The sequence below is a fragment of the Kitasatospora sp. NPDC058965 genome, from assembly GCF_042741245.1.
Taxonomy (GTDB): domain Bacteria; phylum Actinomycetota; class Actinomycetes; order Streptomycetales; family Streptomycetaceae; genus Kitasatospora.
In genome coordinates, this window is record NZ_JBHYKG010000016.1 from 1 (window position 1) to 55,248 (window position 55,248).

53 protein-coding genes and 1 pseudogene (1 of these 54 only partly in view) are annotated in these 55,248 nt (G+C 74.3%); 34 read left to right on the top strand and 20 right to left on the bottom strand.

The window, feature by feature from the left end; all coding sequences use genetic code 11:
• Together ACFW1A_RS04890 and ACFW1A_RS04895 are read left to right on the top strand one after the other, a co-directional pair.
• Positions 1-381 (top strand): oleate hydratase (locus ACFW1A_RS04890; RefSeq protein ID WP_380404235.1); only part of this gene is annotated, 381 nt, incomplete at its 5' end.
• Between the two features lie 198 nt (positions 382-579).
• Positions 580-963, top strand: coding sequence for an STAS/SEC14 domain-containing protein (locus ACFW1A_RS04895; RefSeq protein ID WP_380404238.1), 384 nt, complete (start codon positions 580-582; stop codon positions 961-963).
• 299 nt (positions 964-1,262) lie between these two features.
• On the opposite strand, the gene ACFW1A_RS04900 is transcribed toward ACFW1A_RS04895, so the two are convergent.
• A complete protein-coding gene (locus tag ACFW1A_RS04900) occupies positions 1,263-1,772 on the bottom strand; it encodes a hypothetical protein (protein WP_380404240.1) in 510 nt (169 codons plus the stop codon).
• 230 nt (positions 1,773-2,002) lie between these two features.
• Here ACFW1A_RS04900 and ACFW1A_RS04905 point away from each other — a divergent pair, with 230 nt between their 5' ends.
• Both ACFW1A_RS04905 and ACFW1A_RS04910 read left to right on the top strand, forming a co-directional pair.
• Complete coding sequence (locus ACFW1A_RS04905; RefSeq protein ID WP_380404243.1) at positions 2,003-3,127, top strand: hypothetical protein; 1,125 nt, start codon at positions 2,003-2,005, stop codon at positions 3,125-3,127.
• A gap of 131 nt (positions 3,128-3,258) precedes the next feature.
• The gene (locus tag ACFW1A_RS04910) at positions 3,259-3,987 is read left to right on the top strand and encodes a class I SAM-dependent methyltransferase (protein WP_380404246.1); all 729 of its coding nucleotides are present in this window, start codon (positions 3,259-3,261) and stop codon (positions 3,985-3,987) included.
• A 173-nt stretch (positions 3,988-4,160) separates the two neighbouring features.
• Here ACFW1A_RS04910 and ACFW1A_RS04915 read toward each other — a convergent pair whose 3' ends face one another.
• Positions 4,161-4,781 carry a hypothetical protein gene (locus ACFW1A_RS04915; protein WP_380404249.1) on the bottom strand — a complete coding sequence of 207 codons (621 nt, stop codon included), beginning with the start codon at positions 4,779-4,781 and terminating at the stop codon, positions 4,161-4,163.
• Between the two features lie 363 nt (positions 4,782-5,144).
• Between ACFW1A_RS04915 and ACFW1A_RS04920 the strand changes: the two genes are divergently transcribed.
• Positions 5,145-6,155, top strand: coding sequence for a LuxR C-terminal-related transcriptional regulator (locus ACFW1A_RS04920; RefSeq protein ID WP_380404252.1), 1,011 nt, complete (start codon positions 5,145-5,147; stop codon positions 6,153-6,155).
• A complete protein-coding gene (locus ACFW1A_RS04925) occupies positions 6,152-6,325 on the top strand; it encodes a hypothetical protein (RefSeq protein WP_380404254.1) in 174 nt (57 codons plus the stop codon). Before ACFW1A_RS04920 ends, ACFW1A_RS04925 begins: the two co-directional genes overlap by 4 nt.
• Before the next feature lie 183 nt (positions 6,326-6,508).
• Here the strand turns inward: ACFW1A_RS04925 and ACFW1A_RS04930 are convergent, their stop codons facing one another.
• Positions 6,509-7,984: an RICIN domain-containing protein gene (locus ACFW1A_RS04930; RefSeq protein WP_380404257.1), complete on the bottom strand. Its 1,476-nt coding sequence runs from the start codon at positions 7,982-7,984 to the stop codon at positions 6,509-6,511.
• A gap of 364 nt (positions 7,985-8,348) precedes the next feature.
• On the opposite strand from ACFW1A_RS04930, the gene ACFW1A_RS04935 reads away from it, so the two are divergent.
• Genes ACFW1A_RS04935 through ACFW1A_RS04960 form a run of 6 tightly spaced genes read left to right on the top strand, consistent with a single transcriptional unit; the run spans position 8,349 to position 15,232 of the window.
• Positions 8,349-10,601: a hypothetical protein gene (locus ACFW1A_RS04935; RefSeq protein ID WP_380404260.1), complete on the top strand. Its 2,253-nt coding sequence runs from the start codon at positions 8,349-8,351 to the stop codon at positions 10,599-10,601.
• Positions 10,601-11,758, top strand: coding sequence for a hypothetical protein (locus ACFW1A_RS04940; RefSeq protein ID WP_380404263.1), 1,158 nt, complete (start codon positions 10,601-10,603; stop codon positions 11,756-11,758). Before ACFW1A_RS04935 ends, ACFW1A_RS04940 begins: the two co-directional genes overlap by 1 nt.
• A 19-nt stretch (positions 11,759-11,777) precedes the next feature.
• On the top strand, positions 11,778-12,608 hold the full coding sequence (locus ACFW1A_RS04945) for a hypothetical protein (protein WP_380404266.1): 831 nt from the start codon (positions 11,778-11,780) through the stop codon (positions 12,606-12,608).
• 59 nt (positions 12,609-12,667) lie between these two features.
• Positions 12,668-13,216, top strand: coding sequence for a hypothetical protein (locus ACFW1A_RS04950; RefSeq protein WP_380404268.1), 549 nt, complete (start codon positions 12,668-12,670; stop codon positions 13,214-13,216).
• Positions 13,217-13,251: 35 nt separating this feature from the next.
• Positions 13,252-13,623: a CATRA system-associated protein gene (locus ACFW1A_RS04955; RefSeq protein ID WP_380404271.1), complete on the top strand. Its 372-nt coding sequence runs from the start codon at positions 13,252-13,254 to the stop codon at positions 13,621-13,623.
• Positions 13,613-15,232: a CATRA conflict system CASPASE/TPR repeat-associated protein gene (locus tag ACFW1A_RS04960; RefSeq protein WP_380404274.1), complete on the top strand. Its 1,620-nt coding sequence runs from the start codon at positions 13,613-13,615 to the stop codon at positions 15,230-15,232. The genes ACFW1A_RS04955 and ACFW1A_RS04960 overlap by 11 nt, the downstream gene beginning before the upstream one ends.
• On the opposite strand, the gene ACFW1A_RS04965 is transcribed toward ACFW1A_RS04960, so the two are convergent.
• Positions 15,196-16,455, bottom strand: coding sequence for a macro domain-containing protein (locus tag ACFW1A_RS04965; RefSeq protein WP_380404277.1), 1,260 nt, complete (start codon positions 16,453-16,455; stop codon positions 15,196-15,198). The genes ACFW1A_RS04960 and ACFW1A_RS04965 overlap by 37 nt on opposite strands.
• 218 nt (positions 16,456-16,673) lie before the next feature.
• On the opposite strand from ACFW1A_RS04965, the gene ACFW1A_RS04970 reads away from it, so the two are divergent.
• The 4 genes from ACFW1A_RS04970 (at position 16,674) to rph (ending at position 23,923) form a co-directional block, all read left to right on the top strand.
• Positions 16,674-17,432: a hypothetical protein gene (locus ACFW1A_RS04970; protein ID WP_380404280.1), complete on the top strand. Its 759-nt coding sequence runs from the start codon at positions 16,674-16,676 to the stop codon at positions 17,430-17,432.
• A 100-nt stretch (positions 17,433-17,532) separates the two neighbouring features.
• Positions 17,533-18,537 (top strand): M48 family metallopeptidase, encoded by a 1,005-nt coding sequence (locus ACFW1A_RS04975; protein ID WP_380404283.1) that lies wholly within the window; start codon positions 17,533-17,535, stop codon positions 18,535-18,537.
• Positions 18,538-18,541: 4 nt separating this feature from the next.
• Positions 18,542-21,076: a CHAT domain-containing protein gene (locus tag ACFW1A_RS04980; RefSeq protein WP_380404286.1), complete on the top strand. Its 2,535-nt coding sequence runs from the start codon at positions 18,542-18,544 to the stop codon at positions 21,074-21,076.
• Between the two features lie 225 nt (positions 21,077-21,301).
• On the top strand, positions 21,302-23,923 hold the full coding sequence (gene rph / locus ACFW1A_RS04985; RefSeq protein WP_380404289.1) for a rifamycin-inactivating phosphotransferase: 2,622 nt from the start codon (positions 21,302-21,304) through the stop codon (positions 23,921-23,923).
• 9 nt (positions 23,924-23,932) lie between these two features.
• Here the strand turns inward: rph and ACFW1A_RS04990 are convergent, their stop codons facing one another.
• From ACFW1A_RS04990 to ACFW1A_RS05000, 3 genes are read right to left on the bottom strand one after another with little or no spacing between them, the layout of a single operon-like run.
• A complete protein-coding gene (locus tag ACFW1A_RS04990) occupies positions 23,933-25,171 on the bottom strand; it encodes an RNA polymerase sigma factor (RefSeq protein ID WP_380404291.1) in 1,239 nt (412 codons plus the stop codon).
• 1 nt (position 25,172) lies between these two features.
• On the bottom strand, positions 25,173-25,526 hold the full coding sequence (locus ACFW1A_RS04995; protein WP_380404293.1) for a YciI family protein: 354 nt from the start codon (positions 25,524-25,526) through the stop codon (positions 25,173-25,175).
• 16 nt (positions 25,527-25,542) lie between these two features.
• Positions 25,543-26,142, bottom strand: a complete 600-nt coding sequence (locus ACFW1A_RS05000; protein ID WP_380404296.1) for a dihydrofolate reductase family protein — start codon at positions 26,140-26,142, stop codon at positions 25,543-25,545.
• Between the two features lie 182 nt (positions 26,143-26,324).
• Between ACFW1A_RS05000 and ACFW1A_RS05005 the strand changes: the two genes are divergently transcribed.
• Positions 26,325-28,037: a CAP domain-containing protein gene (locus tag ACFW1A_RS05005; protein ID WP_380404298.1), complete on the top strand. Its 1,713-nt coding sequence runs from the start codon at positions 26,325-26,327 to the stop codon at positions 28,035-28,037.
• 18 nt (positions 28,038-28,055) lie between these two features.
• On the opposite strand, the gene ACFW1A_RS05010 is transcribed toward ACFW1A_RS05005, so the two are convergent.
• The gene (locus ACFW1A_RS05010; RefSeq protein ID WP_380404301.1) at positions 28,056-28,337 is read right to left on the bottom strand and encodes a hypothetical protein; all 282 of its coding nucleotides are present in this window, start codon (positions 28,335-28,337) and stop codon (positions 28,056-28,058) included.
• A gap of 101 nt (positions 28,338-28,438) precedes the next feature.
• Between ACFW1A_RS05010 and ACFW1A_RS05015 the strand changes: the two genes are divergently transcribed.
• Entirely contained in the window at positions 28,439-29,068 is a 630-nt protein-coding gene (locus ACFW1A_RS05015) for a DUF3592 domain-containing protein (RefSeq protein ID WP_380404304.1), read from the top strand.
• A 175-nt stretch (positions 29,069-29,243) separates the two neighbouring features.
• A complete protein-coding gene (locus ACFW1A_RS05020) occupies positions 29,244-30,320 on the top strand; it encodes an alpha/beta hydrolase family protein (RefSeq protein ID WP_380404307.1) in 1,077 nt (358 codons plus the stop codon).
• Between the two features lie 112 nt (positions 30,321-30,432).
• On the opposite strand, the gene ACFW1A_RS05025 is transcribed toward ACFW1A_RS05020, so the two are convergent.
• On the bottom strand, positions 30,433-30,837 hold the full coding sequence (locus tag ACFW1A_RS05025) for a PPOX class F420-dependent oxidoreductase (protein WP_380404310.1): 405 nt from the start codon (positions 30,835-30,837) through the stop codon (positions 30,433-30,435).
• 150 nt (positions 30,838-30,987) lie between these two features.
• On the opposite strand from ACFW1A_RS05025, the gene ACFW1A_RS05030 reads away from it, so the two are divergent.
• Positions 30,988-31,674 (top strand): maleylpyruvate isomerase family mycothiol-dependent enzyme, encoded by a 687-nt coding sequence (locus ACFW1A_RS05030; protein ID WP_380404313.1) that lies wholly within the window; start codon positions 30,988-30,990, stop codon positions 31,672-31,674.
• Between the two features lie 41 nt (positions 31,675-31,715).
• On the opposite strand, the gene ACFW1A_RS05035 is transcribed toward ACFW1A_RS05030, so the two are convergent.
• The 6 genes from ACFW1A_RS05035 to ACFW1A_RS05060 form a co-directional block, all read right to left on the bottom strand.
• The gene (locus ACFW1A_RS05035) at positions 31,716-32,519 is read right to left on the bottom strand and encodes a hypothetical protein (RefSeq protein WP_380404317.1); all 804 of its coding nucleotides are present in this window, start codon (positions 32,517-32,519) and stop codon (positions 31,716-31,718) included.
• Positions 32,516-33,025 (bottom strand): SigE family RNA polymerase sigma factor, encoded by a 510-nt coding sequence (locus ACFW1A_RS05040; protein WP_380404322.1) that lies wholly within the window; start codon positions 33,023-33,025, stop codon positions 32,516-32,518. The genes ACFW1A_RS05035 and ACFW1A_RS05040 overlap by 4 nt, the downstream gene beginning before the upstream one ends.
• 157 nt (positions 33,026-33,182) lie before the next feature.
• Positions 33,183-34,517, bottom strand: coding sequence for a M48 family metalloprotease (locus tag ACFW1A_RS05045; RefSeq protein ID WP_380404325.1), 1,335 nt, complete (start codon positions 34,515-34,517; stop codon positions 33,183-33,185).
• 109 nt (positions 34,518-34,626) lie between these two features.
• Positions 34,627-35,700, bottom strand: a complete 1,074-nt coding sequence (locus ACFW1A_RS05050; RefSeq protein WP_380404328.1) for a C40 family peptidase — start codon at positions 35,698-35,700, stop codon at positions 34,627-34,629.
• Between the two features lie 135 nt (positions 35,701-35,835).
• Positions 35,836-36,585 (bottom strand): SDR family NAD(P)-dependent oxidoreductase, encoded by a 750-nt coding sequence (locus ACFW1A_RS05055; protein WP_380404330.1) that lies wholly within the window; start codon positions 36,583-36,585, stop codon positions 35,836-35,838.
• Between the two features lie 52 nt (positions 36,586-36,637).
• The gene (locus tag ACFW1A_RS05060) at positions 36,638-37,090 is read right to left on the bottom strand and encodes a nuclear transport factor 2 family protein (protein WP_380404333.1); all 453 of its coding nucleotides are present in this window, start codon (positions 37,088-37,090) and stop codon (positions 36,638-36,640) included.
• Between the two features lie 133 nt (positions 37,091-37,223).
• Here ACFW1A_RS05060 and ACFW1A_RS05065 point away from each other — a divergent pair, with 133 nt between their 5' ends.
• From ACFW1A_RS05065 to ACFW1A_RS05080, 4 genes and pseudogenes are all read left to right on the top strand, one after another.
• Entirely contained in the window at positions 37,224-38,114 is an 891-nt protein-coding gene (locus ACFW1A_RS05065) for a LysR family transcriptional regulator (protein WP_380404336.1), read from the top strand.
• Positions 38,115-38,307: 193 nt separating this feature from the next.
• A complete protein-coding gene (locus ACFW1A_RS05070; RefSeq protein ID WP_380404339.1) occupies positions 38,308-38,877 on the top strand; it encodes a GNAT family N-acetyltransferase in 570 nt (189 codons plus the stop codon).
• Positions 38,878-39,169: 292 nt separating this feature from the next.
• Entirely contained in the window at positions 39,170-39,469 is a 300-nt protein-coding gene (locus ACFW1A_RS05075; RefSeq protein WP_380404342.1) for a hypothetical protein, read from the top strand.
• Between the two features lie 129 nt (positions 39,470-39,598).
• Positions 39,599-39,709, top strand: a pseudogene (locus ACFW1A_RS05080) (VOC family protein); the annotation flags it as partial.
• A 77-nt stretch (positions 39,710-39,786) separates the two neighbouring features.
• Here ACFW1A_RS05080 and ACFW1A_RS05085 read toward each other — a convergent pair.
• On the bottom strand, positions 39,787-40,095 hold the full coding sequence (locus tag ACFW1A_RS05085) for a hypothetical protein (protein ID WP_380404345.1): 309 nt from the start codon (positions 40,093-40,095) through the stop codon (positions 39,787-39,789).
• 198 nt (positions 40,096-40,293) lie between these two features.
• On the opposite strand from ACFW1A_RS05085, the gene ACFW1A_RS05090 reads away from it, so the two are divergent.
• Both ACFW1A_RS05090 and ACFW1A_RS05095 read left to right on the top strand, forming a co-directional pair.
• Positions 40,294-40,614: a hypothetical protein gene (locus tag ACFW1A_RS05090; RefSeq protein WP_380404348.1), complete on the top strand. Its 321-nt coding sequence runs from the start codon at positions 40,294-40,296 to the stop codon at positions 40,612-40,614.
• Positions 40,607-42,445 carry a DnaJ C-terminal domain-containing protein gene (locus ACFW1A_RS05095; protein WP_380404351.1) on the top strand — a complete coding sequence of 613 codons (1,839 nt, stop codon included), beginning with the start codon at positions 40,607-40,609 and terminating at the stop codon, positions 42,443-42,445. Before ACFW1A_RS05090 ends, ACFW1A_RS05095 begins: the two co-directional genes overlap by 8 nt.
• A 7-nt stretch (positions 42,446-42,452) precedes the next feature.
• Here the strand turns inward: ACFW1A_RS05095 and ACFW1A_RS05100 are convergent, their stop codons facing one another.
• Positions 42,453-43,535: a hypothetical protein gene (locus ACFW1A_RS05100; RefSeq protein WP_380404354.1), complete on the bottom strand. Its 1,083-nt coding sequence runs from the start codon at positions 43,533-43,535 to the stop codon at positions 42,453-42,455.
• Positions 43,536-43,649: 114 nt separating this feature from the next.
• Entirely contained in the window at positions 43,650-44,129 is a 480-nt protein-coding gene (locus ACFW1A_RS05105; protein WP_380404357.1) for a cupin domain-containing protein, read from the bottom strand.
• Between the two features lie 181 nt (positions 44,130-44,310).
• On the opposite strand from ACFW1A_RS05105, the gene ACFW1A_RS05110 reads away from it, so the two are divergent.
• On the top strand, positions 44,311-44,523 hold the full coding sequence (locus ACFW1A_RS05110; protein ID WP_380404360.1) for a cold-shock protein: 213 nt from the start codon (positions 44,311-44,313) through the stop codon (positions 44,521-44,523).
• A 440-nt stretch (positions 44,524-44,963) separates the two neighbouring features.
• Here the strand turns inward: ACFW1A_RS05110 and ACFW1A_RS05115 are convergent, their stop codons facing one another.
• On the bottom strand, positions 44,964-45,833 hold the full coding sequence (locus tag ACFW1A_RS05115; RefSeq protein WP_380404363.1) for a PIG-L family deacetylase: 870 nt from the start codon (positions 45,831-45,833) through the stop codon (positions 44,964-44,966).
• Between the two features lie 315 nt (positions 45,834-46,148).
• Here ACFW1A_RS05115 and ACFW1A_RS05120 point away from each other — a divergent pair, with 315 nt between their 5' ends.
• The 3 genes from ACFW1A_RS05120 (at position 46,149) to ACFW1A_RS05130 (ending at position 49,406) form a co-directional block, all read left to right on the top strand.
• Positions 46,149-47,018 carry a YhjD/YihY/BrkB family envelope integrity protein gene (locus ACFW1A_RS05120; protein ID WP_380404400.1) on the top strand — a complete coding sequence of 290 codons (870 nt, stop codon included), beginning with the start codon at positions 46,149-46,151 and terminating at the stop codon, positions 47,016-47,018.
• Positions 47,019-47,167: 149 nt separating this feature from the next.
• Positions 47,168-48,031, top strand: coding sequence for a hypothetical protein (locus ACFW1A_RS05125; protein WP_380404366.1), 864 nt, complete (start codon positions 47,168-47,170; stop codon positions 48,029-48,031).
• Between the two features lie 166 nt (positions 48,032-48,197).
• Positions 48,198-49,406 carry a multicopper oxidase domain-containing protein gene (locus ACFW1A_RS05130; protein ID WP_380404369.1) on the top strand — a complete coding sequence of 403 codons (1,209 nt, stop codon included), beginning with the start codon at positions 48,198-48,200 and terminating at the stop codon, positions 49,404-49,406.
• A gap of 42 nt (positions 49,407-49,448) precedes the next feature.
• On the opposite strand, the gene ACFW1A_RS05135 is transcribed toward ACFW1A_RS05130, so the two are convergent.
• Entirely contained in the window at positions 49,449-51,077 is a 1,629-nt protein-coding gene (locus ACFW1A_RS05135; protein WP_380404373.1) for an FAD-dependent monooxygenase, read from the bottom strand.
• Positions 51,078-51,191: 114 nt separating this feature from the next.
• On the opposite strand from ACFW1A_RS05135, the gene ACFW1A_RS05140 reads away from it, so the two are divergent.
• The 4 genes in view from ACFW1A_RS05140 to ACFW1A_RS05155 are tightly spaced (at most 56 nt apart) and all read left to right on the top strand, a layout consistent with a single transcriptional unit that may run on beyond the window.
• A complete protein-coding gene (locus tag ACFW1A_RS05140; protein ID WP_380404376.1) occupies positions 51,192-52,391 on the top strand; it encodes a SchA/CurD-like domain-containing protein in 1,200 nt (399 codons plus the stop codon).
• Positions 52,392-52,447: 56 nt separating this feature from the next.
• Positions 52,448-52,837, top strand: a complete 390-nt coding sequence (locus ACFW1A_RS05145) for a cupin domain-containing protein (protein WP_380404378.1) — start codon at positions 52,448-52,450, stop codon at positions 52,835-52,837.
• Complete coding sequence (locus tag ACFW1A_RS05150) at positions 52,834-54,150, top strand: beta-ketoacyl-[acyl-carrier-protein] synthase family protein (protein WP_380404381.1); 1,317 nt, start codon at positions 52,834-52,836, stop codon at positions 54,148-54,150. The genes ACFW1A_RS05145 and ACFW1A_RS05150 overlap by 4 nt, the downstream gene beginning before the upstream one ends.
• A protein-coding gene (locus tag ACFW1A_RS05155; protein ID WP_380404384.1) for a beta-ketoacyl synthase N-terminal-like domain-containing protein crosses the window boundary here: on the top strand, positions 54,147-55,248 show its 5' portion. The gene runs 155 nt beyond the window's last position; the window shows 1,102 of its 1,257 coding nt (coding positions 1-1,102); its start codon is at positions 54,147-54,149; the stop codon falls past the right edge of the window. Before ACFW1A_RS05150 ends, ACFW1A_RS05155 begins: the two co-directional genes overlap by 4 nt.

Sequence of the window (55,248 nt, forward strand, 5' to 3'; positions counted from 1 at the left end):
ATGATGCCCTACGTCACCTCGTTCTTCCTGCCCCGCCGGGCCGGTGACCGCCCGGCCGTGGTGCCCGACGGTGCGGTGAACTTCGCCTTCATCGGCCAGTTCGCCGAGACCGGGCGGGACTGCATCTTCACCACCGAGTACTCGGTCCGCACCGGTATGGAGGCCGCCTACCAGCTGCTGGGAGTCGACCGCGGCGTGCCGGAGGTCTTCAACTCCACGTACGACATCCGCACGCTGCTGGCCGCCGCCGGCTGCCTGCGGGACGGGGCCGAGCTCGACCTGCCGGGACCGGCGTTCGTCCGCAACCGGCTGCTGCACCGTCTGGAGGCCACCGAGGTCGGGGAACTGCTGGAGGAGTTCGGGCTCCTCAAGGACGGCTGAGCCGACCGGCCTCGGCGGTCGCGGGACGACACCGTCCCGCCGCGGCGCCGCAGGGGTGACGAGCACCACCGGGGCCGGCGCCGGTGGTGCTCGTGCCCGCAGCCGGTGCCTTCGGCGGCAGCCCCGCGGTCCTGAAGCAGTACGCCCGGCTGCGCGTCTCCGCCCCGGCTCGTAGCGTGAACACCGACCCGTTGGTCCATGACGAGACGTGAGGTGCGTACGGTGGTGGAGGAGCTGACCGGCCTGCCGGTCGGGGTGATCGGATTCGAGCTCGGCGGGAAGCTGTCCGCCGACGACTACCGCGACGTGCTGATCCCCGCGATCACCGGTGCCGCCGAGGCGGGCGGGATCCGCTGCGTCCTCGTGGTCCGCGAGTTCCACGGCATGTCCGGCGGGGCGGTGTGGGAGGACCTCAAGCTCGGCGCCGAGCACCTGCGGGCCTGGAAGCGCGTGGCGCTGGTCACGGACCTCGACTGGATGACCCACCTCACCACGGCCTTCGGCTGGATGATCCCGGGGCAGACCAGAACCTTCCCGCTGGCCCGACAGGACGAGGCCGTGACCTGGGCGGCCGGCGACTGACCCGGACCCGGGGGGTGAGACTGGTGGGCCCGCATCGTGAGCTGTCCTGTATTCGGGACCGGACTGCGGTGTCTCCCGGAGGCATCACCGGTCCAGTGGACGGGGCGGCGTCATCGCGAAGCACCTCGGCCCGGTCCGCACCCGCGCCGAGGTGAGCGGCCACCGTGGCATCGATCCGACGGCGCCACCCAGCCCTCAGGTTCGGACAAGTGGGCACACGAGTGGCACGAGTGGTTCGACGTCCGCCGAACCGGCCCTGAGGGCATGGCACTGCGAGCCCACGGGGCCGGGGACGTGCTTCAGGCGGGAGCGTCCGTGGGTTCGGACGAACCCGGAGGCTGTTGTGCCAGGCGGTGGGCCTCGGACCTGACGTCGGCGTCGAGCTGGGCGAGCGTTCTGCTGCTGTATCCGAGAGTGTCGTACTCGTCGTCGAGTTCGGCGAGCCGTTCAGCCGGCGGAAGCCGGTGGCCGAAACGCTGATGGGCCTGGAAGGCCAGTTCCCTCGGCGTCAGTTCGCCCGACACCAGGAGCTTGGCGAGAGCTCGCACGGCAGCCTCCTCGCCGGCCTGGCTGCCGGGCGCGTAGGAGGTGAGGCCGAGTTCTTCGAGGGCCACTGGGAGGAGCTCGGGAACGTCGTAGTCGGCTTCGCTTCGAGTGCGTGATGCCAGCGCCACAAGCGCGGGGCTGTCGAGTCCGGCAACGAGGGCATCGCACGCGGCGGTGACGACCTCGTGCGCGGGGGCCGCGCCGACGCTCCAGAGCGCGGCGCGGTCCTGCAGGGCATCAGCTGCTGCTTCGGTCGGGGTCACACCGCCATGATCGCTCGTTGCGGCGGTCCGGTCGAACAGGTTTCACGGTTGGGACTGCTCGGCCGACATCGGCGAGCCGGTCGGCCGACGGAGCAGACAGCGTGCCACCGTGGCGACGGGAGCGGCGGTGGTCACGGCGTTCGCCGGGCACCCAACGGGCTTGCCGTACGGCGGGGCCGCCTGGCAGCATCACGTCCCATGACGAAGAGAATCGAGTCCCCCTCCCGCTGGTGAGCGCGATCACCGAGCCGACCGGGATCGGCCTGCGGGCGACGCTCCATCAGCACGCACTGCGCCTGCACCGGGCGACCCCAGACGGCCCGCTCCCCGGGGACGGCGCCCCGTACCCCGACGCGAACGACCCCCGCCGCGCCTCGCACCAGCGCCGCACCCGGGACCACGCCGGCGACTACGCACGCCGCGGTCAGGACGTTGCGGCGCTGCTCGAAGCGCGGCTGGCCAGACCGCTGAGTCCCGCTGGGCTGCGGCTGATGGCGAGTGCGCTCGCCGGTCTGGACGTGCCGATCCACCGTGACCGGTTCCTCGCCGCGCTGGCCGCCCGCCACGATCCGGACCGGATCCGCACCGTGGGCCGCCATCTGGTGCGCCACGGCACCAGCCGGTCCGTGGCGACAGCGGGACTGGCCCTGCTCGCCGAGACGGCCACCGCAGCGGACATCCCGCTGATCCGGACCATCGGCCTGCTCTCGCACCACTTCGGCCCGCTGGCCGCCCATGCCCTGGAGCAACTGCCGGACGGCACACCGGCCCTGCTGTGGCTCGCCGACCGGGTCAGCGGCTGGGGCCGCGTCTACGTCGTCGAAGCGCTCTGCCGGCTGGCCGACCCGCGCGCCCGCCCCTGGCTGCTGCGACGCGCGGCGGACGGCGACGTCCTGAACGGCTACTTCGCGGCGAAGGTCGCCCGAGTCGCGGCCGTCCACGAGGCGATCGCCGATCCCGCAGCCGACAGCGCGGTGGTCGATCACACCGGCGTGCTGCTGCGCATCATGGCCGGGTGCGGGGGAATGGGCGGCACGCTCGCGCACCACCCACAGGCCTGCGACCTGCTCACCGCCTACGCCGAGCAGGTCGCGCGGCTCGAACCCACGCTGGATCGATACATCTCCGTCCGGCTGCTGGCCGAGGACCTCACCAACGGCATGTCCGCCACGCTCGACTGGCCACCGGACCACCTCGACCGCACCCGGCAGCTGTACGCCGACCTCCTGAACCGACCCGGCTGGGTCGAGCGCGTGTACGAGCTCCTCGACGACCCGGACCGGACAGTGCGCCGGCGCGCCCGGTGGGCAGCGGGCCGGTTCGGAATCCCGCTCCCGGAGACCTCGGGGAGCTGACACCCCGTCGGTCTCTCCGTGCCGCCACGGCGCGGAGAGGCCGACCGCTCGACGACCGGACGCAGGTGGTGGCCCCTGCCCCGCTTTCGTCACGCCGGTACCGCGGACCGGATCCGGGTACGCTCACCGGCATGTCCACCCCTGCGCTGTCCTTCGGTGCCGCTGCCCGCCTGTACGACTCGATCCGGCCCGGCTACCCCGAGCGGGCGGTCGTGTGGGCCGTCGGCGTCGAGCCGGTGCGCGTCCTGGACCTGGGGGCGGGTACCGGGCTGCTGACCGGTGCCCTGCGCGCCGTCGGCCACGAGGTGATCGCGGTCGAGCCCGACGAGCAGATGCGCGCCGTGGCCGCCGAACGCCACCCCGGCACGCAGGTGCTGGCCGGCAGCGCCGAGGAGATCCCGTTGCCGGACGGGTCCGTCGACGCCGTCGTGGTCGGGCAGGCGTACCACTGGTTCAGTCCGCAGGACGCGCTGCCGGAGATCCACCGGGTGCTGCGCAAGGACGGCGTCTTCGCGGCGATGTGGAACATTCGCGACGATCGGACCCCGTGGGTGGCCGCGCTGTCCGGCATCGTCGGCAAGGAGGGGTACGGCCTGGACAGCGCCTGGCCGTACGGCCCGCTGACGCCGTGGTTCACCGAACCCGAACTCGGCCTGACCGAGCACACCGTGACCGTCCCGACGGACCGGCTGACCGACCTGGTGCGGTCCCGCTCCCGCTACCTGACCGCCGACGCCGCCGAGCGGGCCCGCCTGGACCGGGAGACCGGCGAACTGGCCGCCACCGACCCGGCCCTGGCCGGCCGCGCCGGCGTCGAGATGCCCTACCGGACCTGCGTCTACCGGATGCGGCGGGTCTGACTCCCGGCCGCAGGCCGCGGCCCCGTTCGACTTGGTGGTACACCCTGCTGACGGGGCCTCGGCCGCCCGGGGACCCGTCAGCCGCCGGCCGAGCCCGGCCGGGAGCGGGAGCTGCTCAGCCGGCCCGGGGCCGACCGCCCGGCCCCGGGCCCGGCCGCGCCGATCCGCAGGTGTCAGTAGCCGACCCAGTAGGCCTCGGTGCCGGGGCAGGTGTGGTAGAGGGAGTTCTGCGCGGCGGACCAGACCGGTCGGCCGCCCGACCACACCACGAGGTTGCCGTCGGCCTGGACGATGAAGACGGTGTCCGAGCCGTTCCAGGTGTTGCTGCTGAACTCGACGTTCTCGAGGCCGCTGCGGTAGCTGTAGCCCGCCAGGTTCCCGTCGCTCCACAGCACGACCTTGCTGCCCGAGCTGCTGTTCCAGTAGCCCTGGTTGGTCGCCCAGACCGGCTGCCAGGCGCTGATCCACTTCCCGGTCGCGGCGGACGTACCGGCGTGCTTGCAGTAGAGGACGATGTTCCCGTCGGTCTGGGTCCGGAGTTCCTCGTCCTCGGTTTCGAGCGCGTAGTTGCCGGTGCCGCCCTCGATGTACTGGCCGGGGCGCAGGGAGGACTGGTGGGAGCAGCCGTCGTGGCTGCCGGAGACGATGACGTAGCAGCCGGGATCGGCCGTGGCGGAGGCGCTCGTCGCACCGGAGATGCTCAGTCCCGCCAGCAGGGCGGCCGAGGCGGCCGCAGCCGCCAGGCGCTTGACGGCTCGCGGCCGGGCGGCGGGGAACTTCTGAGTGGTCTTCACGGACAACTGCCTTCCGCTCGATGGAGGTGGTTGCTCGCTGTCGACTGCGAGCGAGGGAAACCGTGGCAGCGGGCAGGTGGAGCCGTCTCCGGACGCCGGGCGATTTGCACAGATGCGCAAGGCCCTGCCGACGGGCTTCGACTGCACATATGTGCAACGGGCACGGCCTGCACTGGACGAGAGCGGGCCGGAGCGGGCAGCATCCACCTGCTGTCGGGCCCGAGGATGCCACCGCGGTACCCGGGGCGTGATCTGCATCATCGGGGGAGTGGGTGTTTCGTGCCTGTCGCAAGCGGCGCCGTGCTGGGCGTGAGTTCCGTCGGTTCACCCGGGTCGGCTGCTGCGATGCTGACCCGCCTGGGCGTGTCGGCGCCGGCCGATCTGGTCCACCGGACCCTGACCGCGCTGGGGCCGTCCACGCAGGCCGAGTTGGCCGCCACGCTGAAGATGGCGCGGCGCCGGGTCCAGGAGGCTCTGGACGAACTGCGGGCCGTCGGTGGTTGCGAGCCCGAGGGGGCGCGCCAGCCCCGGTGGCGGGCCGCAGCGGCGCACACCTTGGCGGACGCGCTTCGCCGGCGACGCCTGGAGACGGCGGCGGCCGCGAACACGCTGCGGCAGCGGATGACCAGCCCGGGCGGCCTCGCGATCAAGGAAGCAGACCTGTCGACGGCGTTCGGCACGACCATCCGCCCACTGTTCGGCAGCGAGCAGGTCCGTGCCCGACTCGGCGACCTGGTCGCCGCCGAACACTGCGAACACCTCGCCATGAACCCCGAACCGGCCTTCGACAACCGGACCCTGCAAGCCGCTGCCCCGCTGGACCGCAAACTCGTCAGCCGAGGCATCCAACTGTTCTCCCTGGGCGTGCCGCGCGCAGCCGACGACCGCTCCGGCGCGCACACGCAGGAGCTGATCGCCGGCGGGATGCACTACCGCGAACTGCCGGCCCTGCCGACCAAATTGATCATCATCGACCGCACCACCGCGATCGTGCCGATCGACCCCGGCACTCCGGGCAAAGGCGCCTGGGAGATCACCACCCCGGCCGTACTGCACCGGTTGACCGAGCTCTACCTCCAGTACTGGCACCAAGGCATCACACCGGAAAGACGATGGACCCCTCCGATGAGCCTGACACCCCGTGAACGCGCGGTCCTGTCCCTGTTGGCCGACGGTCATACCGACGACAGCGCAGCCGCCCAGCTGGGCCTGAGCCGCCGAACCATCGCCTACACGATCGCGGACCTGATGGAGCGCTACAACGCCCGCAACCGGTTCCAGCTGGGCCTGTTCCTGTCCGACCTGGACACCCCGGCCACCGACAACGACCCCGCACCCGCCGACCACGAACCCGAGGACACCGAACACTCATGAAGAACGGCCTTCGCTGCGCAGCTGTACTCCTGGTCGCCGCCGGACTGCTGACCACCGTCCACGCGCAGTCCAGCCCCGTCCCGGCGCAGGGCACACCCACCGTCGTCGCCGATGCAACGTCCGACCCGTCCACCAATCACAAGCACGGCTGTCTGACCTGCTGGGAGTAGGCCCGTGGTCCGGGCGGGCTTCGCGGCCGGGGGCGTCGGCCGGCCCGGGTGAACCGTCGGTGGGCCCGCGGGCCCACCGACGGTGTGCTGCGGGCGCTGCGCCCGGGTCCTCAGCGCCCCGGCTGCGAGCGGATCAGGTTCGATTCCGCTCGGCCGGAGCGAAGGGTTCCTGCTGATGAGCAGTCAGGACAGCTGCCAGGTCTGGTTCTTGCCGCCGTTGCTGCTCCACAGGGCGAGCTGGGTGCCCTGGGAGGTGGAGTTGTTCGGGACGTCGACGACCAGACCGGCGGCCAGGTTGACGAGGGTGAAGCCGGCGTTGGCCGGGTCGGTGTAGCTGCCGACGGCGTCGGCGAGCCACTGCTGGGTGGGGGCGCCGGGGGTGCAGGTCGACTGGACGAGCGGGGTGCCGGCGGCGGTGGCGTGGCCGGTGGTGTCCAGGCACTTGCCGCTCAGCGCGTTGACCACGGTGTAGGTGTTGCCGGAGACCTGCTGGAGGGTCCAGCGCTGGTTGGTGCCGCCGTTGGCGGGCCACTGGATGACGGGGCTGGCGTCGGCGGTGGAGGCGCCGCTGTCGTCCATCAGCAGGGAGCTGTTGGCGCTGGTCAGGACCCGGCTGCCGGTGGGCGGCAGGGAGGAGTTGGCCGTCCAGGTGCCGGCGGCGGTGTCCAGGGACCAGGAGTTGAACCAGCCGACGTTGGCGGTGGTGCCGGAGAGGGTGAGCGGGAGCCAGACCAGCGGGGAGTTGCCGAGGTCGCCGGTGTTCCAGCGGTCGGCGGCGAAGACGTAGCTGGTGCCGGCGGTTCCGGTGACCGGGATGACGTTCGCGGTCTGGGAGTTGTAGGTCTGGGTGCCGGCGGGGGCGAAGGTGGTGAACGCGGACCAGGGGCCGGCGAGGGAGGTGGCGGTGGCGTACACGTTGTCGTTGGTGCCCCAGCCGCTGAGGTGCGAGCCGAACAGGTAGTACCGGCCGTTGGCCTTGACCAGGGCCGGCGCCTCGTAGTCGCCGAGCAGGGCGACGGAGGAGGTGACGGAGAGGTAGTCGGCGGACAGCCGGTCGATGCGCAGGCCGTTGGCGCGGTCCTCGCTGAGCAGGTAGGCGGAGCCGTCGCTGTCCTGGTAGAGGCCGAGGTCGCGGCTCTGGAAGCCGAGCGGCTGGAAGCTGCCGCGGTAGGTGTAGGGCCCGCACGGAGTGCTGCTGGTGGCGACGCCGACCTTGGCCTCGGCGTACGAGGGGCTGTCGATGTGCAGGTACATCACGTAGGTGCCGGTGGTGGCGTTGTAGAGGACCTTGGGGCGCTCGACGATGCGGTGGGGGCCGAGGTCTCCGGTGCTCTGCAGGCCCAGCGCCTGGCTCTGGTAGGTCCAGTGCTGCAGGTCGGTGCTGCTGTAGCAGGGGATGTCCTTGAAGCTGGTGTCGCTGGCGGTCTCGCCGGTGTGGTCCTCGCCGAAGCCGTACCAGGTGCTGCCGGCCTTGACGATGCCGAGGCCGTGCAACTGGAGCTGGTTGCCGTTCTGGTCGGTCCACGCCGCGGCCGGCGTGAACGTGCTGGGCGTGGCGGCACGGGCGGTGACCGTCGGGGCGGCGCCGAGCGCGAGGGCGGTGAGGGCGGCAGCGGTGAGTCGCAGGGCTCTGCCGAGACGGATGGGCAGGGTGGGCATGGGGTCGCCTCGTGGGGGAGCGGGTGGGTGGGGGGAGGTCACCACCGGCCGGTCCCTGGTCGATGGTGAGCTACTGGCCCCGCAGCATGGCACCAGATCAAACAGTTATCAATAGAAAGCAACACAAGAGAACGTGCCCCGTGGGCCCCGGCGCCGTCCGCGGGATTCCGGGGCGCCCGGCGGACGCTGCCGGGCAGCGGGTCTGACGATCCGTCAACCATGCCCGGGGCGGACCGTGTCGGCGGTCCCCGCATGCGAACGTGCATGAGCCCGATCCCGCGGCAGCCGTTCCCCCGGGCCCCGCGCCGTTGCGATAGTGCGGTGTGTCGGGAGGTCCGGGAGCGGCGGGTCGGGAGGACGGGACATGGTGGACGTCGGGCAGCGGTTGGAGGAGGTCCTGCGGCAGCGCCGGCTGCTGTTGCCCCGGGTCGACGGTGAGGTCGAGCGGTGGCAGGCGGTGCAGGGGGCCGTTGCGGGGCTGCGGCGGGCCGTCAGGGACGCCGCGCCGGAGCTGGAGGCGGCGGGCCTGGGGGAGTTGGACGTCGAGGAGCCGGCCCGGCTGGCCGACGACGCGCTCGGCGAACTGCGGACCGTCCGGGCCCGGTTGGCCCGCCGGACGGTGAACGTGGGGGTGAGCGGCCAGGCCCGCAACGGCAAGAGCACGGCACTGCAGTCCATGTCGGACCTGGGCGACGACCAGATCCCGACCGGCGCGGGCGGCCCGGTCACGGCGGTGCGCAGCCGGATCTTCCACAGCACGACCCGGCGCGAGGCCCAGCTGACTCTGCACACCGAGGCCTCGTTCTGCGAGTCGGTGCTGGCCCCGTACGCCGCGGCGCTGGGGATCGGGCCGAGGCTGGCCGACCTGGACGACCTGGCCGGGTTCGACTTCCCCGGCCAGCAGGCGGAGTTGGCCGGGCGGCCGGACGCGGCGCTGCTCGGGCCGATGCTGGTGCGGCTGTCGGAGATGCGCGACGGTCTGCCCAGCTTCCGTGCACTGCTGACCGGCCGCACCCAGCGGGTCGAGCTGGCCCAGCTGCGGGACTGGGTCGCCTATCCGGCGGAGAACACGGTGGACGCCGACCGGCGCTACCTGGCGGTGCGCGACGCCGAGATCCACTGCCCGTTCCCGCTCGACGAGTTGACCAGTCTCGGCCTGTACGACCTGCCGGGGCTGGGCGAGATCCTCCCCAGCGCCGAGGAGCACCACCTGGCCGGCCTGCAGAACGACGTGGACTTCGTGCTGGTGGTGAAGCGCCCGACCGCCGGCAACCAGCTCTGGCGCACCGAGGACGCCAAGGCGCTGGAACTGATCGGACAGGCCCGCGGCGCGGCGGCCCTGCGCGACTTCGCGACCGTGCTGGTGAACGACGGCGGCACCCGGCCCGAGCAGCTCGCCGCCCTGCGGGCCGACCTGCTCAAGCGGGTGAACTACGGCACGCCGGACTCGGTGCTGCGGGTCCGCGAGGCGGACGCCGCGGACCGGGAGGCGATGCGCGGCGTGCTGGCCGACACCCTGGCGCACCTGTCGGAGGCGCTGCCCCGGATGGACGCCGCCGTGATCGCCCGCGGCGCCGAGGCCTGTCGGGTCAACGCCGCCGCGCTGGTCCGGGTGGTGGAGGACGCGCTCGCCGTGCTGCGCTCGGTCATCACGCCCACGCCCACCGAGGTGCTGGTCGAGCGCGCCGCCGGGCTGCGCCGGGGACTGGTCGCCTCGCTCGGCGCCTGGGTGGCCGAGCTGGCCGACCGTGCCTCGGCGGCCGCCGAGGACGCCGAGTTCCGCGGGCGCGCGGAGGCGATCCACCAGGAGATCAGCAGCTGGGCCGAGGACGGTTTCGGCGAAGGCGTCGAGGCGTGGACCGCCCGGGCGCTGGCGGAGATGAACGTCGAGGCGGGCGCCGCGGTGTTCGCCGAACGCACCCTGAACGCGCTCCGGGTGGACATCGCGCACCGGTACGGCGCCATGGACGAGATCATGACGGCCCGTCAGGAGGATTTCTGGCAGGGCCTGGTCGACGCGCTGGGCAAGGAGCTCGACGGCCTGCTGGACCGCTCGGACGGCCCCGCCGCCACCCTGCGCACCCTGACCGGCCAACTGCGCGACGCCGAGGCGGCCTGCCCCACGCTGGTCCGCTCGCTGGACTTCACACTCGACGTGCACCTGGACTACCGCACCCGGGCGCTGCCGCAGGTCCGGTCCGCCCTGTCGGCGCTGCAGCCGGAACCCGCCGCCGGCACGCCGGGCGCGCTCGGCCAGTTGCTGCCGGTGGAGCGGACCCCGAAGGGGGTGCGCGAACTGCACCGCAGGCTCGCCGAGCTGGCCGTGGGCGCGAGTTACGACGCCGGCCGGTCGGTGGTCGGTGAGGGGCGCACCATCGCCCAGGCCCTGTTCGCGTACGGCGAGCAGTTCGAGGACGCGTTCATCCGCTCCGAGGACGCGGAGAAGGAGTTCCGCCGGCTGGCCGAGTCGTTCCGCGACCAGCTCTGGCCGCGCGAGGGCTCCGGACCGGGCGCGGCCACCCTGCGGATCCAGCGGGTGCGCGGCGCGCTGGGCGCGCTGGGCCGCGCGCTCGGCGCACTGAACGGAGACCCGGAGCACGTGAAGGAGGCGCACTGATGGCGGGCGAGGAGCACGAGGAGTTCCGGATGGCCCTGCTCGGGCCGTCCGGAGTGGGCAAGACCACCATGCTGACCGCGATGTTCAGCGAGACCGACGAGGCCCTGTCCGGCAAGTCCGCCCGGGTGGTCACCGAGACCGCGACCGAGGCGCGGATCCGGAAGCACAAGGTGGCGCTGCGCGAGGCCGAGCAGACGGGCGTGTTCTCCAGCGGCGGCATCGCCGGTACCGACATCCCGGAGTTCCTCGGCTTCGCCCTGCGCTCGGCCGGCCTGAGCCGGGTCGAGATCCCGTTCCGGATCCTGGACTACCCGGGCGGTTGGCTCGACCCCGGCTACCGGCAGCGCAAGGGGGTCAGCGAGGAAAACTGGCGCAGGGTCGAGGACCACCTGGTGAGCAGCATCCTGATGGTGGTGCCGATCGACGCCGCACTGCTGATGGAGGCCGGCGACACGCGGCGGGCGCTCGCTTCCTACTGGCTGGACGTGGTCGGCGTCGAGGAGACCGTCCGGATCTGGGCCAAGACCCGGAACCTGCCGGAGAACCGGGCGGAGCCCGCCGTGCTGGTGCTCGCACCCGTGAAGTGCGAGACCTACTTGCGCCCGGGCCGCCCCGCGGGCAGCGACGCGCGGGCGCTGCGCGACCGGGTCCGGCAGATGTACGCGCAGGTGCTGGAGCTGGTGGCCAAGGAGGCCGAGGACCGCGACATCCGGGTGGTTTACGTCCCCGTCCAGACCTACGTGAACATCACACTGATCGACGGGCGGTGGACGCACTCCGCGGAGGTGAACCGCGAGGCCTTCGCCGCGCGCTACCGGTTCACCACCTCACCGCCCCGCAGCGAGGTGCGGGGCGCGGTCGACGTGATGCGCGAGCTGTGCGCCTGCGTCTTCGAGGGCCGCCGCCGGCTCGCCGAGCTGGAGGAGCAGGAGCGGCTGGACCAGCAGTCCGGTCTGCAGGCCCGGCGGTACTCCCGCAAGGGCTTCTTCGGAACCCTTGCGTACCACTTCTCCGGTGACGCCCGGCGGGACGACCAGGCCATCGGCGCCAGCGGACGGGCGGTCCAACGCGCCCGTCAGGAACGCGAGCAGCTGGAATCGGACATCCGGATGCTGGCGACCCTCCCGGTCGGCCCGCACGTCGAGGAATGGCGGTGATGTCATGAGGCTCCACATCATGACCAGGGGAACCCCGAAGCGACTGGACTACGCCTTCCTCGGTGCGCGGCCCGCGAGCCAGTGGTGGGAGGGCCCGCAGAACCAGCTGCCGCTGCTGGTCTTCACGGACGAGGCGGGAGTCTGCGTCTCCGGGACCGGTGACGACTGGTCGGCGACCCTGTTCGAGGTGCCCTCGGCACGTCGGGACGTCGACGGCCGGGCCATCCGGTACACCCTGGTCGTCGAGGCCGGACCCGGCGAGGCACCGTTGGCGGCGGGTCTGGTCCGGCTCGCCCTGGACACGGGGGCCCGGGTCGGGCTGGGGGCCGCGCTGGACCGCAGCTGCACGGCCGAGTTGGTGGACGGGGTGCTCGGGGAGAGCACCCCGCCGCAGGCCCTGCCGCTCGACGAACTGACCGAGCTGGTGCGCAAGACCGCCGAACAGCTCGCCGGCGACCCGGTCGAGCCGCAGGTCCCGCTGCCGTGGGCGGCCCCGGCGGGCGATCCGGCGGCGGTGGCGGAGCTGGCGGCGCGGGCCCGCCGGTTGGCCGAGGGCGGCGAGGGCCGCTGCTTCCTGGCCCAGGGCATCCGTTCCCGGGACGAGGCCGACCGGCTGACCGACCGGTTCGGCCCGGAGGTGGCGGTGCTGCTCGCCGAGGCGGACTTCACCGGGACCCACCGGCTGCGCTCGGCCGGCCCGCGGGAGTCGGCCCCGGCCGGCGCCGAGGAGGGCCACACACCGGGTCGGGTGGGCACGCTGCTCCGGGCGGTGCGGCAGCATCCCGTGACATCGGCCGGGTGCGGCCTGATCGTGGTGCTGCTGCTGATCTGGCTCGTCCGGCGTCCCTGAACTCACTGGGCCGGCGGACCGAGCTCACCGTCGACGGGGTCGGCTGGACCGGGCGGGTCATGGTGGACGCGCCGGTGATTGCGGCGATGGTCCGGCGCACCGACGGGGAGGGCGAGCCGGTGCTGCTGACCGCGCTCTGCGACTTCCGCCCGTCGGGCCGTCAGCTCGCCCTGGAGGTGCGGGAGGCCCGGCTGGGCGACCGGTCGTTCAGCTGGTCGGCGGCGGAGTACGGGGACGCCGTCCGCGCTGTCCACCGGTCGGCCGACGAGGAGTACGGCCGGGTCCTCGCTCGGGTCCGCCGGGTTGTCCGGTGGACCGACGAGGACGCCGCGGCCCGCGCCGACTACGTCCTGCTCATGCTGCGGAACGGCCAGTTCGAGGAGGCGGCGGCGTGCGCGGAGGGCCTGCGGGACCGCAGGTGGGCGGGCGGGCTCGGCCTGTTCGGCCTGTCCCTGTCGCTGGGCCCGTTCGGCGGCGCCAGCCAGACGGTCCACCGGGCCCAGCAGGACGTCGCCCAGGCGCTGCACCGACTGGCCGGGCGGGTCGAGAACGGTCGGCCGTTCACCGCGCTGGCCGACCGGTTGAGCGCCAGGAACCAGTTCGGATAGTCGGGGCCGGCCCCGACCCCACCCCGGGAGGCACCGTGCCCGACACCCCGTCCGCCGACGCCACGGCCGTGGCCCGACGGGCCGTCACCCTGCTGACGGACCTGCAGCAGTGGTCGATGCCGCCGGCGCGCTGGGCGCGGGCCGAGGCCGCACTGGCGGCCGTCGGCCTCGCCACCGACCCGTACGACGAGCCCGCGCTGGACCGGGCGCTGGCCCGGCTGGAGGCCGCCGGGCAGCAGCGCCGCTCGACCCGGGTCGGCGAGACCCCGACCGGGGCGCAACCGCCGATCCCGGCGCCCGAGGCGGTGCGGGTCCGGGCGACCGTGCTACTGGCGGCACTGAGCCTCGCGCCGAAGGGGCCGAGGGGGCCGAGGGGGCCGAAGGGGAGGCTTGCCGGTGGGCACTGAACGGACGGAGCTGCGCGACCCGGAGCTGGTGGTCCACCTCTGGGTCAGGAGCGACGGACCCGGCGCCGACCGGGCCTGGGCGGAGCTGCGCCGGATCTGGTCGGCGGCCCGGTTCGGCCTCCACCTGACCGAACCGGCCCACGAGCCCGGTGGGGCGGAGCTCCCGATGCTGCCGCCGCGCTCGCCGGCGAGCCGGGCCGGGCCGGTGCTGTGCGCGCTCCAGGACGACGCCGGGGACGCGCAGGTGCTGCTGCGCCGCCACCTCGACCTGCTGGTGCTCTCGGTCATCGTCTCCGCCCGCCCCGGCGACCAGCACCCCTGGCGGGAGCCGGAGCGCCGGGTGGACACCGTGCTCGGCCCGGGCGAGGGTCCGTTCCTGGGGCAGGCCCGGCTCTTCCTGGCGGTGGCCGAGCGGGTGACCGCGGCCACCCGCGCCGCCGCCTGCGCGGAGCTGGGCCGGGGCACGCCCCGCCCGCCCGCGGCGGAGCGCTGGATCGCACCCGTGCCCGGCCTCACCGTCCGGGAGTTCGACACCTTGGACGACGGGCGGCCGGTGCGCCGGTTCGCGGTGCTCGCGGAGGCCGGCCGCGAGGAGGCGATGAGCGCCTGGCTCTGGTCCGACGGCAGCGCGGCGCTGCCGCCGCTCGCGGTCTACCTGGCGCACGCCGCCCGGATCCGGCACCAGTGGCGGGTGCGGCACGGGGACGCCGGGCTGGCCGTCGCCCTGGACCGGATCGACACCGCGATCGTCGAGCTGGGCGGCGGCGCCGGCGGCGCGGACGAGCCGGCCGACGCCCTGGTCCGGCTGGGGGACGCGGAGGCGGCGGCCGGGGTGGTGCGCGCGTCGGCGGCGGCCATGGCCCGCACCGTCGAACTGGAACTGCGGAACCTGGCGGCGGCCGACCTGACCGGCGCCGTGCACCGGCCGGGCGGGGGCGACCCGTTCGCCGACGACCGGCGGGTCGCGGAGGACCTGCTGGAGCATCTCGCCGACGACCGGTTCTTCGCCGGTGCCGCGGCCCGCCGGGCCGGCAGCGCCCGCCGGGCCGGGCGGGCGATCGCGCCGGAGCGCTGCGTCTTCGTGGTGCACGGGCGCGACCTCGCGGTCCGCGACGAGATGTTCGCCTACCTGCGCGAGCTCGGCCTCGAACCGCTGGAGTGGGAAACCCTGGTGACGGCCACGCGGCAGACCTCCCCGTACGTCGGCGAGGTGCTCACCCAGGGGCTCGCCCGGGCCCGGGCCGTGGTGGTGCTGCTGACGCCCGAGGACGTGGTGACCCTGCACCCGGACCTGCGCGGGCCGCGCGACAGCGGCCGGCCCGAGATCCAGGCCCGGCCGAACGTGCTGATCGAACTCGGCATGGCCCTGGCCGTGTTCCCGACCAGGACGCTGATCCTGCACGTCGGCCGGGTGCACCGGCCGGTCAACGACATCCTCGGCCGCAACTACGTCCAGCTGGAGGACACCGAGCGCTGCCGGGCGAAGATCGTCGCCCGGCTGCGCGGTGCCGGCTGCCCGGTCACCGAGCCGCCGCCGCGAGGCCGGCGGTGGTTCGCCGGCCTCGCCGCGCTTCACCGCCGGCCGGAGCCGTCCGCCCCCGACGACTGACCGCCCAGGCCGACCCGCAGCGCCGGCAGGTCGAGCCGGCCGATCGTGGACGGCCGCACCACCAGGCGCAGTTCGCGGGTGACCACGCCGCGCAGCGACCGCTGGGCGAACGACCGGCCGACCAACTGGGCCAGCCGCTGCGGATCGGCGTCGTCGATCCGGGCCAGGCCCGCGCCGACCATCGCCATCGCCACCGGCTTGCGCTGCCCCTGCAGGAACACCTGGTCCCACAGCCGGTCCAGGCTCGCCGACAGCCGCTCCAGGGAGGAGCGGCAGATCAGGTCGTTGCCCATGCTGCTGTAGGCGACCGCGAAGACCCGCCGCTCGGGCAGGTCCAGCACCGCGACGGTGCCCAGCGGGTACCGCCGCAGCTTGCCGCGCGGCTTGTCGCGCCGGCTCTCCACCGCGGTCGGCGCGGTGCGGGCCAGCGCCGCCTTCAACGCCCGGTCCAGCCGGGGCTGGTCGCCGTCGAAGCAGCGGGTCAGCAACTGGCCCTGGATGCTGCGCCGGTCGATGATCCGGTCGTCCTTCACACTGGTGTCGAAGGTGTCGTTGAACCCGACCACCAGGTGCGCGTCCTGCTGCTCGAACAGGTCGCCGGCCACCACCGAGAAGGTCACCCCCGGCCGCACGCCCACCGCCTCCAGCACCGCCGGCGGCGGCTCCGGACCGGTGGCCAGCCCGCGCAGCCGCGAATCGTCCGGGTCCTCGGCGAGCAACTCGTAGGCCAGGGCGGCCGCGTCGGCCGTCCGGCCGACCTCGGCCAGCAGCCCGGCCAGGCTGTGCCGGGCGCCGTGCCGGAGCATCTGCAGCGTCTGGGCCCGGCCGGCGGCGAACCCGAAGGCCGGCGGCGGCCCGTGCCAGAGCGCCAGCGCCCGGCCCAGTTTGGCGATCGCGCCGTGCGCCGTCTCGACCGCGGCCGACCGGATCAACCCCTCGAACAGGAACAGGTCGATCCGGCGCCGGTCCACGGTCAGCCGGTAGCCGGTCCCGGCGCCGTCCAGGGTCTCGATCGAGTCGGGCCCGAGCAGCGCCCGCAGCGCGGTGATCCGCTGGTGCACCTTGGTGCGGTCCGGCGGACCGGCGCGGTACGACGGCTGCTGCCGCCAGACGTCGGTGTACAGGACGTTCAGGGGGACCGCCTCGCCCTGCGCCAGCGCGAGCCGCAGCAGCACCCCGGCGCTGAGCCGGGTGAGCGGGCGGCGGCGTCCGTCGACCGCCACCGAGGCGCCCCCAAGAAACTGTATGACAGGTTCGTCCACAACTTCCTTCCGTGGTCTCCACCATCCCCGGGGTCACCAGGATCGGGCTTTCTGAAGCGAAACTGAAGTCCCCGCGCCGTCGCCGCTGAAGAAGATCCTCCGTTCTGCTGGAGTCCATGGACGAGACCAAGACTCCTGGTACGGGCTGGAGTTGCTCGACGGACCCGAAAACCAGACAGATGCTCGAAGCCGGACTCGAACTGATCTACCGCGACCTCGACGAGGCGACCCGCAGTCGCGAGGGCATCCTCAAGTTCCGCTGGCCGTCGCGGGACCGGGTGATGCGCCGGTACCGGATCCGCACCGCCGACGCGACCGCGACCAGGGGCCTGTTCGCGACCCGTTGGCCGACCATGGACCGCTACTACGCCGACCTGTTCCGGCTCGCCTTCGAGCCCGGCGGCTACGCGGGCCACGCGGACCTGGCCGGCGGCCTCGCGCCGGCCGTGCTCGGTGCGGGCGACCCGCAGGACGCCGCCACCGACGTCGCGCTGGAGAACATGCGGCTCTACCTGGACTCCCCGCTGTTCCGGATGAAGCTGCTGGCCACCGCGATGGATCCGGCCGGACCGCTGTTCGGCCCCGTGCTGGTCGAGTTCTACGAAGCGGCCACCGCATGGTGGAGCGCGGCCTACACCGAGATCACGGACGCGGCCGGCCTGCGGCTGAAGGCCGACGTGACGCCGCGGATGTTCGCCTCCTGGATGATCGCGCTGGTCGAAGGGCTGACCCACCGGTTCCTGTCCACGCCGGGCGACTTCGACGGCGAACTGCGCGCGGCGGCCGCCACGCTGGCCCGCTCGGGCGCCGCCCTGCTGCTCGGCGCCACCGCGCCGCGCGGCGAACTCCGCTCGGTGGAGCAGGACTTCAGCCTCCTGATGCCCGGCTCCGCGGGTCGGTCCCGACCGGATGCGGATGTGCATCTGGTCAGCCCTTGAGCACCACCGCCCGCCGGGGCCACGCTCGGCCCTGCCGACCCCGACCCCCGGCCCCGGCCATCCAGGCCCACCCACACCCCTCGCACCGTCGGGAGACACCATGGACCACGCCGCATCCGCCGAAGCCCGCCCCGGGAAGCTGCCGTCCGGCCTGCTGACCTTCCCCGGCATCTCCTCGTTCGCCTACGAGCACCCGTCGGCGAAGACCGCGCTGATCGCGCTGCAGAAGATCAAGGGCTTCGACCTGCTGCTGCGCAAGATGCACGCGGCCATCGGAGAGCCGCGGATCCGGATGGAGCACCTGTCCTCGGCGGTCCGGATCACCCCGCGGCAGTTCGGCCGACTGCACCGGATCAAGGCCGAGGCGGTCGAGATTCTCGACCTGGCCGACGAACCCGAGCTCTATGTCCGGTCGATGGGCGTGGCCAACGCGATGACCGTGGGCATGGACCGGCCCTTCGTCGTGGTCAGCTCGGAACTGGTCAGCGTCATGAACGAGGCCGAACTGCGGTTCGTCATCGGCCACGAGCTCGGGCACGCCCTCTCCGGCCACGCGCTCTACCAGACCATGGCCCGGGTCCTCGCCACCGTCGGCTTCAGCAGCTTCCCGGTGGCCGGGCTCGCCGTCGAGGCGGTCGAACAGGCCCTGCTGGACTGGGGCCGCAAGTCGGAACTCTCCAGCGACCGGGCCGGATTGCTCACCGTCCAGGACCTGGACACCGCGCTGCGCGCGCTGCTGAAGCTGGCGGCGGGCCCGCACGTCGACGAGATGGACACCACCGAGTTCCTGGCCCAGAGCGCCGAGTACGAACTCGACGGCGGGCTCAAGCAGAAGCTCATCAAGTTCCTGCTGCCCTCCGGCACCCACCCGATCCTGGTCAAGCGGGCCGCCGAACTCGACCGCTGGGTCCGGCGGGAGGGGTCGTACGCCGACATCCTGCGCGGTGCGTACCCGCTGCGCGCCGACGACCGGCAGCAGACCGTCCGGGACGCGATGCGCGACAGCCGCCAGGAGCGCGCCGAGGTCAAGGAGGTCAAGCGCCTGGACCGGCTGTCCCGACTGCCCGGCCAGCTCGGGCCGTTCGGCCGCGGCAAGGGGGAGTGACGCGTTGACCGCGGACGCTGCGACCGGGCCGCAGCAGGCGGACCCGGACCTGGACCGGCGCTACGCCGCGGCGCTCACGGCCGCCGGCTGGCCGCCGCGGGCGGTGCGGGCCGTGCTGCTGCTCAACGCGGACGGCCTGGACACCAGGGCCCGCGCGGAGGTCGAGCAGGCCGTCGCGGTGCTGGAGGAGTTCCTCGCCGGGTACGCCGCCACCCTCGATGCGACCGAGGTGGACCACCTCGACCACCACCTGGCGCAGGGCCACCGCGTCTTGTTCGACCGCACCGACGACCTGGCGCACCTCGACCGGGCCGTGGCCCACCTGGAGCGCCGGGTCCGGTACGCGCCCTGGCTGGACCCGCTGGTCGACCTCGCCTTCCTGCTCGCCTGCCGGTACGACCGGGCCCACCACGCGCCCGACCTGGACCGCGCGGTGGAGCTGGCCCGGCAGGCCGTCGCGCACCCCGACCGCGACCCGGACGAGACCCTGGCCGAGATCGCCCTGGCCCAGGCGCTCGGCCTGCGCGCCCACCGGCCCGGCCCGCAGGCCACGGCGGACCGCGCGGAGGCGCTGCTCCTGCTGAACTCGGCGTACGCCCGTGCCGAGGGCCGGCCGGAGCTGCGCGCAATCGCCGGCCAGCACCTGGTGGTCAACCTGACCTACGTGCTGGCCCAGGGCGGCTTCGCGGACACCGACCTCCTCGGCCGGGCGGTGCGGATCAGCAGCGAACTGGTCGCGGGCCTCGAACCGCGGACCCCCGGGCACGCGGGCGCCCTCGGCGGGATGGCCATGCTGACCCTGGCCCGCGACCTGCACGGCGACCCGGACGCGGTGCGGGCTGCCCGGGACCTCGCCGAGCAGGCCGTGGCCCAGGCACCGCCCGGTTCCTGGGCCGAGCTGCAGGTCCTGCTGAGCAGCACGGTGGTCGGCGAGTACCTGATCGGCCTGCAGGCGGCGGAGCCCGCGGACGTCGCCGCCGCGCAGCGCGTCCTGGACCGCCTGGTGGCGCTGGCCCCGACCCCGGCCCACCGCGCCTTCGCGCACACGGCCCGCGCCCAGCACCGCTGGCTGCTGGCGGACTTCGCCGGGGGCATCGCCGACTGGGAGCAGCGCCTGGCGGCCCTGGCGACGCTCGCGGGCCCGCAGCTCTCCGTGGGCATGCAGGCGCAGGGCCTGCACACCCACGAGGTCCTCGACGGGCTGCCCGCCACCGTGCTGCTCGCGGCCGCCGAGCAGGCCGGCACGCCCCCGGAGCTGGCCCGGCAGTACCGGCGGGAGGCGCTGCGGCTGCTCGACCGGGGCCGCGGCCTGCTGCTCGGCCGCGCGCTCGCCCTGGAGGCCGACCTGGCCAGGCTGCGCGACCAGGACGAGGAGCTCGCCGACGGCTTCGAGCGGGTGTCCGCCGAGCTGGACCGGCGGACCGCTCCCGAGGCCGCGCTGCGCGCCGACCCCCGCGCGCTGCGCGAACTCGCCGGTCGGCGCGAGGCCCTGGCCGCCCGGATCCGGGCCAGGCCCGGCTTCGCCACCTTCCTGGCGCCGCCCGCCTTCGCGGACCTGGTCCCCGCTGCCGCGCACGGCCCGGTGGTGCTGGTCGGCGCGTTCGTGCTGCGCGGGGACGCCCTGATCCTGCGTCCGGACGGCGAGGTGGACGCCGTCCCGCTGCCCGGGCTGACCCCGGAGGCGGTGGACGCCGCCGCCGACGCCCTGGCGGACCAGCTGGACGGCGACGGCGACCTGGGCCCGGTGCTGGCGTGGTGCTGGGACACCGTCATGGCGCCCGTGATGGCACGGCTGGCCCTCGACGGACCGGTGCCCCGGCTCCGGCTGGTGCCGACCGGCCGGCTCGCCCTGCTGCCGCTGCACGCCGCCGAGCCGGAAGGCGCCCGCGGGATGCGGGACACCGTGGTCTCCTACGCCCCGACCGTGCGCCACCTGGCCCGGGCCGCGGCCCGGCCGCCGGTGGCGTGGGACCGGCGGCGCACGGTCGGACTGGCCGTCAGCCACCGGCCCCCCGACGCCCCGCTGCCCGCCGCCGGCCGCGAGGTCGCGGTGGCCGCCGCCCGCCCGCTGGTGGGCGCCGAGGCGACGGCGCAGAACCTGCTGCGGGCGCTGGAGCTGACCCCGGACGGCCACCTCCACCTGTGCTGCCACGCCGAGTACGACCGGCACGGCGTCGAGAACACCCGGCTGCGGCTCGCCGACGGCGACCTGACGGTCGGTGCGCTCAACCGGCTGCCCGGGCAGCGCGGCTATGCGGCCTTCCTGTCCGGCTGCGAGACCGCCGCCACCGGCGCCTGGCTCGGCAGCGAACCGCTGAGCCTGTCCGCGGTGTTCCACGCGCTGGGCTTCGCGCACGTCGTGGGGGCGCTCTGGTCGATCCCGGACCCGGCGGCCGAATGGTTCGCCCGCGCCTACTACGACCGGCTCGCCGCCTGCGGCGGGGACGTGGCGCGCGCCCTGCACCTGGCGGTCGGCGACGCGCGCGCACGCTACGAGGAGCCGGCGGTCTGGGCGGCCTTCACGCACACCGGGCCGTGAGGGCAGCGGAACGCCCTCCTCCCGCCACTACCAAGCTACAGCGCCACCGGGGGCTTGCCACAAGCCCCCGGTGGCGGCGCAGAATCGTCGGCCGACCCCCACCACCTGCCCGAACGGGAGCCGCGGCTGCCGTGTGTCGGCGGCGTACCGGGGACTCGGCCGCGGTCGAATCGGTGGTGCGGGCGGCACGGCAGTGGCACAGAAGGGGCGAGCGGGGACGTGGACATGCGGGACAACGGGTGCGGTGGACCGGCGACGACCGGGCAGGACGTGGTGGACCTGGGCGACGTCGACGAGACGCAGGGCGCGCTCGTCGGCGGCAAGGGCGCGCAGCTGGGCGGGCTGGCGCGGATCGACGGCGTCCGGGTGCCGGGCGGCTTCTGCGTGACGACCGGGGCCTTCCGGCGGGTCGTCGCGGCGACACCGGGGATCGACGAGCAACTCGACCGCCTCGCGCGGGTGGACCCGGACGACCGGGAGGCGATCCGCACGCTCAGCGCGCGGCTGCGCGCGACCGTCGAAGGGGTGGCGGTCCCGGACGACCTCGCGGCCGCCGTCACGGACGCGCTCGCCCGGTACGGCGAGCACGCCGGCTACGCCGTCCGGTCCAGTGCGACGGCGGAGGACCTGCCGACGGCCTCCTTCGCCGGCCAGCAGGACACGTTCCTGAACGTGCTGGGGCGGGCGGCCGTCCTCGACCACGTCCGCCGGTGCTGGGCCTCGCTCTACACCGAACGGGCCGTGACGTACCGTCAGCGCCACGGCATCGACCACCGCACGGTGCGGATGGGCGTGGTCGTGCAGCTGATGGTCCGTCCGGACGCGGCCGGCGTGCTGTTCACGGCCGACCCCGTGACGGGCAACCGCAGGGTCGCCACCGTGGACGCCGGCTACGGGCTCGGCGAGGCCCTGGTCTCCGGGCTGGTGAACCCCGACGTCTACACGGTGCGCGACGGCGAGGTCGTCGCCAGGGCCGTCGCCGCCAAGCAGCGCGCGGTCGAGGCGCAGCCGGAGGGCGGGACCCGGGAGGTGGCGGTCGCCGCAGAGCGGCAGGAGCGGCCGGTGCTGACGGACGAGCAGGTGCTGCGCCTGGTCCGGCTCGGGCGGCGGATCGAGGCGCACTTCGGCCGCCCGCAGGACATCGAGTGGTGCCTGGACGGTGACGGGTTCCGGATCGTGCAGAGCCGGCCGATCACCACGCTGTTCCCGGTGCCCGCGCGCGAGGACCGGGAGAACCACGTCTACGTCTCCGTCGGCCACGGGCAGATGATGACCGACCCGATGAAGCCGCTGGGGCTCTCGGTCTGGCAGCTGACGGCCATGGTGCCGATGCACGAGGCCGGCGGGCGGCTGTTCGTCGACGTCACGGCGCGGCTGGCCGCGCCCGCGGGCCGGGCCGCCCTGCTGGACCTGATGGGGCGCGGCGATCCGCTGGTCCGGGACGCACTGGAGACCGTCCTCGCGCGCGACGGCTTCGTCCCGTCGACCCCTGACACAGGGCCGGCGCCCGCCGCTGCCGCCAACCCGACCGAGGCGGACCCGGCGATCGTCGGCGAGCTGATCGAGCGCAGCCGGGCCTCTCTCGCCGTCCTCGCACGCGAGATCCGGACGAGGACCGGCCCGGCGCTCTTCGACTTCCTGCTGACGGCCTTCGAGGAGCACAAGCGCCTGCTCGCCGACCCGCTCAACCTGCGGGCGATCATGGCGGCGATGGAGGCCACCTGGTGGCTCAACGACCGGCTGGGGGAGTGGCTGGGCGAGAAGAACCCGGCCGACACCCTCACCCTGTCCGCCCCCGGCAACATCACCTCGGAGATGGGCCTGGCCCTGCTCGACGTCGCGGACGTGATCCGCCCGCACCCGGAGGTGGTGGCCTTCCTGCGCGGCCGCACCGACGAGGACTTCCTGGACGAGCTGCCGAAGCTCCCGGGCGGCACCGGGGCACGCGACGCGATCGAGGCCTACCTCGACCGCTACGGCGTGCGGTGCGTCGGCGAGATCGACCTCACCCGGCCCCGCTGGCGCGAGCGCCCCGGCACGCTGCTGCCGATGCTGCTGGACCACGTCAGGAACGTCGAACCGGGCGCCGCCGCCCAGCGCTTCGAGCAGGGGCGGCAACGGGCGCGGCAGAAGGAGGAGGACGTGCTGCGCCGCCTGCGCGCCCTGCCCGACGGAGCGGCGAAGGCCGCCGCGACCAAGCGGATGGTCGACCAGGTCCGCGCCTTCATCGGCTACCGGGAGTACCCGAAGTACGGCATCGTCAGCCGCTCCTACCTCTACAAGCAGGCGCTGCTGGCCGAGGCGGACGGCCTGGTGCGGGCCGGCGTGCTGCGCGAGCGGGAGGACGCCTTCTTCCTCACCTTCCAGGAGTTCCACCAGGCCGTGGGCACGCAGCGGGTGGACCACGGGCTGGTCCGGCAGCGCGCGGAGGACTTCCGGGCGCAGCACGCGCTCACCCCGCCGCGGGTGCTCACCTCGGACGGCGAGGCGCTCAACGGCGCCTACCGGCACCGCGAGGCCGTGCCGGCCGACGCCCTGCTCGGCCTGCCGGTCTCCGCCGGGACCGTCGAGGGACGGGCCCGCGTCGTCCTCGACCTGGCCCGGGCGGACCTGGCAGCCGGCGACATCCTGGTCACCACCTTCACCGACCCCAGCTGGTCGCCGCTGTTCGTCGGCATCGCGGGCCTGGTGACCGAGGTGGGCGGCCTGATGACGCACGGCGCCGTGATCGCCCGGGAGTACGGCCTGCCGGCCGTCGTCGCGGTGCCGGACGCCACCCGGCTGATCCGCGACGGTCAGCGGATCCGCCTGCACGGGACGGACGGGTACGTCGAGCTGCTGTCCTGACCGGCCCCGTCAGGACGGGGACCGACCGCCGGCCCCCAGTTGGTGCAACCGCCCCCGCAGGAAGTCGCGTTCGGCCTCGTTGCGGGTGCGGGCCAGCGCCGCCCCGTAGGCGAGCGCCGCCTCGTCCCGGCGGCCGAGGCGGCGCAGCAGGTCGGCGCGGACGGCGTGGAAGAGGTGGTGGCCGTCGAGGTCGAGGGCGTCGACCAGGGCCAGCCCGGCACCGGGCCCGTCGACCTCGGCCACGGCGACCGCACGGTGCAGCGCGACCACCGGGGTCGGGGCCAGCGCCATCTGCTGGTCGTAGAGCTGGACGACCTGGCGCCAGTCGGTGGCCCCGGCAGAGGGCGCGTCGCTGTGCACGGCGCTGATCGCGGCCTGGATCTGGTACGGGCCGGGGCGATTGATCCGCAGGCAGCGGCGGACCAGGCCCTGGCCCTCGGCGACGAGACCGCGGTCCCACCGGCCGCGGTCCTGGTCGGCGAGCAGCACCAGGGCGCCGTCGGCCGTGGTCCGGGCCGGCCGCCGGGACTGGGCCAGCAGCATCAGCGCGAGCAGGCCGAGCACCTCCGGCTCGTCCGGCATCAGGGCGGCGAGCAGGCGGCCCAGTCGGATCGCCTCGGCGCACAGCTCCTCGCGCACCGGCTCCCCGCCCGAGCCGGTGGCCAGGTAGCCCTCGTTGAAGACCAGGTGCACCACCGCGAGCACCGGGCGCAGCCGGTCCGGCAGTTCGGCCTCGGTGGGGACCCGGTACGGGATTCCCGCGTCGCGGATCTTGCCCTTGGCCCGGACGATCCGCTGGGCCATGGTCGACTCGGCGACCAGGAAGGCCCGGGCGATCTCGGCCGTGGTCAGCCCGCCGAGCAGCCGCAGGGTCAGGGCGACCTGCGCCGGCTCGGCCAGCGCCGGGTGGCAGCAGGTGAAGACCAGGCGCAGCCGGTCGTCGGGCACGGGTCCCTCCTCCGTCGCCGGTGGGTCGGCCGGGTGCAGCAGCAGCGCCTCGGCGTAGTGGCCCGCGCGGGCGCTCTCCCGGCGCTGCCGGTCGATCGCCTTGCGGCGGGCGGTGGTGATGATCCAGCCGGCGGGGCTCGGCGGCAGCCCCGCGGCCGGCCACCGCTCGGCGGCGACCGCGAACGCCTCCTGGACCGCCTCCTCGGCGAGGTCGATGTCGCCGGTGAGGCGGATCAGGACGGCCACCGCGCGCCCGTACTCCGCGCGGAAGACGCGTTCGATCCCGGGCGGTGGCGGCACGTCAGTCCTCGACCTCGCCCTGGAACGGGCGCACCTCGATGGGCAGCGTGGTGGCGAGCGCGTACCGCCGGCCCCACGCCAGCGCGGCGTCCAGGTCGGGTGCCCTGATGATGGTGAACCCGCCGAGGTGCTCCTTGCCCTCGACGAACGGGCCGTCGGTGACCAGCACCTCGCCGCCCTGCGGCCGCAGCACGGTGGCGGTGCCCGGATCGTGCAGGCCCTGGCCGAACACCCAGGAGCCGGTGGACTCCAGCTCCCGGCGCAGCACGGCGAGTTCGGCCATCACCTCGCGCAGGAACTCCGGCGCGGGGGAGGGGCCCTGCGGCTGGTACATGCTGAGCAGGTACTGCTTCATGGCGGTGCGCCTTCTCTCAGTGCGTCTCGGCGGCGAGCGGCTCGTAGGTCGCGATCAGCACTCCGGTGCCGGTCGGTACGCAGTCCACCAGCCGCATCCCGGCGAGCGGGCCGCTGTCGGGGAAGAGCCGCCGGCCCGACCCCAGCACCAGCGGGTGGACGCAGAGCACGAACCGGTCGACCAGGCCGGCCGCGGCCAGCGAGCGGACCAGCGCACCGCTGCCGAGCACCACGAGGTCCCGGTCCAGCTCCTTCTTCAGCTCCGCGACGGTCGCGGTCGCGTCGCCGGCCAGCAGGACCGAATTCTGCCAGGGCAGCGGGTCCGCGAGCGTCCTCGACGCGACGTACTTCGGGGTGCCGTTCAGCTTCTCGGTGTACGGGTTGCCGTCGGTGCGGCCGGCCCAGGAGGCGAAGAAGTCCAGGTAGGTCCGCCGCCCGAAGAGCATCGCCCCGGTGCCGGCCATGCCCCGGCCCATCACCTCCCCCATCACCCGGTCCCGGTACGCCGGCCCCCAGCCGCCGTGCCGGAAGCCGTCGCGGGTGTCCTCGTCGGGACGGCCCGGCCCCTGCATCACGCCGTCCAGCGTCACGCTCTCGGTGACCACGATCGCGGCCATGGCAGACTCTCCTCGGGGTTCGGACGAGCGGCCCGTGCCGTTCGCTCTCACCCCCTGTACGAACGGCATCCGACGAAATCGACACCGCGGGAGACGCGGTTTCCGTTATGCGGCCCGTCGCGGTGGGTCTCCTGTCCTTGGAGGCACACACACGATCCCCCGCAAGTCTGGAGTCTGGTCGCATGGTCACGGACGTTGACGCACACCTGGTGGTGTCGGCCCGCAATGGTGATCGGCTCGCCCTGGAGAGACTGGTCGGCACCTGCACGCCGCTGGTCTACAACCTGGTGGGCCGCGCCCTGTCCCGCGAGCTGGACGCGGACGGCGCCGTCCAGGACGTGATGCGCGAGGTGGTGCGCGGCCTGCCCCGACTGCGCGACCCGCGGGCGCTGCGGGCCTGGGTGGTGGCGGTCGCGGTGGACCGGATCCGCCGGCTCCACCAGGGGCGCGAGGTGTGCGGTCCGGGCTCGGGTGTGGACTTCGCCGATCTGACGATCTGGGAGCTGGCGCTGAGCGACCAGCGGCTGGAGGCTGCCCGGGCCGTCTCCTGGCTCGACGACGGCCAGCGGGAACTGGCCTCGCTCTGGTGGCTGGAGCAGGGCGGTCTGCTCGACCGGGCCGAACTGGTGGACGCGCTCGGCCTGCCGCCGGAGCAGCTGGCGGCGCAGCTGGCCGGGATGAAGGACCGGCTGGACGCCGCCCGCTGCCTGGTGCGGGCGCTGGACACCGTGCCCCGCTGCCCGGAGCTGGCGGGCGTGACGGCGGCCTGGGACGGGCTGGCCGGTCCGGAGTGGCGCAAGCAGATCGTCCGTCACATCCGTTACTGCGGCTACTGCTACGGGGCGGCGTACGGCCTGGTCCCGGTCGAGGGGCTGCTGGCCGGACTGGCGCTGGTGCCGCTGCCGATCGGCCTGGCCGGGCGGGTCGTCGCCGACCTGCCGACCTCGCTCGGCGGCGAGCAGGCCGCGCAGGCCGCGACGACCGGTCCGTCCGGTCCGTCCGCGCACCGAACGCACCCGCGGACCGGGCCGGGCGGGCACGGCCGGTCGCGCCGCGGGAAGAGCGGGTCGGACCCGTGGCTGCTGAAGGTCACCGGGGCCGTGGTGGCCACCGCCACGATCGGCGGCGCCGTGGCGATGGCCGGTTGGGGCTCCGGGTCGTCGACCTCGACCGACCTCGCCGCACCGGACCGGTCGGCCCCCGTCGACCTGCCCACCAGGGAGGGCGCGGCCCCCGCGGCCCCGGTGATGGCGGGCTTCGTCGGCAGCTCCCCGACCGCCCTGCCCACCGGACCGACGGCCGCGCCCAGCGCGTCGCCGTCGCCCGCCCGGACCACGCCGTCGGCGACGCCGTCCCAGCCCGGGCAACCCGCGACGCCCAGTGCCGCGCCGAGCTCCGCCCGCCCCACCACGGCCCCGACCTCCGCTGCCGCCACCACGGCATCCCCCTCGGGCGGACCCACGACCAGCAGCGGCACGGCGGAGGACCAGGTGCTCGCCGTGATCAACCAGGCCCGCGCAGCCCAGGGCCTCCCCGCGCTGACCCGCACCGCCGGCCTGGACCGCAGCGCCACCGGGCACACCCAGGTGATGCTCTCCGGCTGCGGCCTGAACCACGTCTGCGCCGGGGAGCCCGAACTCGGCGCCCGCGAAACGGCCGCCGGCGTCTCCTGGAGCAGCTGCGGCGAGAACATCGGCGAGGGCGGCCCCGTCGCCAACACCAACGACGCGATGGCCTCCATGGCCGTCGGCCTGACCAACTCCATGCTCGCCGAGAAGGCCCCCAACGACGGCCACCGGCGCAACATCCTCAGCGCCGACTTCCACCACATCGGCATATCCGTCATCCGGGACAGCAACGGGATGGTGTGGATGACCCAGGACTTCTCGGACTGACCGGGAGCGGGGCCGCCGTCAGCCGTCGGATCCCGCGGCCGTGTCGCCGGACCCGGGGTCGGACACGAACCGGCTCAGCCGGTACACCGGCGGGGACGCGTCCCGGCTGCACGGGGCATCGATCCAGAGCGACTCCGGATCCACGCCCGCCGCACCCAGTCGGCTCACCTGGGTGCGCAGTTCCGCCCGGTCCGCGGTCCAGAGCACCAGCTCCCAGTGACCCGCGTCCGGTGCGGTGCGGGCCGCCCGGCGCCGCTGCTCCGCCTGCTGCTGCTCCCGCCGCTTCCGTTGCCCTGGCACCGGCCCAGAATCCCCGGCCGGCACCGGAAGAGCAAGACCGGCCCACCGGGCACCCCGGGGAGCATGCCCGGCGCTACGATCTGGGCCCGGAGGTAGGGACTATGTGGGGTGGCCATCGCAAGGTGCTGCGCGACGGGGAGACCGCCCGGGCGGTGGTGACCTCGGCGGAGCGGCACGGCGGGCAGCTGGACGGGAGCGGCGGCGCGCCGATCTGGTACCGGCTCGGGTTGCGGGTGCACTATCCGGACGGGACCACGGCGGACGTGTCCTGCAAGGTGGGTGGCCCGTTGCGCGGAACCGCGCTGCTGCTGTCGCCCGGTGACACCGTCCCCGTCCGCTACGACGCTGCCGAGCCCGGCACGGTCGCCGTGGACGAACCGGCGCTGCAGGCCGAGCGCGAGGCCGAGCGCCAGGCCCTCGCCGAGGCTGCCGTGCTGCGCGCGGAGCGGCGCCTGGCCGGGCTGCCGGACGTCGATCCCGCCGCGCTGCCCACGGACGAGCAACTCGCCGCCGCGCACCGGGTCTGGCGCGAACGGGCGGTCCGGGCGAAGCAGGCCAGGGCCGCCCACCGGCAGGCGGTCACCGAGGAGGCGCCGAAGGGCGAGGTGCTGCGCCTGCTCCACGCGGGGACGACCCGTGCGGCGGAGGAGAAGACGGCGCGTCAGACGTTCCAGGAGCTGCGCCGGCTCCGCCCCGACTGGACCGCCCCGCCGGAGGACCGTCCCCGCTGAGCGGGGCCCACTGACCCGACGACAAGGCTGCTACCAGCATCGACAACCAGAAGTTGTCAGGAGTGGCGTGCGGTTGTTGGAGGCTGACGAACCGTCCGGGGTCTAGTGGTGCCCGAGGGTGCTCGGACACCCGCACCCGACCCCAGCGACACAGAAGCCGGAGCACTCCCGCACCATGCCCACCTCGTTCTTCGACACCCCCGATCTGCTCCCCGCCTTCGTCGAGCTCAACCGCTCGCGCGTGACCGGCGCGGGAGCGGATCCCTTCGAGTACCAGCGGGTGACCGCGGCGCTGGAATCGCTGCTCGACTGGCCGGACGCGCTGGAGCGCGCCGGCCGGGCCCACCTCGTCGCGGCGGAGCAGGCGGAGGACGCCGGACGGACCGTCAGCGCGGCCGCCGGGTACCGGGCCGCGGCGGCCTGGTTCCACTGTGCGACGGTGCTGCCGCACCCCGACCGGGAGGGGTTCGCGCGGGCCCAGCGCGCGGCCGACGAGGCGATGGGACGCGCGCTCGCGCTGGTGGAGCCGGAGGCGGTGCGGATCGAGGGCCCGGGGTTCGTCGGCTGGCTGCGCCGCCCGGCCGGGTTCGAGCGCCCGCCGGTCGTGGTGGTCGTCCCCGGCATGGACTCCGGCAAGGAGGAGTTCCACGACGTGGCGGACGCGCTGCTGGCCCGCGGGCTGGCGGTCGCGGCGGTCGACGGCCCGGGGCAGGGTCTGCTGGCCGCGGCGTCGGCCCCCGAACCGGAGTACGACAAGGTGGTGGGCGCGGTCCTCGACCTCCTCGCCGACCGCGGCGACCTCGACCACGGGCGGATCGGCGTGATCGGGCTGAGCATGGGCGGCTTCTACGCCGCGGTGGCCGCCGCCCGTGAGCCGCGGGTGCGGGCCACCGCCACGGTCAGCGGCCCCACCGTGCTGGACTGGGCGCAGCTGCCGGCCTTCGTCACCGAGACGCTCACCCAGCGCTGCGGGTCGGCGGACGCCGCACGGGAGTTCGCCGCCCGCATCGACCTGGCGCCGGTCGCGGCGAGCATCCCCGGGCCGCTGCTGGTCGTCGACGGGGGCACGGACCACATCCCGGGCGTGACCAACGGCGCGCCGCTGGCGCAGGCCGCGCCGCGGGGCGAGTACCTGCTCGTGCCGCACGGCGACCACCTGCTCGGCAACGCCCGCCCGCAGTGGCTCGCGCGCACCGCGGACTGGCTCGTGGCCCAGGTCGCACGCACCGTCAGCCCCGGCACGACCGGCTGAGGCCGCGGGGCGGGCGGCCGTGCGCGGCCCGTGCGTCGTGGTGCCCGTGCGCCGTGGTGCCCGTGCCCCGTGGTCCCGACGGACCCGGGGCGCGGGCCGGCACGAGCCCGGCTCAGAGCCGCCCGACGACCTTCCGCGGGGTGATCCGGACCACCACACGCGGGGCGTCGTTGACCGAACCCGGGTTGAACTCGCGGTACTTCTTGCCGCTGTACTTCACCGACAGCTCGTCGATCAGCTCCTGGCCGCCCTCGGTGGTGATGGCCGCGGTCCCGCGGATCTCGGCGTACTCGTACGGGGAGTCGACGAGCTGGAGCAGTACGGTGACGCGCGGGTCGCGGCGCAGGTTCTGCTCCTTGCGCCGGCCCACGGTGGTGGAGATCAGCACGTCGTCGCCGTCGCGCTTCACCCAGACCGGGGAGACCTGCGGGCTCCCGTCCGGCTGGACGGTGGCGACGGCGACGAAGACGGGGCTGTCGAGGAGTTCCTTGAGCCGGGAGCTGAGCTCGGCGGACATGATGGGGTCCCTTCGGCGCGGATGCGGATGTCGCCTTCCCTCTTACCTGCGGGCGGCACGGTCGCGCGGCATTCGGCGGACCGTGGGCGCGGCGGGTCCGCAGGTCGGACAGGTGCGTTCCGCACCGTCGGTGGGCGGTATTTTGGCGCCGTGGACTACTTGGCCGTACTTCGGCGTGAACTGGACGCGTTCGGTGCCGTGCTCGACGGCGACCTGTCGGCCCCGGTCGAGCACTGCGGCGACTGGACCCTGTGGGACCTCGCCGCGCACATGGGAGCGGGGAACCTGTGGGTCGTCGCGGCGGTGCGGGAAGGGCACGGCGACGGCTACGACGAGGCCGCCGCTCCCCGCGACCGGGCCGCGCTCAAGGCCTGGTACGCCATGACGGCGGACGCGCTCGTGGCGGCGCTCTCGGTCGATCCCGGGACCGGGGCGTGGAGCTTCTTCCCGCCGCACACGGTCGGGTTCTGGCGCCGGCGCCGCAGCCACGAGACATCGATGCACCGGTGGGACGCCGAGCACGCGCTCGGTGCGGCGACGCCGATGGACCCGGCGCTCGCCGCGGACGGCGTCGCCGAGGTCTTCGACACCATGGCGCTCCGCATGATCGCCAGGGGCGCTGCCACCCGGCCGGAGCAGGCGGTGCGGTTCACCGCCACCGACGCCGACCGCAGGTGGACGTTCGGTCCCGGTGGTCCGGTCGCGGAGGTCTCGGGCACGGCCGAGGACCTGCTGCTGATGCTGTGGGGGCGCGCGCCGCGCGACACCGGTTCGCTGACCTGGACCGGCGACCGCGCGGCGGGATCGATCGTGCTGGCCGGACCGCTGGTGCCCTGACGCGGGACGGACGCCGCCCCGGGAGCGACACCCGCGACCGGTCACCGCGGGGCGGGGCTCAGGGGCGCGGGCAGGGAGGCCGCTGCTTGGTGCCAGGCCGGGTCGAGGGCGAGGGAGGACAGCTGGCCGCCGGTCAGCAGCGGCGCGTTCGGGTAGGGCACCTTCCGGTCGGAGCCGGGGGCGGGGAGGTTGCCAGCGCTCACCGTCACACTCGTGCCGTCCGGGCGGTCCACGGTGGCGCGCCAGTCCTGCTCGCCGCCGGCAGCCCGGTCCGGCAGGTACACCGTCAGGTAGCTGCCGCCGGGCTCCGGAGTGACGGTGCACCCCGGCATGGCACACGGAGTCGGGGTCAGCGTGCCGCCCGGCGGCGGGGTGGTACGACGGACCTCGACCCGCACCGAACCGGTGCCGGCACCGTCCGAGACGGTGTAGGCGGCCGTCAGCTGCCGGAGCCACGGGAGGCGTGCGGTCTCGTCCAGTTGATACGGGTTGCTGGGGTGCAGGTCCGCGGGCACCTTCGCCGCGAGCAGGGCCAGGAGCCGGGTGGTGGTGATTGCGGGGTCGGTCGGCGGCGCGGTCGTGGCGGTCGTGGCGGGCGTGGCGGGCGAGCTCTGAGCGGCGGGCGACAGCGTCGCCCGGTCGGTGGTGCCGGGGACCAGGGCGAGGCAGACCGTGCAGGCGAGCGCGACCCCGCCCGCACCGACGGCTGTGCCGCCGAGCGTGCGCAGTCGCCGGGTGCGCCGGCCCCGATGGATCAGGTCGGCCGCCGGGACGGGTCCGCCGGTGACCTGACGGTCCGCCAGCTGCTTCAAGCGCCCGGCGATTCGAGCGTCGTCCTCGGTCATGCGGTTGCCTCCTCGTTGGTCAGCAGGGCGGTGCGCAACCGGGCCATCGCCCGGGCGTTCTGGCTCTTGACAGTGCCGATCGAGCAGCCGAGGACGGCGGCGGTGTCCCGCTCCGAGAGGTCCTCGACGTGTCGCAGCACGACGACCGCGCGTTGCCGCTCGGGCAGTCGGCGCAGGGCGCGGTGGAGTTCGTCCAGCTCGTCGAGGAACTCGGCGGGCGGGTCCGCGTACCGGCCGGCGGGCTCGGGCACCTCGTCGGTGAGCAACTCCCGGCGCCGGCGGCGCCACCAGCTGACCTGCCCGTTGAACAGCATCCGCCGCAGGTAGGCGTGCGGATCGTCGGCGACTGCCCGGCGCCAGCGGACGTACAGCTTGACCAGGCAGTCCTGCAGCAGGTCCTCGGCCCGGTGCCGGTCGCCGGTCAGCAGCACCGCGGTCCGCAGGTGCCGGTGCCAGGCGGCTTCGACGAACGCCGCGTAGGTGTCGTCCTCGGTTTCTCGACTCACGATGGACAGACGCGCCGGGCCGGTCGAAAGGTTGTCACGGGTTTCGCGCGACCGTTCGCACCGGAGCGGTTCAGGGCCTGGGGCCCCGCCACCGGGGCCGCGGTGCGGGCGCTGCGCGCCACGCGGCCGTGCCGTCGCCGTTCCCGCGTCCGTCGGCTCACCAGCCCAGCAGCCGCTGCCCGATCCGCCGGCGGGCCGGCGCCAGCTCGGCCTCGACCGCGGCCCACTCGGCGGCCGTCACGGTCACTGCGGCCGTCCGGGCGGGGCGGACGGCGCGCATCCGCACCCGCAGGTGGGTCGGCGGGTGGGTGGTGTCGACCGCGCTCATCTCCAGTGCGCTGAGCCGGGCCCGGCGCTCCCGCTCGGTGGCGGGCACCGAGTCCAGGTACCCGCGCAGCCCGGTCCAGAACTGCTCGACCTGCTCGGTCTGCTCGACCTGCCCGCCGCGGACCGTGCCGGACCGACCGCGCAACTGCGCCGCGGTGCGCTGCTGGCTGAGCCGTACCTGGACGCTCCGGTCCAGCATCAGCTTGGCCAGCATCCGCTCGGCCGCCGCCGAGGAGGCCACCGCCGCGGCCCGTTCGTCGGCCAGGTACTCGGCCTGCTGGCTGCTCCGTTCGGTCAGCCGGTTCAGCACCGTCCAGAGCAGCAGTACCGGCTGGGCCAGCACCTGCAGCAGCAGGGTGGCCAGGTGGTCCAGGGCCGACTGGCGCGCGGTCCGGAGCCGGAACCGGTCCCCGCGGTACGGGAGCAGCAGCCGCAGCCACTCGGTCAGCGCGCCCTGCGCCGTCCGCAGCCAGAACCCGCGCCGCTGGTCGCCGTTGCCGCCGTGGCCGAGCTCGTGGCCGAGCAGAGCGAGCCGCTCGTCCCCGGTCAGCGCGGTCCACAGCGGCAGGCCGAGGGTGAGCCGCACCCGGCTGCGCAGCCCCACCCGGGCGTAGCTCGCGTTGTACTGGTGATCCATCACGATCCGGTCCGGCGCCGCGGTCCCGACCGCGGCGGCCACCCGGGCCGCCACCGCGTGCAGCACCGGCGCCCGGTCCGGCGTCAGCTCGCCGGGCTCGGTGGCCCGCCAGCGGCCGAGCCGGGGCCGCAGCACCCAGGCCAGGCCCAGGCCCGCGACGCCGACCGCCTTGAGCCCGAGCCAGCCGGCCAGCAGCAGCCACACCGACCCGGCCAGCACCGCCAGCGTCACCAGGTTGACCGCGGTGGCCAGCACCATCGCGGCCAGCCAGGCCCCGCTGCGGTGCTGGCCGGCCTCCGCAGGGCGGGCGGCCATCGCGTCGTAGAGCCGCTCGACCCGGGCCCGGGAGCGGGCGCCGCGGCGGCGGGCCGGGTCGGGGGCCGGTGCCAGGTTCCACTCGCAGGCCGGGCACCAGTCGGTGAACCGGGGGTCGCACGCGATCGGTGCGGCGCAGTGCGGGCAGGGCCTGCTGGTGGTGGTGGCGGTGTTGGCAGTGGTAGCGGTGGTGCTGGTGAGGATTTCTGACACGGCGCCCGATCATGCCGTATCACCGTCCGCTCCCGGAACCCCCGTCTCGCTCCCGTTTCCTTCACGTCCGCGGCGTACTGCCGCGAGGTGGGGCAGGGCTTCGGCGTGCTCAGGGCGCGAGGAAGCGACTGGCCCCGGCGAAGTCGACCTTCCCGTCCCCGACCTGCGCGATCGGCACCTCGCGGATGGGCAGACCGGTCCGCGGGGCCTCGATCACCGTCGGCATCCCGTCCGTGACGCCGCTGACCAGCGCGACGTGGACGACCGCGCCGCTGCTGTTCCGGAACGCGGCCAGGTCTCCGGGCGCGAGCTCCGACTCCTGACTGATCCGCACCGCGGGCGCCGAGCCCGCGGGGACCTGGCCGGGCTCGCTCGCGTCGAGCTGCGGGCCGGCGTCGCGCGGGACGGTGATGCCGAACGAGGCGTAGAGACTGCTGGTGAAGCCGGAGCAGTCGAATCCGAAGCCGCTGTCCCCGGCCCAGAGGTAGGGCAGCGGCGGGGACAGGAACCGTCGTGCGGCAGCGACCACGTCGTCGCCGGTGACGTGTTGCGCAGTCGCGGTGACGTCATCCGCGGCGAAGTACAACGGACCGTCGGCGCCGGCCGCCTCGACCCAGCCCGGGCCGCGGTCGACGGTCGAGAAGGACGTGTCGAACGAGAACTCGGCGACCCGGCCGCTGCCGCCGTGCGCGGCAGCGTCCTGCGGGGACCGGTAGGCCCAGGCCGTGCGCGAGCCGACGTGCACCCACTCCCCGGTGCCGGCGACGTGGCGGGACGTCAGCTGCTCGTCCTGGACCCATCCCGGGTAGGCCCCGCGCCCGGGCCCGTCGACCGGAGCGGGCTGGCCGTCGGCCCAGACGTGGTCCCAGACCACGCCCGCGACGGTGACCGTCCGGTCGACCGTGACCCGCGCTCCGTAGAGCGCCTGGGTCTGCGCGTCCAGCTCCCGCTTCTGCGCATCGCTCATCGAGGCGATCCACCCGCGCACGTCCGGCTGCCTGCCCAGGGCGAGGTCGTCGACCCCGGGCCGCGGCGACTGCGGGCTGGTCCAGAGCGTGGCGACCGGGACGTTGACGTAGCGCGTCGCGTCCGCGTCCGCGGCGGCAACGGGACCGGGAACGGCGGTGATCGCCAGGACGGCGGTGGTGACGGCGCGGATGCCGAGGCCGGTGGCCGCACGCATGAGCAGCTCCTCCTGTGAAGAAGCCACCCCGCACAGGCGTCGAGCTCGGTGACCGGGCGGGCCCGGTGGCTTCGGTGACGGTTGCCACCACCATGACACGGGGCAGGTCGCGGACGAGGTATCCGGCGCACGACGTCACCAGGCGACGGGCCCCAAGCGGTCGACGAAGACGCCGCTCGGTCCGTCGGCGTCGAGCATGGCGAGCCGCACGATCGGCTCGGCGCCCTCCGCCGCGGTCAGCTGGCCCCGGTGGTTGTTCATGTCGGTGGCGGCGAACTTGTGGTGGGCGACCTCGCCGGGAGTGACGAGATTGAACTTCACCTGCGGGAGCGCCTGGGCGTAGCGCACCGTGAGCATGTTGAGGGCCGCCTTCGACGAGCAGTAGGCCAGCTCGTGCATCCGCGCGATGGGCTGCTCCGGGTCCGTCACCACCGCGAAGGAGCCGCCCGCGCTCGACACCATCACCACGCGCGGATTCGCCGCTGCCCGGAGCAGGGGCAGGAAGGCCCGGGTGACCCTGACGGGCCCGTAGACATTGGTGTCGTAGACCGCGTGGAGCTCGTCGACCGTCGCCTCGGCGGGGGCGACGGCCAGGCCCGGTGTGCCGGCGTTGTTGATCAGTACGTCCAGCGTGTCGGTGTGCTCGCGCACCAGCTCGACGGCGTCGGCCACCGAGGCGTCCGAGGTGACGTCCAACCGGACCGCGACCGCCTCCACACCGTCGGCGATCAGCCGGTCGGCGGCTGCCCGGCCCCGGCTCCCGTCGCGTGAGCCGAGGAAGACCCGCCAGCCCTCGTGCCCGAGCCGCTTGGCCGTTTCGAAGCCGAGGCCCTTGTTGGCTCCGGTGATCAGCACCGAAGTCCGTGCCACGGTGGTCGTGTTCATCTGCTCCCCTGGGGTGTGGTGGGTGGAGTGGGGTGGGTCGATCGCTCGGGCGTCAGGCAGTGGCCGCGGACGGAGCGGAGCCGGGCAGCGCGGTGGAGTCCTCGTACCGGACCTCGTAGACGCGCTCGGTGAACCGCCAGCCGTCCGGAGTGCGTGCGTAACGGTCGTGATAGACGGCGTAGTTCGCATGGGAGCTGCCGTCGTGCAGCCGCCCGAACTCCTGGATCCAGGCGCGGCCGGCCGCCAGGTCGCCGTCCACCCGGACGACGCCCGGGTGGACGGTCTGGACGAAGAACTCCCAGAGCCCCTGCCCCCACTCGATGCCGGCGCGGATCTCGCTCCTGCCGACGAACTCCCGCCCGATGTGCGGCCACCGCATCGTGCCGTTCGGGGTGAACAGCGCGGCCGCGCGCTCGTAGTCACGCATCATCACCGCGTCGGAGACCTCGGCGCGCAACGCCTCGATCTCGATGCGGTCGGCGAGGTCCTGCAGGTGATCGCTCATCGGTCCGCCTTGCCTGGTGGGGGAGGGGTCCAGGCGGGTGCCGCCCGTTCCCGCTGACAGATCCAGCATCGGGGCGGGGGAGAGGCGGAACAATGTACGATCCGTGCAGCTATCCATAAGCCTGGAGTTATCAATGGAGCTGCGGGACATCGAGATCTTCCTGACCCTGGCTCAGGAACTGCACTTCGGCCGGACCGCCGAACGGCTGCGGGTGTCCCAGGCCCGGGTGAGCCAGTCCGTCAGCAGGCAGGAACGCCGCCTCGGCGTCGTCCTCTTCGACCGCACCAGCCGGCGGGTGAGCCTGACGCCGGTCGGGCGGCGCCTTCGCGACGACCTCCAGCAGGCCGTCGACCTGCTGAAGGAGGGCCTCGACCGCGCCGAAGCGGCCGGACTGGCCGAGGGCCGGACCCTGCGGCTCGGCGTCTTCGGCCATGCCGGCCACGAACTGCGCGCGCTCACCGACGCGTTCCGCGCCCGCTACCCGGGCAGCGACATCCAGTTCAGGGAGATCAACGGCAGCGATCCCTTCACGGCCCTGCGCTCCGGTGCCCACCACGTCAACGTCCTGTGGCTCCCCGTCGCCGAACCGGACTTCACGGTCGGCCCCACCGTGCTGACCGGCGGACGCGTGCTGGCCGTCGCTGCGGACCATCCGCTGGCCGCGCGGGGCACCGCCTCGCTGGAGGACCTGGCCGACCACCAGGTCGTCGATCTCGGCCCGGGCGCCCCCGAGTACTGGGTGGCGTCGATGGTGCCCATCCGCACCCCCGGCGGGCGCCGCATCCCCCGCGGACCCGCCGCGCACACCTTCCACGAGATCCTCGCCCTGGTCGCCTCCGGCCAGTGCGTCCACCCCTTGGGTGAGATCGCCGCCCGCTACAGCAGCCCGCCGGGCATCGTCTTCCTCCCCGTCGAGGACGCGCCGGAACTGCGGTGGGCGCTCGTCTGGCGCTCCGCGGACGAGAGCCCGGCCGTCCGTGCCCTGGCGAGGACCGCGGCGGAGCTCGGCCCGGTCGCACTCTGAGCAGTGCCCCGGGCCGGCTCCGGGCCGTGCCCGTCCCCGAGCTGCTCGAGGCCGCCGCCCGCCTCGGCCCGGGCCGGCGGCGGGCAAAACCGATTGCCCGGGCACGGGGGCAGCGCGCAGAATCTCGCCGTGATCCTTCGACGTCGCGACCGCCACCGTCCGGACATCGCCACGCACACGGAGGATCACTCCCTTGAGCTACGCCGTACGTGAGTACACCCCCGCCGACGAGACCGCCTGGCTGCGCTGCCGGGTGCTCTCCTTCCTGAGCACCGCCTACTTCGACGCCGTTGTGAAGGCCAAGCCCGTGATCCCCGCGCCGGGCTTCGAGCTGGTGGCGGTCGAGGCGTCCGGTGCCGTGGTCGGGATGATGGACGTCACCGTCGAGGGCACGCTGGCGACCGTCGACACCGTCGCCGTTCATCCCGATCACCAGCACCGGGGCATCGGCCGCGCCCTGCTCACCGAGGCCCGCACCCGCGTGGGCGCGCTCGGTGTGCCGACGCTGGATGCCTGGACCAGGGACGACCCGGACACCCTGCGCTGGTACCGGGCGATGGGCTTCGCCGAGAGCGAGCACTACCTGCACGTCTACGCGAACTACTACACCGAGCCCGCCGAGCCCGACCGGGCCATCGCCGAACGACGGCCGGGGCTACGGCCGATCATCGCCTTCCTGCATGCGCCGCTGCGGGACGAGCCGCTGCTGCGTGAGCAGTTCGCCCGTGTGCACGTCTGTCGCCGCTTCGTGTGGGAGCTCTGAACGCGGCTTCCCCTCTCGGGCTGAAGCACGCCGACGCCGCCGGCCGCCGGCCCGGGGCGCCCGGCCCCTCGCCGCCTGGGCGAGGGGCCGCACCGTGGTGTGGCAAGCCGGTCGATCGCAGCTGAAATGGCGTCAATAAGCCATGTCATCCACACCAGTTGACGCATCGGCATGGCGGCATCAAGCTGGTCCTGTGCTCGAACTGAGGTGAACGAGACTTGTCGAGCCGTCAATTCCAGCTCATGCGTGGGGCGTTCGCTCTGCTCAGGGAGCTCCGACGAAAGGACGATCCGTGAGGACGATCTCCAAGCTGCTGGGTGCCACCGCGGCGGTCGGCATCATGCTGGGAGCCGCTGCGGTCCCCGCATCGGCGGCCCCGGCGACGGGCATCTACTACGGCCACGGCATCGGTTCGAACATGTCCATGGCCGAGCAGCACGCGCTCAACCACGCCGAGCTCGCGGCCGGGGCGGCCGGCTTCACCTACGGTCAGTGTTCGCCGTACGGCGCTCCGGTGGACTCCTGGTACTACGACCCCACCGGGCCGAACTACGTGTTCAGCTCCGACTGGGCGGTTCAGTGCTTCAGCTAGCAGGCGCCGGAGCGGCCGGCCCCGACCGGTAGAACGGCCCGAGCAGCTGAGTGCCGCCGGGGGCGAACCCGCCGGTTACGACCGGGGACCGGCCTCGGCCGGCCCCGGTCCGGCGGGCTGTTCGGGGCACGGCTGGTCGAAGCCGGTGCCGCTGTGCTGCGGATCAACGACCAGCCGGATGCGGGGCGGTACGCCGTCGCCCTGCAGGACCCCGAGGGCAACGAGTTCGACGTCGTCTGACGGCCGTGATCACAGTGCCGGCCGCCGGTGGTGCGGCCGCCGCCCCGGACCGCGCCGAGGAGCGGGCCGACGCTGCGTCAAGCGGCGGGATCGGCCCGCGCGACGAGCAGCAGCGCGCGACTCGGGACGAACACGCGCAGCCCCCTGCTGATCCCGGCGATCAGGTGGTGCCGACCGCCCGGTTCGACCTGCAGGGTCAGCGGGGCGCTGGCGAACAGGGTCTGCGCCAGTCGGACCCGGTGGACGCCGGGCGTGACCGGCAGCTCCACGGAGCCGCCGATCCGGACCTTGCCGACGAGGGCGCCGTCGACCAGCACCCGGAACGGCAGCGCCGAGCCGGAGAAGTCGAGGGTGCGGGTGACGGTGACGATCCCGTAGGCGGACACGGACCGGCTCCTTGCTGCGCAGGTCGGCGGACCACGCCGACCGCGACCCCGGCGGGCCGTTCGGTGCCGCAGGACCGTGGCCGCGCCAATGGTGGACGGATTGTCAGTTAACCTACCCGGCAAGGCTTCCCGCTCGCTACGCGTCGTGATACTGCTAGCTCCTGTCCAGCGGGAACACGACAGGCGGGGGCGAACGCCGTGATCACCATCGAGCTGCAGGTGTCGGACCCGGCCGAGGTCCGAGCACTGCGCACGCTGCTGGAGCACGTCCCGGGCGTGCAGGTGGTGCAGCTGTCCGGCGCGCCCCGTGCGGGCGAGTTGGGGGTCTGGGACTTCCTGCAGGTGGTGGCGGCCAGCGGCGGCGTGCTGGCGACGGCCGTGAGCACGATCCCCGAGTTCATCCGGTCCCGTCGCACCGACGTCAGCGTCACGATCAAGCGGGACGATCTGGAGGTCGAGGTCACCGCCGCCAACGCGGAGGACGCGCTGCGGGTCGTGGACCGGGCGCTGAATGGCTGACGCGCTCGACCGCGGGTTCGGCGCCTCCCGGGCCGTGCTGGTCGGCGCCTGGAACTACGCCGAGTTCGAGAGCGTGCCGGCCGCCCGGCACAGCTTCGACCGGTTCGCGGAGATGCTCACCGGGCCGCTCGGCAACTGGCCGGAGGACCGGATCACCCGCTTCCCCGACGTGGCGGCCCCGGGCGACCTGCCGACCCGGCTGATCGAGGCGTTCGAGGGCGTCACCGACGTCGCGCTGTTCTACTTCGTCGGACACGGCCAGTACGACGCCAACACCCAGCTCTGCCTGGCCCTGGGGCAGAGCCGGCGGGAGTCGCGGTACCGCAAGGCCACCAGCCTGACCTTCGAACAGGTCCGCGACGCCTTCCAGGACTGCCCCGCCCGGACCAAGATCGCGATACTGGACTGCTGCTTCGCCGGCCTCGCCGCGGAGACCGCCGGCCGACTCGCGGACGACCGGGCGCTGCCCGCCGCGCACGGCTTCTACCTGATCATGGCCAGCGGTCCGTACAGCCCGGCGTGGTACCAGCTGGACGGCGAGGCGGAGCGGCCGCAGACCTACCTCACCAAGTACCTGGTCGACGCCGTCGACAGTGGCATCCCCGGCGAGGGCGACGGGATCCGGCTCGGCCGGCTCTTCGACACCGTCGCCGACCGCCTGGTCCGGGACGGCAAACCCCGACCGGGCTCGCACGCCGGGAACCAGGCGGGCAGCTTCCTGATCGCCCGCAACCGGGCCGCCGGCCTGCGCGGTCGGGAACTCACCACCGAGGCCACCCTCTCCTTCCGGGAGTCGCTGCGCGAGACCCCGGTGCTGCTCAAGGTGCCGACCCGGTGCGAGCTCTGCCACGGCACCGGGGTGGTCGGCGAGCGGCGCTGCGACGGCTGCGAGGGCAGCGGCCACGGCGCGCAGCTGCGCACCGTCGAGACCCGGCTGCCCCGCGGGGTCGCCGACGGGCAGCGGATCCGGCTGGCCGGGCAGGGCTTCGCGGGCCCGGGCGACGGACCGGCCGGCGACCTGCTGGTGACGGTGCACGTGCTGCCCGATCCGGAGTTCACCCGTGCCGACGCCGATCTGGGCCTCGACCTGCCGGTCAGCCACACCGAGCGCCTGCACGGCACCACCGTGTCCGTGCGCTCGCCGAGCGGCGAGTGGGTGGCGGTGGCGATACCGCCCGGCACCCCGTACGGCACCGTCGTCCCCGTCCGGCACTTCGGCGTCGACCTGGCGGACGGCCGCGGCGACCTGCTGGTCCGCCTCACCGCGGCGGAGCCGAGCGACGAGCGGTCCGACGAGGAACTGCGCCCGCCGGGGCCCGCGGCGGCGCGGCGACCGCCCGCTCCCGAGGCCACCGGCCCGGTCACCGTCTACCGTGCCTCGCTGCGCAGGATCCTGATCAACTGGTGGCTGCTGCTCGTCTGCGCCGGGCTGGCCGCGCTGGCACTCGTGCTGACGGACCTGCTCAACCGATGGACCGGGTTGCACAGTTGGGGGAGCTTCCTGGGCCCGCTGTCCGGTGCCCTGCTCCTCGCGCTCGGCCGCCGGACCTACCTGAGGCGCAGGCCGCCGCTGCGCCTCACCGACGACGGCGTCGAGTACGCCCGGTTCGGCTACCTGCCCTGGTCGGACGTCGCCGGTGTCTGGCCCAGTGCCCCCGGGCACCCGTGGGTGACCGTCCTGCTGCGCCGCAAAAGGGAGTTGTCGACCGGTCAGGAGAGTCCGCTGGTGGTGCCGGTCATCCTGCTCGCCGACCTGCGCCGCACCCCCGAGCCCGTCACCGACGCGATGCGCCGCCACTGCCCGAGCCTGCTCGTCCACGCCCGCACCTGACGCTCCGTCACCAGGCGCGCCCGGGGGCCGGCGGCGGCGCGGCCGCGGTGCCGGCCGCTGCGGCGAGCGTCGGTGCCAGGTTCTCCCGCCGGAAGCGGCGGTCGAGGTACAGCAGCCCGCTGGTCAGGGGTGCCAGCGGCGCCCGGGCCACCGAGAGCAGGGCGAGGACGGCGGCGCAGCCGACGGCCAGCACCAGCACGCCGCTGCCGGACAGCCAGCTGGCGGAGACGTCCGACCCGCCGTCGAGGGCGTCCTGCGGCAGCAGTTGGAGCACTCCCGCGGCCAGTGTGGTCGTGACCGACCGCGCCACCGCGTCGCCGATCAGCGTGACCGCGTAGGAGATCCCCAGGGTGCGCCACCAGGCACCCTCGTTGAGCCGCCAGGCGCGCCGCACGGCGGCCACCGGGCGCTGCTCCTCCAGCACCAGCACCGGCACCGCGAGGAGCAGGCGCACTCCGACGTGGAGCGCGCCGGCCGTGCCGGGGAGCAGGAGCAGCAGGGCCCAGCCGGCCGCGCCGCCGCCGTTGAGCAGGAAGAGCACCACGCTCGGCAGCGCGGAGGCGAGCAGGATCCCGAGCGCGGCCGCCCCGACCAGGAGTTGCACGCCGAGCACGCGCCAGACCCACGGCCGGGCCTCGGCCCAGGCCCGGCGCGCCGTCAGGGGCCGGCCCAGGACGGCGTGGCGCAGCACGACGCAGCTGACCGCCGCGGCGACCGCGTAGTCGAGGACCGCCAGCAGGGCCAGCACCACGAGGAGCGCGGCGCCGGCCGTCACCAGGTCCGCCACCTGCTGGTGGGTCAGCCGGCCCGAGGCCGGCAGCGGCGCGACCGCGTCCCGGGCGACGGCGAGGCAGCCGCCGAACACGCCCGCACCGGCCAGACCGACGAGCAGCAGCGGGTAGTAGAGCGCAGCCGGGTACCGGCGCACAGTGCCGAAGACCCCGCCGATCACGTCCGCCGCATCGAGCGCGCGCAGCGGTACCGTGCCCGGTTTGGGCGCGGGCGGCGCGACCGCCCAGCCGGGCCGCAGCCACGGCCCGGCGGGCAGGTGCCCCGGCCCGAAGGCCGGGTGTCCTCCAGGAGTTGTCACGCGATCAGGTCCTCCCCCTGCGGCCGGATGCCCGCAGGACGAGCGTACGGGCAAGCGGCGCGCCGAGGGAGGGGATCGGGCACGGGCGTTCGAGGCCGGTGCCCGGGACGCGATTCACGCCCGGTACTGGTCGTGCCTCGCGTAGAGCTCGGCCCACTCCTCCTCGTCGAGCTCGCGCCCCGAGTGCCGGATCTCGGCCAGCTCCTGGAAGAACTTCTCCCGGGCCGGTCCCGGGGTGAAGAGGACGAGCATCGACGCCGGGGCGTCCGACTCGTTGGTGAAGCCGTGCACGCCGCCCTCGGGCACGAACAGGAAGTCGCCCTGACGCGCCGTCACCCACTCCCGGCCGTCGAAGAGGGTCACCTCGCCGGACAGGATGTAGAACGACTCCGAGAAGGTCTTGTGGAAGTGGCCGCTGTCGCGCTCGCCGCGCGGGCCCGCCATGTGCCACTCGAAGAGGCCGAACCGCTCGCCGGTCGCCGAGCCGGGGGCCACGAATCGGGGCACCGTGCCGTTCGGGAAGGTCACCGAGTCGTTCCCGGCGGACGGCCGGAACACCGCGGTCAACTCACCGGCGTCTCTGGGAAATGTCATGATCGTCAGCCTACCGGCCGGGGCGTGCGGCGCACCGGGTCGGACCAGCACGGTGACGACGGATCAGCTCCGCTCGGGGGCGGCGACTCGACCCGGCTCGGCGCACTACGCTTCGTGTCGGCGGCGCTGCGCCGTGTGAGATGATCTCGGCGACAGGGCCATCGGAACACGAGGAGAGGGCATGGCCGAGCGCCAGTACGGCACCGTGAAGTGGTTCAACGACGAGAAGGGCTACGGCTTCATCAGTCCCGAGTCCGGTCCGGACCTCTTCGTCCACTTCAGGGCGATCGAAGGGACCGGGTTCAAGTCGCTGGTGGAGGGCCAGCGGGTCTCCTTCGAAGCCGTCCAGGGGCAGAAGGGCATGCAGGCGGACAAGGTGCAGGTCGAGGGGTAGCCGGGGGAGCGCCGGGCGGCAGGGGGAGGGGCGCGGCCGAGCGTCCGTGGGCCGCGCCCGGGCGACCCGGCCGCTGCGGGTACCTGACGGACGGACAGCTGGGTGACCGTCAGGACATCCCCGCCGCAGGCCCGGCGACGCCCTGACGGTCAGTAGGGCAGTGGGCGGCCCGACGGTGTCCGCAGATCGAGCGGGGCCTGCGAGGGCCGCGGGCGTTGCACGGTCGGGCGCTTGGCCACTCTGATCCCGGCCATCTCCGTCACCTCCTGGGCATCACGGGTTGTGCCGGAGTTCTGCCCGTGTTGCGGGAGTTCTATCCCTGGACTCGCCGGGCGACTGCGGTGCGCCCCGTGACGCACCGGCCGCCGACCCGTCCCGCGCCCCCGCGCCCCGAGCCCCGGAGAGGCCCGTGGCCTCGCGGGGGCCCGGGGCGGCCGGGCTCAGCGCAGGCCGGCGAAGAGGTCGTTCTCCGGCACCGGCGCGTCGGTGGTGTCGCGGACCCGGACGAAGGTCTCCACCCCCATCAGCTCGGTGAACCGCTCCTTGCCCATCTTCAGGAAGAAGATGTTCTCGCCCTGACTGGCGTGCGCGGCCAGGGCGTCGAACTTCTGGCCGCCGAAGGCGGTGGTGTCCACCCAGGTGGTGATCTCCTCGTCGGGGAGGCCGATCTCCGGCATCTCCGGGACCGCGGCGGGCTCGGCGGCACCCGCGGCCTCGGCGGAACCGGCGGTGTCCGCCTCCTCCCAGTCCGAGCCGAACTCGCGCATGACCTCGCCGAACCGCTTCATCATCGAGCGCGGCGCCGTCGTCCAGTACACCTTCGGCGTCAGCCCGGACAGCTCCAGCGCCGCGGTCGTGATGCGGTTGGCCTGGATGTGGTCCGGGTGCCCGTAGAAGCCGTTCTCGTCGTAGGTGACGACCACGTCGGGCCGGTACCGGTGCATCAGGTCGGCGAGCCGGGCGGCGGCCTCGGCCACCGGGGTGCGCCAGAACGAGCCGGGGGCGTCGTTGGCCGCCCAGCCCATCATGCCGGAGTCGGCGTAGTCGAGCAGCTCCAGGTGGCTGACCTTCAGCACCTCGCAGCTGGCTTCGAGCTCCTGACGGCGCATCGCGGCGACGGCCGCCGGGTCGTGGCCGGGCTCGCCCGGCTTGGCGCCGCCCGGTCCGTCACCGCAGCCGCCGTCGGTACAGGTGACCAGGACCGTGCGGATGCCCTCCGCCGCGTACCGGGCCAGCACACCTCCGGTTCCGGTGGCCTCGTCGTCGGGGTGGGCGTGCACTGCCATCAGCGTCAAGGGCCGGTCAACCATGGGTCCATCCTCCGGTGTGAACAAAGCGTGGTACGGACAGGAACGAACGGTCCCCCACCGGTCGGCGACGGGCCGCAACGAGGATAAGCGGTGGGGGTGACAGGGCGCGGTGCCGGGCGGGCGGCGGACGGACCGGACGATCCGTCAGCCACCCCGCGTCGCCGCCCGGCCGCGTCGCACCCGGTCCGCGCCGCCGCGCCGCACTAGGCTCGCCCCTGACACGCAGGCGGGGAGCCGGAGGAGGGCGGAGCCGTCGACATCGAGCGCGAACGCCTCGTCAGGACGCTGACGTTCTGGCTGCGTCCGGCCTTCGCGCTGCGCGTCGTCAACCGGTTCCAGCGGGTCGTCGGGTTCGACCGCTCGATGGCGCTGGCGTCCAGTGCGCTGACCGCGCTGATCCCGCTCGCCCTGCTGGCGGGCGCGCTGTTCGGGCACTTCGGGCACTGGGACCTCGCGGACCGGGTGATCAACCGCTACGGGCTCACCGGGGGCGGGGCCGAGGCGGTCCGGCAGCTGTTCTCCCCGGTCGCCGACGCCGGCACCAGCGTGGGCATCCTGGGGGCGGTCTTCCTGGTGATCTCGGTGCTGAGCTTCACCCGGGCGGCGCAGCGCCTGTTCGAGCAGACCTGGGAGCTCAAGCCGCTGAGCGTGAAGAACACCCCCAACGGTGTGCGCTGGGTGCTGGGCCTGGGGGCGTACCTGGTGGCCACCGGGTGGGTGCGCAGCCTTCTGGGCCGGGGCCGGCTGGAGCTGCTGGCCACGCTCTGCACCGCGCCGCTGACCGCCGTCCTCCTGGTCGGGAGCGGCTGGATGCTCAGCGCCAAGCGCATCCCGTGGCGGGACCTGGTCCCGTTCGCCGTCATCGGCGCCGTCCTGCTCGGCGTCTACTCGGTGGGCGCGGTGGTCTACCTGCCGCACCTGTTCAGCTCCTACGCCACCCGCTACGGCTCGGTGGGCGCGGTCTTCGCGATGATCTCGGCGCTCTTCAGCATCATGCTGGTCGTCGTCGGATCGGCGGCGCTGGGCCGGGAGGTGCGCGAGGAACTGGTCCGGATCGCCCACGGGCGCCGCCCCCCGGACGACGAGGTCCGCCGCGAGTGGGACCACCTGGTGGCCCAGATGCGCTCGCGCTGGCGGTCGGCCCGCGACCGCCGGGCGGACCAGCCCGGCCCGGGGTCCTCGTGAGCGCCCCGCGGCTCGGGTGGGCCCGCGGCGCCACGGTGCGTTAGCTTTCGAGGGTGAGAGCTCGTCGTGGTGCGGCGGCGCAACCACCGGGACCAGTGCGGACGCTGCTCCAGGCGGCCAGCGCCGACCCCCGCCACATGCCGGAGGCCATGGCCGTCCAGGCCGTGGACCTGCTCGCTTCGCGCGCCCGGGCGAAGACGGACCAGGTGCGCGCCGAGCAGCCGGACGCCGCCACCGGGCGGTTGAGCGAGCAGCTGACCACCCGGGGCGTGCGCACCTCGGTGCTCGACGGGGCGTTCCTGGGCGGACCGTTCATGGTGCTGTGGCCGGCCGCCTTCGTCGCGGCGCTGATCGCCCAGATCCGGATGGTCCTGGAGCTCGCCGCCCTCTACCAGCCCGACCGCGACCCCGCCGCGCTGACCGAGGACCTGCTGGTGCTCCAGGGCGTCAGCCCCACCACGGAGGCGGCCCGCGCGCTCCTCGACGCGGCGGCGGCGCCGCGGGACCGGGAGTCCGGCGCGGAGCAGGAACCCGAGGCCCCGCCGAGCTGGTGGGTCATGGTGCGCCGCCTGGCCTACCTGATCGGCCTGCTGACCATCAGTGACCGGCCGGTCAGCCTGCTGCGCCGGGCGGGGGTCTGGCTCAGCGTGATCGCCGTGGTGGCCGTGGGGTTCGTCGTGCCGCTGGTGTGGATCCCGGCGAGCGCCGAGATGTACCGGCGCGCCACCTCCCGGCTGGCCGCGCGCACCGTCGCCTACTACGCGCCGCACGGTGCCGGTGCGGAGGCCGAGGAGGGCGCGGCGGACGCCGGGCGCGGCTTCCTGCGCCCGGGAGCCCTGCTGGTCGCCCTGCGGTCGGCCGTGTCCGCGGTGCTGATCGGCGGGGCGGTGCTGACCGTGGTGGTGGCGGACCTGCGGATCGCCTCCAGCCACATCCTCGCCGCGGTGGCGCTGCTCGTCGGCCTGTCCGTGCTGTACTTCGTGGTCGTGCGCCGCCGCCGTCGGCGCCACTGACGGCCCACGGCCGGGCGCGCGGTCTGCCGCCGGGCGGGGGAATCCACGGGGGAGGCTCCCGCCCACCGCCGTCCGCCGTGCCTACGCTCGCCGGAGCAGCGCTGGACGGCGGGACGGCCCGCCGACGGGGGCCTGCCGGGCCCGCGCCGGCGCGGAAAGGGGCGACATGCCGGTCGACCGCACAGCAGATCAGACCGTGGGCGAGCACGGCCCGGGACCGGGGACCGGCGGCACCGGCCGCCGCAGCCTGGTGCGCACCCTGCTCGGCGGGGCCGCCGCGCTGGCCGGCTCGGTGGGGCTGCCGACGCCGGCGGCGGCCCAGGACAGCCAGCCGGGCACCGCCGCCCGGTGCCCGGACGAGGACCCGTTCGCGGTGGACGCCTTCCGCCCCAGCGGCCGGGTGCGCGAGTACTGGGTCCAGGCCGACTCCTTCGAGCACAATGCCGTGCCCAGCGGGAACGACCCGATGTCCGGCCGGCACTTCACCGCGGCGCAGACCAGCTTCCGGGCGCTGGGCTTCCGGGCCTACACCCCGAACTGGGGGCAGCCGCTCGACGCCGACCTGTCGCCGACCGGGATCGGCGCCAACAGCGGCATCCCGGGCCCGGTGCTGCGGGCCGAGGTCGGCGACGAGATCCGGGTGCACTTCCGCAACAACGACGCGCACTACCGGTGGCCGCACAGCATGCACCCGCACGGGGTCCGCTACACCCCCGAGCACGACGGCGGCTGGCTCGCCGAGGACCCGCAGGCACCGGGCACCGCCGTCCCGTTCGGCGCCGACTACACCTACCGCTGGTTCTGCACGCCCGGCTCGGTCGGCACCTGGCCCTACCACGACCACTCGGCGCCGCAGACGGTCCCGGCACCGCCGGCGCCCGCGCCGCGGGCGGCCGATCCGCACGGCGCGCCCGTGCCCGAGGCCGCGGGCGAGCCGGTGATGGAGATCGGCGCGCAGCTCGGCCTGCTCGGCGTGCTCGCGGTCACCGACGGGCGGACCGCCGCGGTGGACCGGGAGTGCGTCGTCGTGCTGCACGACGTCTACAAGAGCGACATCCCGTCGCTGGGCATGTCGCTGAACCTGGTCAACGGCGGCGCCTACCTCGACAACACCCCCACGTTCGGGGCGAAGGTCGGGGACCGGGTGCGCTGGCGGGTGGTCGCGCTCGGCAACGAGCTGCACGTCTTCCACCTGCACGGGCACCGCTGGCGCAGCGGGCAGGGCGGCGGCTGGGTCGACTCGGAGCTGATCGGGCCGGCCACGACGCTGACGGTCGAGTACACCGAGGACAACCCGGGGGAGTGGATCTACCACTGCCACGCCACCCACCACCTGATGGGCGGCATGGCGGGCCGGTACCGGGTCTCCCCCTGACGCCCCGCCGGCAGCCGGCCGGGCGTCGGGGGTGACGCGGTGTCAGAGGCTGAGCATCCGGCCCAGCACCTCGGCCAGCTCGGCCTCCGGGTCGGCGACCGGGCCGGCGCTGCTCCAGGCCACGAACCCGTCCGGCCGCACCAGCACCGCGCCGGACGGGTCCACGCCGTGCAGCCCCGCCCAGTCGGCACCGGGCTCGGGCAGCAGGTCGTGGCCCACCCGCAGGCAGCTGATCGGCACGCCGAGCCGCTCCGCGACCCGCTCGCCGGCCGCCTGCCAGGCGCCGTCCTCCGGACCGCTGAGCAGCACCGGGATCCGCTCGTAGAGGTCCAGCGTGGAGACCCGGGCGCCGGCCCTGGTCATCCACTGGTGCGGCGCCCGACCGCCGGGCACCGCCACCGGCCGGAACTCCAGCGGCACCGCGGAGTCGGGCCCGCCCGGTGCGGCGCCCGGCACCGCGCCGGAGGCGTACCGGTAGCCGAGCACCACGGCCAGCATCCCCGCCTGCCGGCCACCGCCGGGGGCGGCGTCGTAGCCCGGGTGCTTGTGCTCGGCCGAGCGGGCCGAGGCCCGGGCGCTGGTGGCCAGCGCCACCGGGCGCCGCTCCGCGTCGTAGCTGTCCAGCAGGCCGGGCCCGGCCCAGCCGCGCAGCACGGCCGCGAGCTTCCAGGCCAGGTTGTGCGCGTCCTGGATCCCGGTGTTCGATCCGAACGCACCGGTGGGGGACATCTCGTGCGCCGCGTCCCCGACCAGGAAGACCCGCCCGTGGCCGTACCGCTCGGCGACCCGCTCGGCGGCGTGCCAGGGCGCCTTCCCGGTGATCTCGACCTGGAGGTCCGGCACCCCGGTCGCGGCCCGGATCAGGTGGGCGCACCGCTCGTCGGTGAAGTCCTCCAGGGTCTCGCCGCGGTCGGGGTGCCAGGGCGCGTGGAAGACCCACTCCCGCTCGTTGTCGACCGGGAGCAGCGCGCCGGCGCCCCGGGGGTTCGTCAGGTAGCAGACGATGAACCGCCGGTCGCCCACCACCGCCGCCAACCCCTCGGCCCGGAAGGTGATGCTGACGTTGTGGAACAGGTCGCCCGCGCCGGTCTGCCCGATGCCGAGCGCCTCCCGCACCGGGCTGCGCGGGCCGTCGGCGGCGACCAGGTAGTCCGCCCGGACGGTGCGGGTGTCTCCGGTCCCGCGGGTGCGGAGCACGGCGGTCACCCCGTCCGGGTCCTGCTCGAACGAGACCAGCTCGGTGTCGAAGCACAGGTCGCCGCCGAGCTCCCGGGCGCTGCGCAGCAGGACCGGTTCCAGGTCGTTCTGGCTGCACAGGCACCAGCCGGACGGGCTGAGCCGGGCCAGGCCGTTGCCCGGGTCGATCTGCCGGAAGAGCCACTCCTGGTCCTCGCCGGTCAGCGAATCCGCCTGCAGGATGCCGTGGTTGTCGGCGAGCACCGAAGCGGCCTCGCGGATCGGCTGCTCCACCCCGGCGGTGCGGTAGAGCTCCATGGTGCGCACGTTGTTGCCCCGGCCGCGCGGGTGGTGCGAGGTCTCCCGGTGCCGTTCCACCAGGAGGTGGTCCACGCCCAGCCTCCCCAGGAACAGCGACGTGGACAGACCCACCAGGGAGCCGCCCACGATCAGCACCGGTACGCGGCGGTCGATCGTCGAATCCTTCGCAGACATGGCGGAGCCATTCCCGGCCGGGCTCCCCGCGCCTGCCCGGCGGCCGGATCTTCACCCGGCTGACTCACGCACCGCGCACGGCGGGCCGCGCTGCGTGAGCATCGACCGTATGCGATGCGGGGGCCGTCAATCGCCAGATCGTTGAGAGGAACGAGCACCGTGACGATCGAGGAAGACCGGGCGCCAGCCACCACCACCACCGAGCCGCCCCGGCTGCGGGTCGTCCTGCTGCTGGAGGTCCACGACGGCCACGAGCAGGACTTCCTCGCGGCGTACGAGCAGATCCGCCACCAGGTGGCGGGGGTGCCCGGGCACATCAGCGACCAGCTGTGCCAGTCGCTCGGGAACGCCGCGCAGTGGCTGATCACCAGCGAGTGGGAGAGCGCCGAGCCCTTCCTGCGCTGGGTGGAGAGCGCGGCCCACCGCAAGATGGTGGAGCCGCTGCACGGGTGCGTGCGCGACACCAACTCGCTGCGGTTCGTCATCGCCCGGGAGACGCCCGAGCCGGGGCACGCCGTCCAGCACTCGGTCGGGCCGGGCACCGCACCGCACGGCCGGCCGGTCGACCCGGTGCCCGCTCCGCCGCTGAGCGTCGGCGGCATCGTGCACCACGCGATCACCTTCACCGTGAAGCCGGGCAGCGAACGGGCCGTCGCCGAGATCCTCGCCGACTACCGGTCGCCCGAGGCGCAGGTCGACGCGACCACCCGGCTCTGCCGCACCTCGCTGTTCATGCGGGGCAACCGGGTGGTGCGGGCCGTCGAGGTCCGCGGCGACCTGGCGAACGCGCTGCGCCACGTGGCCGCCCAGCCGGAGGTGCGGGCCGTCGAGGAGGCGGTCAACCCGTACCTGGAGGTCGCGCGCGACCTGACCGATCCGACCTCGGCGCGGACCTTCTTCGCCCGGGCGGCACTGCCGGCGGTGCAGCACTTCGAGACCGCGGCGGGCGCCGGGACCGGCGACACCACCCGGTACGGGTTCTGCTACCCGGTGCGCCAGGGCTGCGGCGAGGCCGTCGCGATCCTGCTCACCGAGCAGGACGCGCTCGCGGCCGCGGACCCCGGCCACCCGCTGGTCAGCAGCACCATGTTCCTGCGCGACGGCCTGCTGGTGCGCCTGGTCGAGCTCCGCGTCCCGTGGCAGCAGGCCCCGCTCGCCGCGGCCGGCATCGCGCTCGGCGAGGAGTCCTGGGCGCTGCGCCAGTTCCTGCGGCCGGGACCGGAGGCCGACCTGGCGACCGTGCCCGGCATCACGCGGTTCCTGGCGGACTGCGCGATGGAGCTGGTCACCGACCGCCGGGCCGAGGAGACCTGAACCGCCGTCGGACGCACCCTCCGACGCAGCACAGCCGACGCAGAGAGAGCAAGGCCATGACCACTCAGTCCGTCCGCATCGTGACCCTCGACGAGACCGCACCCAACCGCAAGCGCGGTGGCGACCTGCGGGCGATGCTCACCCCGACCTCGGTGGGGTCCACCAGCGGGTTCATGGGCGTCGCCCTGATCGAGCCCGGCGAGCAGATCAACGAGCACTACCACCCGTACTCCGAGGAGTTCGTCTTCGTCGTCAGCGGCGAGCTGGAGGTGGACCTGAACGGGGTCACCCACCACCTGCGGCCCGAGCACGGGCTGATGATCCCCCGTGAGATGCGCCACCGGTTCCGCAACGTGGGCAGCACCGAGGCCCGGATGGTCTTCCACCTCGGCCCGCTGGCGCCCCGGCCCGAGCTGGGCCATGTGGACACCGAGGAGCCGACATGAGCGGGCGGGACACGGCGGAGCCGCACGTGACCGAGCAGCGCGGCGGCGGGCGCCGGGTTGCCGTCACCGGCCTGGGCGTCGTCGCGCCGGGTGGCATCGGTGCCCCGGCCTTCTGGGAGCTGCTCACCGCCGGGCGCACCGCGACCCGGGGCATCACGCTCTTCGACCCGGCGGGCTTCCGCTCGCGGATCGCGGCCGAGTGCGACTTCGACGCGCTGGCCTGCGGCCTCACCCCGGACCAGGCCGCCCGCGCCGACCGCTACGTGCAGTTCGCCCTGGCGGCGGCGGGCGAGGCGGTCCGCGACTGCGGGCTCGACCTCGCCGTGACCGACCCCTGGCGGGTCGGCGTCTCGCTCGGCTCGGCGGTCGGCGGCACCACCCGGCTGGAGCACGACTACGTGGCCGTCAGCGCCGCGGGCGCCCACTGGGACGTGCGGCCCGAGCCCGCCGGGCCGCACCTGCACCGGGCGTTCTCGCCCAGCGCGCTCGCCTCCGAGGTCGCCGAACAGGTCGGCGCCCAGGGCCCGGTGCAGACCGTCTCGACCGGCTGCACCTCCGGCCTGGACGCGGTCGGACACGCCTTCCACCTGATCGAGGAGGGCCGGGCGGACGTGATCGTGGCCGGCGCGGCCGACTCGCCGATCTCACCGATCACCGTGGCCTGCTTCGACGCCATCAAGGCGACCTCCACCCGCAACGACGACCCCGCCCACGCCTCGCGCCCGTTCGACGCCGCCCGCGACGGGTTCGTGCTGGGGGAGGGCGCCGCGGTCCTGGTCCTGGAGGAGCTGGGCCACGCCCGGGCCCGCGGCGCCAAGATCTACTGCGAGATCCGCGGCTTCGCCACCTTCGGCAACGCCTACCACATGACCGGGCTGACCACCGAGGGCCGCGAGATGTCCGAGGCGATCGACCGGGCGCTCGCGCAGGCCCGGATCGACCCGACCGAGGTCGACTACGTGAACGCGCACGGCTCCGGCACCAAGCAGAACGACCGGCACGAGACGGCCGCGGTGAAGCGCTCGCTGGGCGCGCACGCCTACGCCGTCCCGATGAGCTCGATCAAGTCGATGGTCGGCCACTCGCTGGGCGCCATCGGAGCCATCGAGCTCGCCGCCTGCGCCCTGGCACTGGCCCACGGCGTGGTGCCGCCGACCGCGAACTACCAGACCCCGGACCCGGAGTGCGACCTCGACTACGTGCCGAGGACGGCGCGGGAGGCCCGGTTGGGCACCGTGCTCTCGGTCGGCAGCGGCTTCGGCGGCTTCCAGTCCGCGGTCGTCCTGGCCCGATCCGACGGGAGCCCCGCATGAGCCGGCGCAGGATCGAACGCAGCGGCCGGCGGGCGGTGGTGACCGGCCTCGGCGTGATCGCGCCGGGCGCGGTCGGTGCCACGGCCTTCTGGAAGCGGGTCCAGCAGGGCAGTTCGGCGCTCGGCCCGGTGACCCGGGAGGGCTGCACGGACCTGCCGCTGCGCGTCGCGGGCGAGGTGCACGGGTTCGAGGCGGCCGAACTGATCGAGGACCGCTACCTGGTGCAGACCGACCGGTTCACCCACTTCGCCATGGCCGCCGCCGAACTCGCCCTGGCCGACGCCCGGGTCGACGCCGAGCGGCAACAGCCCTTCGGTGTCGGCGTGGTGACGGCGGCGGGCTCCGGCGGCGGCGAGTTCGGCCAGGGTGAGCTGCAGCAACTCTGGGGCCGCGGACCGCACTTCGTCGGGCCGTACCAGTCCATCGCCTGGTTCTACGCGGCCAGCACCGGGCAGATCTCGATCCGCGGCGGCTTCCGCGGGCCCTGCGGGGTGCTGGCCAACGACGAGGCCGGCGGCCTGGACGTCTTCGCGCAGGCCTGCCGGACCATCCGGCGCGGCACCGACGTGGTGGTCGCCGGGGCCACCGAGGCCCCGCTGGCGCCCTACTCGGTGGTCTGCCAGCTCGGCTACCCGGAGCTCAGCCTGGCCGCCGACCCGCAGCGGGCCTACCTCCCGTTCACCGACGACGCCTGCGGCTTCGTGCCCGCCGAGGGCGGCGCGATGTTCGTGGTCGAGGAGGAGGACGCGGCGCGGCGGCGCGGCGCCTGGGTGCGGGCCGTGGTCGCGGGCCACGCCGCGACCTTCACCGGCACCGGCGGCTGGGAGAAGTCCCGCCACGGGCTGGCCCGCGCCGTCCGCGGCGCGCTCGACGAGGCCGACTGCTCGCCCGGCGAGATCGACGTCGTCTTCGCGGACGCGCTCGGCGTACCGGCGGCCGACCAGGCCGAGGCGCTGGCGCTCGCCGACGTGCTCGGCCCGCACGCCGCCGACGTGCCGGTGACCGCGCCCAAGACCGGCTTCGGCCGCGCCTACTCGGCCGCCTCCGCGCTCGACGTGGCCGCCGCGATGCTCGCCCTGGAGCACGGCGTGGTGCCGC

Bases quoted from the DNA above. Each gene is read 5' to 3' on its own strand.
- ACFW1A_RS05095 (WP_380404351.1), top strand. From the start codon at position 40,607: ATGGCTGACGCGCTCGACCGCGGGTTCGGCGCCTCCCGGGCCGTGCTG.
- ACFW1A_RS04935 (WP_380404260.1), top strand. From the start codon at position 8,349: ATGGTGGACGTCGGGCAGCGGTTGGAGGAGGTCCTGCGGCAGCGCCGG.
- ACFW1A_RS04910 (WP_380404246.1), top strand. From the start codon at position 3,259: ATGTCCACCCCTGCGCTGTCCTTCGGTGCCGCTGCCCGCCTGTACGAC.
- ACFW1A_RS05125 (WP_380404366.1), top strand. From the start codon at position 47,168: ATGGCCGTCCAGGCCGTGGACCTGCTCGCTTCGCGCGCCCGGGCGAAG.
- ACFW1A_RS05025 (WP_380404310.1), bottom strand. From the start codon at position 30,837: ATGTCCGCCGAGCTCAGCTCCCGGCTCAAGGAACTCCTCGACAGCCCC.
- ACFW1A_RS04945 (WP_380404266.1), top strand. From the start codon at position 11,778: ATGACCAGGGGAACCCCGAAGCGACTGGACTACGCCTTCCTCGGTGCG.
- ACFW1A_RS04995 (WP_380404293.1), bottom strand. From the start codon at position 25,526: ATGAAGCAGTACCTGCTCAGCATGTACCAGCCGCAGGGCCCCTCCCCC.
- ACFW1A_RS05055 (WP_380404330.1), bottom strand. From the start codon at position 36,585: ATGAACACGACCACCGTGGCACGGACTTCGGTGCTGATCACCGGAGCC.
- ACFW1A_RS05135 (WP_380404373.1), bottom strand. From the start codon at position 51,077: ATGTCTGCGAAGGATTCGACGATCGACCGCCGCGTACCGGTGCTGATC.
- ACFW1A_RS05140 (WP_380404376.1), top strand. From the start codon at position 51,192: ATGCGGGGGCCGTCAATCGCCAGATCGTTGAGAGGAACGAGCACCGTG.
- ACFW1A_RS04940 (WP_380404263.1), top strand. From the start codon at position 10,601: ATGGCGGGCGAGGAGCACGAGGAGTTCCGGATGGCCCTGCTCGGGCCG.
- ACFW1A_RS05005 (WP_380404298.1), top strand. From the start codon at position 26,325: ATGGTCACGGACGTTGACGCACACCTGGTGGTGTCGGCCCGCAATGGT.
- ACFW1A_RS05115 (WP_380404363.1), bottom strand. From the start codon at position 45,833: ATGGTTGACCGGCCCTTGACGCTGATGGCAGTGCACGCCCACCCCGAC.
- ACFW1A_RS05035 (WP_380404317.1), bottom strand. From the start codon at position 32,519: ATGACCGAGGACGACGCTCGAATCGCCGGGCGCTTGAAGCAGCTGGCG.
- ACFW1A_RS05060 (WP_380404333.1), bottom strand. From the start codon at position 37,090: ATGAGCGATCACCTGCAGGACCTCGCCGACCGCATCGAGATCGAGGCG.
- ACFW1A_RS05150 (WP_380404381.1), top strand. From the start codon at position 52,834: ATGAGCGGGCGGGACACGGCGGAGCCGCACGTGACCGAGCAGCGCGGC.
- ACFW1A_RS05110 (WP_380404360.1), top strand. From the start codon at position 44,311: ATGGCCGAGCGCCAGTACGGCACCGTGAAGTGGTTCAACGACGAGAAG.
- ACFW1A_RS05065 (WP_380404336.1), top strand. From the start codon at position 37,224: ATGGAGCTGCGGGACATCGAGATCTTCCTGACCCTGGCTCAGGAACTG.
- ACFW1A_RS04930 (WP_380404257.1), bottom strand. From the start codon at position 7,984: ATGCCCACCCTGCCCATCCGTCTCGGCAGAGCCCTGCGACTCACCGCT.
- ACFW1A_RS04970 (WP_380404280.1), top strand. From the start codon at position 16,674: ATGCTCGAAGCCGGACTCGAACTGATCTACCGCGACCTCGACGAGGCG.
- ACFW1A_RS04925 (WP_380404254.1), top strand. From the start codon at position 6,152: ATGAAGAACGGCCTTCGCTGCGCAGCTGTACTCCTGGTCGCCGCCGGA.
- ACFW1A_RS04950 (WP_380404268.1), top strand. From the start codon at position 12,668: ATGGTGGACGCGCCGGTGATTGCGGCGATGGTCCGGCGCACCGACGGG.
- ACFW1A_RS04895 (WP_380404238.1), top strand. From the start codon at position 580: ATGACGAGACGTGAGGTGCGTACGGTGGTGGAGGAGCTGACCGGCCTG.
- ACFW1A_RS05130 (WP_380404369.1), top strand. From the start codon at position 48,198: ATGCCGGTCGACCGCACAGCAGATCAGACCGTGGGCGAGCACGGCCCG.
- ACFW1A_RS05050 (WP_380404328.1), bottom strand. From the start codon at position 35,700: ATGCGTGCGGCCACCGGCCTCGGCATCCGCGCCGTCACCACCGCCGTC.
- ACFW1A_RS05145 (WP_380404378.1), top strand. From the start codon at position 52,448: ATGACCACTCAGTCCGTCCGCATCGTGACCCTCGACGAGACCGCACCC.
- ACFW1A_RS05000 (WP_380404296.1), bottom strand. From the start codon at position 26,142: ATGGCCGCGATCGTGGTCACCGAGAGCGTGACGCTGGACGGCGTGATG.
- ACFW1A_RS04975 (WP_380404283.1), top strand. From the start codon at position 17,533: ATGGACCACGCCGCATCCGCCGAAGCCCGCCCCGGGAAGCTGCCGTCC.
- ACFW1A_RS05015 (WP_380404304.1), top strand. From the start codon at position 28,439: ATGTGGGGTGGCCATCGCAAGGTGCTGCGCGACGGGGAGACCGCCCGG.
- rph (WP_380404289.1), top strand. From the start codon at position 21,302: ATGCGGGACAACGGGTGCGGTGGACCGGCGACGACCGGGCAGGACGTG.
- ACFW1A_RS05105 (WP_380404357.1), bottom strand. From the start codon at position 44,129: ATGACATTTCCCAGAGACGCCGGTGAGTTGACCGCGGTGTTCCGGCCG.
- ACFW1A_RS05020 (WP_380404307.1), top strand. From the start codon at position 29,244: ATGCCCACCTCGTTCTTCGACACCCCCGATCTGCTCCCCGCCTTCGTC.